This window comes from Gluconobacter morbifer G707 (genome assembly GCF_000234355.1).
GTDB lineage: Bacteria > Pseudomonadota > Alphaproteobacteria > Acetobacterales > Acetobacteraceae > Gluconobacter > Gluconobacter morbifer.
On record NZ_AGQV01000006.1, the window covers coordinates 56,908 to 112,753 of the forward strand.

Below are 55,846 nucleotides of genomic sequence, written 5' to 3' on the forward strand. Positions count from 1 at the left end.
TCTTCATGACGCCTGCACTACCCTCTCGGACGCGCTGCAAGGGCGCTGCCCTGTTCTCATGGTGTGGCCTAATCTGGAGCCTGAACCCGTATGAGGTACGACGCGGGCACGCTCTCACGGATGCTGGCAGAGCGCATTGGCGCTCTGGCGCGGGAGCTGCTGCCGAACGGTCGAAAGGACGGTGCCGAATGGCGGTGTGGCTCTCTGGCTGGCGAAAAGGGACAGAGCCTTGCCGTCCATCTGAATGGTTCCCGGGCAGGTGTCTGGGCTGACTTCAGTTCAGGCGAGCGCGGGGATGCGCTGGATCTGGTGGCGGCCGTCCTGTTCGCGGAAGATCGGCGGGAAGCGATGAAGTGGGCTGTCAGCTGGCTGGGGCTGGGTGACGGAGTTGCGCCGACCTTTCGGGCTCCTGAGCGCAGGCAAGTTGCGCTGGATCGCGGGCGTGAGGATCTGGATCAGGAAGCCCAGCGCAAGCGGGCATCCGCGCGGAAGCTCTGGCATGACACTCCGGCCGGTATCGCCGGAACACCGGTTGAGGCGTATCTCGCCGGGCGGGGCATTATTCTGCGTGAGCTGGGCCGTGCTCCTGGTGCGCTGCGGTTTAATCCGTCTGTCTGGTGTGCCGAGGTGCAGAGACCGCTTCCCGCCATGATCGCGGCCATCTGCGGACCATCCGGAAAGCTGGTGGCTGTGCATCGGACCTGGTTGGGTGAGACGCCCGGCGGCGGCTGGGTAAAGGCCGACCTTCAGAACGCCAAGAAGGTGCTCGGATCATTCGCGGGCGGATGCGTGCGCCTGTGGCGTGGGGCATCAGGCAAAGCTCTGGGCGTGGCTCAGGAAGGTGACGTGACGGTCATCGCGGAAGGTATCGAGACGGCGCTGTCCGTGGCTGTGGCCTGCCCCGAGTTCCGGGTGTTGTCGGCTGTGTCACTTAGCAATATGGCGGCCGTCGCTCTGCCGGACACTCTCAAAGACATCATCATCGCGGCTGACAATGACAGCGGGAATGAAAAAGCCCGTCGCGCTCTGGAAGCCGCTCTCAAGAAATTCGCATCGCAGAGCCGCACAGTTCGGCTCGCCATGCCTGAAATCGTACATGGAGACTGGAACGATGTCCTCCGGGGAAAAGACACAGACGGGAAGCCAGAGCGGCCGGTCTGATATTCGCAAGGGAATTGAGAACGCCAAGGTGGTCCAGTTTCCAGAAGCCAATCAGGGCAGCGCGAAGGCGCAGGAGGTCAGTGAAGACCGGCGGTTCATTTATCGAGATGATGGGATCTGGCGTCGGAATGGTGATGGCGCTCCCTTTTTCCTCTGCGGTCCCGTCCAGGTGTTGGGAGAATCACGTGATGAGGCTGGGCAGAACTGGGGGTTGCTTCTCGCCTGGCATGATCGTGACGGTCATCGGCATGAGGAAGCCTTTGCGCGTGCCCTGATCGCTGGTGATGGTAATGAGATCCGGGCGCGGTTGGCAGATGGCGGCCTGACGCTGGGCGCAGGCGCTAAAGCCAAGGCGGCTTTCCTGGAGTGGCTGGCGAGTTTGCGGAATTCTGAGCGGGCCAGAAGTGTCACGCGGATCGGCTGGCATCGGTTTGGTGGCGGGGATGTGTTTGTCCTGCCAGATGAAACGCTGGGAGAGACCTCTGAGCGTGTGGTGTTGCAGACGTTGGATCGTGAAGCATCGCTGTTCGGGGTGGCCGGCACGGTTGAGGACTGGAAGATCCAGATTGGTGCGCTGTGCATGAAAAACAGCCGGCTGGTCTTTGCCGCGTCCTGTGCGTTTGCCGCGCCGCTTCTGGGGCTGCTGGGTGAAGAAGGCGGCGGTATCTCGTTCAAGGGCTCCAGTCGGTTGGGCAAGAGCACGGCTTTAAGGGTGGCGGCGTCGGTCTGTGGTGGCACGTCTCAGAATGGGGCAGGAGGCTATATTCGCTCCTGGCGCTCTACTGGAAACGGGATCGAAAGCACGGCGCTGGCGAGCTGTGATGTGCTGCTGCCTTTGGATGAAATTGGACAGCTGGATCCGCGTGAAGCTGGTGAGGTCGCCTATCTGCTTTCGAACGGGCAGGGCAAGGCGCGTGCTTCTCGCACGGGTGGAGCGCGGACCGTGGCGCGGTTTCGCATTCTCTTTCTGTCTACCGGTGAGCTCGGGCTGGCCGATCTGAACCGGGAGGCCGGAAAGGCGACAAAGGCCGGGCAGGAAGTGCGGTTTGCGGATCTGCCTGCTGATGCCGGACATGGACAGGGACTGTTTGAGCATGTCCATGACCACGACACGCCGGACGCCTTTGCCCGTCATCTGCGGGTGGTCACGGGGCAATATTTTGGTGCGCCGCTGCGTGCCTTTCTCCATCAGCTCACACAGGAGCTGGCGCAGTCAGGGAATGAAGTTGTCCAGGATCGGCTCCGGGCCCGGATGGGTGATATCATGCGTGAATGGTTGCAGCCCTATCCTGAAGCTTCGGGACAGGTGCGGAGTGTTGCTGCCCGGTTTGCGATGGTGGCGGCGGCCGGTGAACTGGCGACGCAATATGGACTGACAGGCTGGGATCTGGACACGCCCGGCGTGATGGCTGGGATCTGCTTCGAGGCGTGGCTTGCAGAACGGGGCACGGTTGGACGGCGGGAGGATGAGCAAGCCGTGGCTCAGCTACGCGATTTCATTGCCAAGAATGGTGAGGCGCGGTTTGAGCGCTGGGTTGATCCTGTCCAGGCGGATGCCGCGCAATCAGAAGAGAGCCAGCCGCCGGGCGAACGGTTCCGGACTCAGAACCGGGCAGGCTGGAAGCGTTGGATGAAGGGAGACGGCGGACGGTATGAATGGCGCTACTTCCTGACCGCTGAAGGGATGTCCGAAGCTCTGGCGGGGCTGAACCGGCGCAATGCTGTGCAGACGCTGATTGAGACGGGATATCTGCTGCCGGGGAAGGCAAAGAACTCTGCAGTCATTTCTCCGCCTGGTCATCGCAACGTCAGGGCCTATGAGGTGAAGGCGTCTATCCTCGGAACGGAGGAGGGGGACCGCTGAGGCGGTCTCCTTTTGCTAGGGTCTGACAATTCAGGAGCAGACTCTTCAGGCAGCCGGGCGGCAAATCATTCGATCGGAAAAGAGGGTGGGGGCTTCCACCGCCGGGCGCAAAGCGCCTGGGCATTGGAGGGCCAGTGTCTACCGCATTCTGCCTGCTGGGTCCTGAGATCGGACTGGTCCGGCGCGGCCCGGATGTGTGGTCTGCGCGGTCAGCGCAGGAAGTTTCCTTCCCGCAATTTTCGTCTTGTTATGCGTTATGCGCATGGCTTGTCCATATGAGGCTGGCAGAGCGGAGTTGAACCCAGAAGCGACCGATAGAAGAAAACCGCAGTTTTCCGGGAAATTGTGCGAGCGATCAATAACACCTTTTAGAAGGTGTTACGGGGCAATCCCAAAAGGTGTTATTGAAAAGACCATATAAAACAATGGGTTGCGAGGCGAATAACACCTTAACACCTTTAACACCGTTTTTGATGCTAGGTAGAGAAAGGCAGAGCCAATACCCTCGGAAGTATGCAAAAAACGCATATCTCTCGAAGGAGGAAAGGGGTGGCGGGGGAGGGGGCCCGGAAAAACGTTTGGGTCCTTCCTGGAGGGGGTGCCATCCGGGGGTAGTTCGCACCCCGGTAAGAGGCACTTTCTGCATAAACCGAAAAATGGGTTTGTGTTGTTGTTGTTGCTGTTGAGAGCGTGACGTTCCGGGGTGGCCCATGCTGGCAGCAAAAAGGCCAATGTTTTTCAGATGAGTCCGGATTGAGTCCGGGAGATTCGCAGAGTCCGCAAAGCCACAATCCAGCAAGAGCCTTGTAGGCTGCTGGGACAGTCTAAAAATCGCAGATTTTCAAGGGAATAACCGGAGACGGGCATGGTGGGCACACAAGGGCTCGAACCTTGGACCCGCTGATTAAGAGTCAGCTGCTCTACCAACTGAGCTATGTGCCCATGGCCCGTCTACCGGTGGACCGCTTTATAACGGCAGGATGGGTTGTCCTGCAAGAGGGTTTTTCCATTTCAGGCTAAAAAATGGAAAAACTGTCTGGAGAGGGTCTTATTCTGGTTTCAGAAGCCGGAGGACGCCTTCGAACTGTTCCAGCGATTTGTAATCGATCTTCAGCGTGCCGCCTTTTTTTCCGTCATAGGAAATGTGGACCTTCAGGCCGAGACGAGCAGAGAGATCGCGTTCAAGCTGGACAATTTCGGTGTCACGGCGCGTCTTTTCTGGTTCCCGGGTCTCGCTTGTCCGACCAGCGACGAGGGCTTCGGTCTGGCGGACATTGAGGCCGCGCTCCAGAACGATTCTTGCGGCGGCGGTGGGATCCGGGTGGCCGAGAAGGGCACGCGCATGCCCGGCTGACAGTTCACCCCGACGGACATGGGCCCGCACGGCGTCGGGCAGGTTCAGAAGGCGCATCATGTTGGTGATGTGCGGCCGTGACTTGCCGACTGCGCCTGCCAGTTCTTCCTGTGTCAGGGTATAGTCCGTGATGAGGCGTTGCAGACCTTCTGCTTCCTCGATCGGGTTCAGATCGGCACGCTGTAGGTTCTCGACCAGCGCGGCCGCCATGGCGTCCGTATCGTCAAGCTGGCGGACATGAACGGGCACATTGTGCAGGCCTGCCAGTTGGGATGCGCGCCACCGGCGTTCGCCTGCGATGATCTGATAACGCTCTGGATTCTGGGGATCGGGACGGACAAGCAGTGGCTGAAGCACGCCTCGTGACCGGATGGAATCCGCGAGTTCTTCCAGTCGCTCGGGGTTCATGTCCAGGCGGGGCTGAAAGGGACTGGGCTCCAGTACATCGACGGGCAGGGAAGTATGCTGGGGAGTAGGCGCATTGGGCCGGGTAGCACGGGCCAGTTGCGGAGCCTGATCGCCCAGAAGAGCGGCAAGACCGCGACCAAGACGGGGAGAGCTGTCTTTTTTGGCCATCGCGCCTTACGCCTTCTTCCTGCTGTCAGTTCGTTTCATGAGTTCTTCCGCCAGCGCCAGATAAGCCGTTGCGCCTGTGGAGCGGGCTTCATAGTGCAGCACGGGACTGCCGTGGCTCTGTGCTTCGGAGATGCGGATATTACGGGGGATCAGGGTTTCGAAGACCTGCTCTCCGAAGAAGCCGCGGGCGTCCTGGGCCACCAGTTCGGAGAGATTGTTGCGGCGGTCGTACATGGTGAGCACGATGCCTTCGAGGTGGAGATCGGCATTGAAGGCACGACGGACGCGGTCAATCGTGCGGACGAGCTGGCTGATACCTTCCAGTGCAAAAAACTCACACTGTAGCGGAACAAGCACGGCATCGGCTGCGACCAGTGCGTTCAGGGTCAGCAGGCCGAGGCTGGGGGGACAATCGATCAGGATGGTATCGTACTGGCCTTCGAGGGCGCGCAGGGCATCCCTTAGACGGTATTCCCGCCGTCCATCGCCGATCATCTCGATTTCCGCACCTGCCAGTTCGTTATTGGCGGTGATGATCGAAAGATTGTCAAACTGGGTTGGTTGGGCCAGGGCGTCCGGTTCGGATTCCTGCATCAGGGCGGCATAAGTACCTGTGCTGCGCTGATCGTATTCGATGCCGAGACCGGTGGACGCGTTGCCCTGCGGGTCAAGGTCTACCAGCAGGACGCGCTGCCCTTTTGCCGCCAGGGAAGCGGCGAGATTGATGGTTGTCGTGGTCTTGCCGACGCCACCCTTCTGGTTGGTGACGGCAACGATCCGGGTAAGGGGGGATGCAGGATTAGACGACACGCTTGAAATCACTGACCTTGATGATGGCCCCGCCGCCATCGGTGCGGCTGGGCAGAATGGTGGAGGTCATGTGCCAGTCACGGCTTGCCTCGGTCAACTCTTCCGGGGCTTTCTGACCTTTGAGAAACAGGCAGACGCCATCCTCCCTGAGAAGGGGGCGCGCCCAGTTCAGAAGCTTGTTCAGGGGGGCAAGCGCACGGGCAGTGATGATGTCTGCCGGCGGTGGGAATGCGGCTTCGATCCGCTTTGGAATGACGGTGACCTTTGCGCCGCAGATACGGGCAGCTTCCCGCAGGAAGGCACATTTGCGCTGGTCGGATTCAATAAGGGTGACGGGATTATCCGTCGCGATGGCAAGGATCAGGCCGGGGAAGCCTCCGCCGGAGCCGAGATCCGTGATGGTTGCTCCCGCCGGAATCAGTTCCGCAAGCTGAAGGCTGTCTTCGATGTGGCGGGGCCAGAGAGATGCCACGTCACGCGGGCTGACCAGATTGATCTTCGTGTTCCATTGCGCGAGCAGGTCGGCGAAGCGTTCCAGTCTTGCGTGCGTTTCACGTGAAACGGTGGTCATGACAGCGTCCTTACATGCGCCAGCAGAGCCACGAGCGCGGCAGGTGTGACCCCTCGGACACGCTGCGCCGCTGCAAAACTGGTGGGACGGGCCTGCGCCAGACGCTCACGCATCTCGCTGCTCAGGCCGCCAATGGCAGTGTAATCCAGATTGGCAGGAAGCGCGATGGCGCTTTCAGAGGCAAGCTGTCTGATCTCGCGTTCCTGACGGTGAAGGTATCCACCGTATCGCGCTTCAGTTTCCACGTGACGTTTCACACGCAGCGGCAGCATGGTGAACCAGGGGGCAAGGCTTCCCAGCTTCGTGTAATCTCCATTGCTGGCGAGCACGTCCAGCAGGGTCCGCCGTCGACCATCCAGCGAGACTTCAAACCCGGCATCCCGCAGAACCTGTGGCAGAAAGGTCGTGTCAGCCGCTTTGCGCATGGCGGCATCAAGGGCGTTTTTCTCCGCAGTGAAGGCTGTCTGTCGCGCGGTAAGGACACATCCTGCCGCGATGCCTTTTGGTGTCAGACGCAGGTCCGCGTTATCCGCCCGCAGGGTCAGGCGGTATTCGGCGCGGGAGGTGAACATGCGATAGGGTTCGCTGATGCCATGCAGGGTCAGGTCATCGATCATGACACCCAGATAGGCCTCGCTCCGGTCAAGGATCAGGGGAGCGTTGCCTCCGGTGGCTCGTGCTGCGTTCAGACCCGCCAGCAGGCCCTGTGCGCCCGCTTCCTCATAGCCGGTTGTGCCGTTGATCTGTCCTGCCAGATAAAGGCCCGGCAGGTTGCGCAGTTCGAGGGACGGCATGAGTTCACGGGGGTCTACGTAGTCGTATTCCACGGCGTAACCCGGTGTCACGATCCGTGCTTTTTCCAGTCCGGGCATGGAGGCGACCATCAGGGCCTGCACGTCAGCCGGGAGGCTGGTGCTGATGCCATTCGGATAGATCAGATCGCCACCCGGGCTGTCGGGCAGGGCTTCGGGTTCCAGGAAAACCTGGTGGGATGCCCGCTCGGCGAAGCGGACGACCTTGTCTTCAATGGAAGGGCAGTAACGGGGTCCCCGGCCTGCAATGGCGCCTCCGTACATGGCGGAGCGTTGCAGGTTTTCCGTGATGATACGGTGCGTCTCGGGCGTGGTCTTGCTGATCCGGCATGAAATCTGCGGATTCGTGATATGGTTGGTCAGAGTGCTGAATGGTTCGGGCGTCTCGTCACCCTGGTCTTCGGGAAGGCTGTCCCAGTCGATGCTGTTCCGGGCCAGACGGGGTGGGGTCCCGGTCTTGAGACGTCCCATGCGCAGGTTGCGCTTTTCAAGTCGTTCGCCGAGCTTTGTGGCTGGTGGGTCGCCAATCCGGCCTGCGGGTTTCTGCTCATGGCCCACATGAATAACACCCCGGAGAAAGGTGCCAGTTGTCAGAACGACGGCGCCGCATCTGAAATTCCGGCCATCCTCGCAGATGACGCCGCAGATGCGTCCCTTTTCTTCGATCAGATCACCAGCCGCGCCAACCATGATGGTCAGGTTGGGTGTAGCGGCCAGAAGATCCTGAATGGCGGCACGGTAGAGCGAGCGATCGGCCTGTGCGCGAGGGCCGTGTACGGCTGGTCCTTTGGAGCGGTTCAGGAGTTTGAAGTGAATTCCGGCCCGGTCAGCCGCCCGCCCCATGAGGCCGTCGAGCGCGTCGATCTCCCGTACAAGATGGCCTTTGCCGATACCGCCGATCGCCGGATTGCAGGACATGGCGCCGACGGTTTCGAGTCTGTGGGTCAGGAGGAGCGTCCGGGCTCCGAAACGCGCAGCCGCAGCCGCGGCTTCACAGCCGGCATGTCCGCCGCCGATCACGATGACATCGAAATCGCTCAAAATCTACTTCCCGATACAGAACTGCCCGAAGATAGCGTCGAGCAGGGATTCAACATCAACACGGCCTGTCAGACGGCCAAGAGCCTGCATGGACAGGCGGAGTTCCTCTCCCCTGAGTTCCGGCCACAGTGTGGTCCGCGCCTGATCCAGGTGGGCTGCAGCATCCTGAATGCCAGCCCGATGACGGGCCCGGGTCAGCGGTGGTGCGGCAGAGCCTGCCGTCAGGATTTTGACCTGCTCCGCCAGAAGCTGGCGTAGTGCGACAATCCCTTCGCCTGTCCGGGTGCTGATGCCTAGCATGTTCGGGGGGGCGGGTGCGATGTCGATTTTTGTCCTTACGGGAATTTCTCCTTCCTGAAGAGTTTCCACGCTTTCTTCCGGGCCGATGAGGTGCAGGACAATGTCGCTCTGTTTCACGTGAAACAGGGCGCGCCGGATGCCTTCTGCCTCGATCTCGTCTTCCGTTTCGCGCAGTCCCGCCGTATCCACCAGTCGCAGGCGAACCCCTTCCAGAACCCAGTCCACGGCAATGGCATCGCGCGTCGTTCCGGCCCGGTGGGTGACAATGGCGGCATCCGTTCCGGACAATACATTGAGAAGACTGGATTTCCCGACATTGGGAGAGCCTGCGATAACAACGGTCAGCCCCTGACGCATGAGTTCGCCACGATTGTCGTGCAGATGGGCATCCATTTCGTTTCTTAGGGCCGTTAACTCCGTCATTAGACCGTCTTCCACTTCGGCAGGAAGATCTTCATCCGGAAAATCGATCAGCGCTTCCTGATGGGCCAGAACGAGGCGCAGACGTTGTGCCCAGGAGTCGTAGAGGCGGCTCAGTGCGCCGTCTGCCTGACGGAGGGCCTGTTTACGCTGGCTTTCGGTTTCCGCGTCCACCAGATCGGCGATGGCTTCGGCCTGCAGCAGGTCCAGCCGGCCTTTCTGGACCGCGCGACGGGTGAACTCACCAGGTTCAGCAGGGCGTGCTCCGAGGTCCGTCAGGGCGTCCGCAACACGTGCGATAACGGCTGGTCCGGCATGCAGATGCAGTTCGAACCCATCTTCACCCGTATAGGAATTGGGCCCTGGCAGCCAGAGCACCATGGCCTGATCCAGAATTTCGTCATCGTGACGAAGTGTGCGGAGGCTGGCACGTCGTGGGGCTGGAAGACTGCCACAGAGGGCACCTAGGATCAGGGCGCTGCCCGATCCGCTGGCGCGCATGATGGCGATGGCTGCACGGCCTGCGCCGGTGGCGAGCGCGAAAATGACCTGTGGGGCCAGGAAAGCAGAAGGAATCATGGCCTCTCATGATAGTGCAGGAAAGCGTGTCGTGAAATCACCGTCTGCACATAAAGAAACCGGGCAGACCGTTTCCGATCCGCCCGGTTGTTCAGGCCAGTTGTCTCAGGAGAGACTTACTGTGCGTCGTCCACGCCCGTATGGGTCTGCGGAGAGAAGGTCCAGCCTGCGCCGTAAGGCTGCGGGTGGTAGGCCATCCAGCCCTGGCTGCTGGTGTTCCAGCCGGAGGTGGAGACCGGATTTCCCGTCGTGCGCAGCTTCTGGATGTCGGAAGCCGTCACCTTGCCCGGTGCGTTGTTGTTCCAGGCCTTGCGCATGAAGTTCACGACGTCTGCCATCTGCTGGTCAGACAGGTGATCTTTGAAGCCCGGCATGGCAACAGCGGATGGCGCGGAGTTGGTCGGAGGCAGGACACCACCGAATGCCACGACGTTCACGAGCGAGGTTGCATTGTCGGTGATGACAACCGGGTTGCCAGCCAGTGGCGGGAACATCCGGTTGACACCTGTACCATCATTCATGTGGCAGATGGCGCAGTTGTCGAGATAGACCTTTGCTCCCGGATTGCCCGGAGCACCCTTGGCGAGCAGGGCCGCCGTATCACCATTGTCGCCCGGTGCCAGGTTGTGGCCTTCGGTCACGGCCGGCAGGGTTTTCAGGTAATGGGCGGTGGCGCGCAGGTCGTCATCCGTCCAGTGCTGGGTGCTGTAGGCTACCACATCGGCCATTCCACCGAAGACGGCGGAATGATCGATACGGCCGCTCTTCAGGAACTGGTAGATGTCTTCTTCAGACCAGCGTCCCAGGCCCGTGTCGCTGTTGCTGCGCAGGCTCGGAGCGATCCAGTTGTCGATCGGTGCACCACCGGACAGGTAGACTTCGCCACCCTTGGCCGTCAGGGCCTTTTCCTGCATGCCGAAGCCACGCGGAGTGTGACACTCGCCACAGTGGCCCGGACCATTCACGAGGTATTCACCACGCGAAGCCAGCGGATCGCTGATGCTGGTGTCAGCACCGGGCGTTACGTTCGGAACGAACATGGCGCGCCACATGGCCAGCGGCCAGCGCATGGACATCGGCCAGGAAATGTCCGGAGCCTTGTCCGGACGGGGAACCGGCTTCACGCCATGCATGAAGTAGGCATACATGGCCCGGATGTCGTCGTCGGAAAGACGGGCAAATTCAGGATAGGGCATGGCCGGATAGACCGTTGCACCATCCTTGCGGATACCCTTGCGCAGGGCGACCGTGAATTCCTGCAGTGTGTATTTACCGATACCGTATTTCGGGTCCGGCGTAATGTTGGTCGAATAGATCGTGCCAATCGGGCTCTTGATTTCAAGGCCGCCCGCATAGGGCTGACCATGAAGAGCCGTATGGCAGGCGATGCAGTCTGAAAGACGTGCAACGTACTCACCACGTTTGATCAGGGCGTCGTCACCGTCCTGGGCATGGGCAGCGCCGAAAGACACTGCCATGAGGCCGATAGCGGCCGCGTATTTCCATCCCTGTTTCATCTCAGATACCAGCCTGTCGCGAATTGATGCCTTAGGCATGTCACGTGCCTCCTTTTACCGTAACGGTTGCCCGTTACGGATGGTCCGCAGTTGCAGGCTCAACCGGACCCTGGGGAACGTTGAGGAACTGGTCGGTCGGAACGCCTTCCGGATTCTGACGCGCCTGGACTTCGCCCTCGTAGGACTCGTTGGCACGCTTGACGAGGAAGTTGCGGATATCCTCGATCTGGTCAGGCGTCATGGAGGTGTCGAAGTTGTCCATGCCGTAAGCGGTCAGAGCACCCTTGCCCACGAGTTTGTAGAACTTCTCGTGACCACGGATCGCACCGGACCACCGCAGATCCGGCAGAACGCCACCGGAGATACCGTTGTCGCCATGGCAGGCCGCGCAATAGGTCTGGAACTGGAAGTAACCATCCTGAACGCGGGCTTCATCCCACTTTGCCGGCGGCTTCACAGGGACAAAGCCCTTCTCGTTCTTCGGCGGCAGCTTGTCGTCACCGTCAAGAGCGAAGGCAATGACGCGGGAGTGGTTGACGGTCCAGCCGGATGTCCGGGCCACACCACCAAGGAAGAACGGATAGATGCCGCCCCAGCCCACTTCAACCGCGACATACTGCTTGCCGTTGGCCGTATAGGTCACCGGAGGCGCGATGATGGCGCTCTGGGCGGGGAAGCTGAACAGATCCTTGCCGTTCGTGGCGTCATAGGCATGGAAGTCACCGTTGGCGAGGCCCTGGAACAGCAGGTCACCGCCCGTTGCCAGAATACCACCGTTCCACGGACCTTTATGGTCAACCGTGAATGCTGCCTGCTGCTTCTGCGGATCCCATGCGACTATCCAGCCCTTCAGGTCGTGAATGAACTTTTCCTTGTCGGCCTTGTGCTGCGGATCATCATCATCCAGCAGACCGATCTTGTTCATGTCCAGACCAAGGTTCCAGCTGTCATGATGAGCCTTGAAGCCACCCTTCTGCGGGTCATACACGAAGGGAACCTGCTGGGCCGGGATATAGACCAGCTTCGTCTTCGGGCTGTAGGCCATGGCGGCGAAGTTATGGCCACCAAGGTCACCCGGGATGCCGTACCAGGGCTTGCCGGTCAGGGTCCAGAGAGCGTCGGGCACGTAGTTCGGACGGCCCGTCACAGGGTCCAGACCCGTTGCCCAGTTCTCGTAGGTGTAGGGCTTGCCGGAGATGAACTTACCGGTCTTGGCATCGAGGATGTAGAAGAAGCCGTTCTTCGGAGCATGAACAATGACGTGGCGCTTCTCGCCGTTGACCATCAGGTCAAGCGTCATGATCTGCTGGACGGAGGTGTAATCCCACTCGTCCATCGGCGTTTCCTGGAAATGCCAGACATATTCGCCTGTTTCCGGTTTCAGCGCCACGATGCTGCCCAGGAAGAGATCCTTGCCCTTGCCTTCGGAGCGGAACTTGTAGTTCCACGGCGAGCCGTTACCGACAGCCAGATAGACGAGGTCCGTCACGGGGTCATAGACGAGGGAGTCCCAGACGGTGCCGCCACCGCCCTGCTGCTTCCATGCACCGTTCTTGCCCCAGGTCGGGAAAGCCTTGGACATCAGGATCTTGTCGGAGGCTGCGCCGTCCGGCTTGTTGTCAGGGTTCGGGACCGTGAAGAAGCGCCAGTCGAGCTTGCCTGTCTCGGCGTCATAGGCCGTGACGAAACCGCGGGCACCGAATTCCGCACCACCGTTACCGATCAGGACGCGGCCCTTGGCGATGCGCGGTGCGCCATCAACCGTGTAAGAGCGCTGATGGCCCAGCTGGGCTTCCTTGGGGATGGTGTACACGCTCCAGACCAGCTTGCCGGTCTTGGCGTCCAGGGCGATCAGACGGCCGTCGAACGTGCCGAAATAGACCTTGCCGTTCCAGTAGGCAGCACCGCGGTTGACGGTATCGCAGCAACCACGGTCGGCAATGTTGCCCGGAACTTTCGGGTCATAGTCCCAGAGCAGTTTGCCGGTCGCTGCATCGAGCGCCTTCATTTTGCTCCAGTTGGTGGTGGCATACATGACGCCATCAACGATCAGGGGCGTACCTTCCTGGCCACGGTTCGTGTCCAGGTCGTAATGCCAAGCCAGTTTCAGGTGGCCGACATTGCTCCGGTTGATCTGGTTGAGCGGGCTGAACCGCTGTTCGGAATAGGACCGACCATAAGACATCCAGTCACCCGGATGTCCGCCATGGTCGGCGCTGATAATTGCTGAGCCAGTATCTTCATCCTGCGCCAAGGCAACAGGGGCAGCTGCCGAAATTGCCAGAGCGGCGGCGCAGCTGAGAAGGCGCTTTTTTGTAACCTTGATCGGCGTCAGTAGACCAGAAGCCATGATCCAACTGTCCTTTTTGTAAAAGACTGTTTTCTGCTGCGATAATCAAGACTGGTTAAGTGCGGAAAGGATCGTCTCTAATTGAGAGCCTTTCGCAAAAACTTAAGTCGTCTCGAACACCGACAACACGAGAACTTACTGTGCCTATTTTATTGCTTACGGAAAACCGGGCTTCTGACGTTTCCGTGAGGATTATGGAAACTATTGAAGCCAACGAATGAGAATGCTTCGATTTGAATAGTTGCGCAGGCGTTCCGGAAAATGAATGGGCGGAAATTTGCTACAGAAAATGGCAGTTTCCCAACACATTACAGAATATTTCCGCAAATCGTATAAAACTGGTTCCATATGTTTTTTCGGTATATCGCAATTCTATTATATGCACTGAATGCATAGCTCTGGCGGCGCCAATTCTCCCTGAAAAGCATGATTGACGCCATTTTGGGTGTCAGGCACCGTGACCGGCATGCCACAGATCTCATGTCACTCCCCTCTCGGCGCCCTTACCATCAGTGAGGAGGACGGCAGAATTGTCGCTCTCGACTGGGGATGGGGACGCGACCAAGTGGAGTCTCCCCTTCTCGTGAAGGCGAAAGACATTCTGGAACGCTATTTTGACGGGAAAGAAGTCGATTCCGCGGAGCTCTTCTATGCCCCGTTCGGGACTCCATACCAGCAGCGGGTCTGGCAGGAACTTCTGCGGATTCCCTACGGAGAGACCCGGACCTATGCCCAGATAGCGGCTCTTGCGGGCGGGTCCGCACGATCCGTGGGAGGTGCGGTTGGCGCCAACCCTGTGCCGATCCTGATTCCCTGTCACAGGGTAGTCGGATCGCATGGTCTGGGAGGGTATTCCGGGGTGGGGGGACTGGAGGACAAGCGGATGCTTCTCACCCTTGAACGGTGTGTGTGAAACGCGCGTCAGGCGCGGCATGAAAGACACAAAAAAGGGGAGCCAAAGCTCCCCTTTCCTGTCTGTGACGCACAGATTACGGATCAGTTATTCATGGCTTCGAAGAAGTCATGGTTGGACTTGCTGTACTTCAGCTTGTCCAGCAGGAAGTCCATGGCGTCCATCGTTCCCATCGGCGCCAGGATACGACGCAATACCCACATCTTGGACAGTTCGGCGCGATCCACGAGGAGTTCTTCCTTGCGGGTACCGGACTTGGTGATGTCGATGGCGGGGAAGGTCCGCTTGTCGGCCAGCTTGCGGTCGAGGATCAGCTCGGCGTTGCCTGTGCCCTTGAACTCTTCGAAGATGACTTCATCCATGCGCGAACCGGTGTCGATCAGGGCGGTGGCAATGATGGTCAGGGAGCCACCTTCCTCGATGTTACGGGCTGCACCGAAGAAGCGTTTTGGCCGCTGGAGTGCATTGGCATCCACACCACCCGTCAGCACCTTGCCCGAGGAGGGGACGACGGTGTTGTAGGCACGGGCGAGGCGAGTGATGGAATCCAGAAGGATAACCACGTCGCGCTTGTGTTCGACGAGACGCTTGGCTTTCTCCAGAACCATTTCCGTCACCTGGACGTGGCGGGTCGCGGGTTCATCGAAGGTAGAGGAAATGACCTCACCGCGAACGGAACGCGCCATGTCCGTTACTTCTTCCGGGCGTTCGTCGATCAGCAGGACGATCAGGAACACTTCCGGATGGTTGGCGGAGATGGAAGACGCAATGCTCTGGAGCATGACGGTCTTGCCGGTCCGGGGAGGGGCCACGATCAGGGCGCGCTGTCCCATGCCGATCGGGGTAACGAGATCGATCACGCGGGGTGTGTAGTCGCGCTGATCCTTCTTGCCCTTGCCGCGGCTCTCGACCGGTGCGGTCTCTGCCTGTTCGACTTCCATTTTCAGGCGGCGCTCGGGGTAGAGCGGCGTCAGGTTATCGAAGTTGATGCGGGTCCGGACGGTGTCCGGGCTCTCGAAGTTGATGGTGTCGACCTTCAGGAGCGAGAAGTAGCGCTCGCCGTCGCGCGGGGCGCGGATCTGGCCTTCCACCGTATCGCCGGGGCGCAGGCCAAAGCGGCGCACCTGGGTAGGGGAAATGTAGATGTCGTCCGGTCCGGGAAGGTAATTGGCTTCCGCGCTGCGGAGGAAGCCGAAGCCGTCGGGCAGGATTTCCAGCGTTCCGTCGCCGTAGATCGCCTGATCGCGCTCGGCAAGGGTCTTGAGGATGGCGAACATGATGTCCTGCTTGCGCATGGACGAAGCGTTTTCGATCTCCAGCTCTTCTGCATAAGCCAGCAGATCGGCGGGAGATTTCTTCTTCAGTTCGGCGAGATGCATGAAAGACGCGCCTTGATGTGCCTGATGGCAGACCTGATTGGGGAGGATGCGCCAGCCTGACGCTGGGACCGCGAAGCGGAAGCTCTGGATGTCCGGACCTGCCATGCGGCGAGGGGGCCGACACCTGAAGCGTGCGTCATCCGGTTGGAAAAGGAGACCGGGAGGCAGGAACGCCGCCGGTATGTCTCCGTCCGATTACCGGAGCGCGCGAGGCGGTGTCAAGAAGAGACCACCTCGCGTTGACACTTTGATTTATGTCAGTTTTTCAGCATGGCGTCTGCAGTTCGCAGGGACAGCGCCATGATGGCGAGTGCCGGGTTGGCAGCGGCGGCGCTCGGGAAGATGGAATGGTCGCAGATCCAGAGATTATCGATGTCGAAGCTGCGGCCGACGGAATTGACGACGGCGCTGTCGCCATCGGTTCCCATCCGGCAGGTGCCGATCATATGCGCAGCCCGGTCAATGACGCGGATATCCTGTGCGCCTACGGCATTCCAGAGACGGGCCAGAAGATTCGCGGCATGGGCGTGGATGGCGAGTTCGTTCGGTCCGTAGGAATGGGAAATCAGGGGTTTCGGGACGCCGAGGGCATCCGTTTCGTCTGACAGCGTGACGCGGTTTTCCGGCCGCGGCAGACATTCACCGTTGATCCCGATGCCCGCACTCCGGTTGTACATTGCAAGGGACTGCGTGAGATCGTGTCCACGTCTTGTTGTGCTGCGGGCCAGGTTTAAGGCCCAGGTCAGTGGCATCATGCCGAGGGACTGGATCAGGTATCCACCGACGAAGTCCGCGTCTTTAGGGCGGACCATGTCTTCCGTGATGGTGAGGGAGGGATAGCCCCGGTTCGGACGCATGTCCTCGTCGAAGACGCCCCAGACCTGTGTGGAGACATGGGTCATATAGTTTTCTCCCACCTGTCCGGAACTGTTGGCCAGGCCAGTGTGGAGCAGGAGGCGGGGAGTTTCTACTGCACCGGCTGCGAGAACAACGGTTTCGCATCGCTGCCGGTGATCCTGACCATCTCTGTGGTAAATGACGGCCGTGATGCGTCCGGTTCCATCCCGCTCAAGGCCATGCACGACACAGCCGGGACGGAGTTCGGCCCCATGGGCCACTGCCATGGGGAGCCAGGTGTTGTCCGCGCCGGATTTGGCGCCGTTACGGCAGCCCTGATGGCAGGCTCCGCAGTTCACGCAGCCAGCGCGCTCGCCGAACCAGGGTTGTTCCGTGTTCCGTGTGATGAGAGCGGCGGGACCGTCAGCGTGCTTCAGGCTGAGTGCGTCGCAGCCTTCGCGCATCTTCAGGGCAGCTGAATTGGCTGGCGGAGGCGGGTAGGCGTAGCGACGGTTGGCATCCCATGGATAGGAGGCGGGACCGGAGACGCCGATGAAGGATTCCACGCGTTCGATATAGGGCAGCAGTTCGTCCAGACCGAAGGGCCAGTCCACGCCCTTGCCGGTCTCAGTGTGCAGGTGGAAGTCCCGTGCATCCATGCGAGGCATGAAGGCGCCATAGTGGAGCAGGGAACCGCCCAGTCCGGTGCCGCTGTTATTGCCGCCGAAAGCCTGCGGGTGCGTACCAGTGGAAAGCCGTTCGTTCAGCCAGTACAGTTCGCGCGCCGTGATTTCGTCCGGTGTATGGTTTCTGGCGGAGAAGGCCGGGCCGGCTTCGAGGACGACCACGCTCTTGCCGTGCCGTGCCAGTTCGGCGGCAAGGGGGGCGCCACCCGCGCCACTGCCGACCACGACGACATCGACGGTTTCCGTGTCAGAATAGGTTTTCATTGTGGTGTCCGGTTCAGTCCTGAAAAACGGGCGCGGTAGGGGAGGGTTCGAAATCCTCCCGGCTGTCCGGACTGACCGAATGGAAGCCCTGGATGATGTCGTCTCCACCCGTCAGATTTGCGGAAATGCCCAGGGCGGCCTGTACGGTGGGATCGGAGAGAAAACATTCGACCACATCAGCGCGGAGGTCACCGCTCCAGCGTTGCATCTGCGCCGGGGTCAGCCGTCCTTTCGCTTGCAGGCCAATGGTCCCGGCCAGTAGGTCATCGAGCAACTCTCCCCGCAGGTCTGCGGCCAGATGGAGTACCCGCATGCCATGGCGCCTGACACTGACATCATCCAGTGTCAGGAGAGCCGCTTCCCAGGCCTGTGCGTCGGGCGGAAGCTCGGCGAAGCGCCAGCCGTCACGCGGACCGGCCAGGGCGCGGTCAATCCGGACCGCGAGGTTGAGCGGATGACCGGGCAGGACGCTGTCCTGTGGCAGGAGAACGGGGATCAGGGCGTCCAGAACGGCGAAAGCTGACAGGGAAAGAACTTCCGGTCTGGACAGGGTTTCCTGTTCCATCCGGCTCAGGAGAATATTACGGGTGCGGTGGGAAATGTGGTCTGACGTCAGAAAGGCGGGGGATTCTGGAGGCGTGGTCATGGACGGTTCCTGTCTCTATAGAATTCTAAAGTCCTGATCAGGAGAAGGTTCCCGCCTCCCGCTGGCGGGAAGGATGCATTATCATGGTCTGGATGAACCCGTGCCGGCCCACCGGCCCAGAAGACGAAGAGACTTCCCCGGACAGGGGCGGATTGCAAGTGAGGTAGAACGATGGCTGTCGAGATTCGGGTCCCTGCACTGGGCGAAAGCCTGACGACTGCAACTGTCGCGCGGTGGGTGAAGCACGAGGGCGATTACGTCCGGCATGATGACGTGATTGTGGAGCTTGAGACGGACAAGGTCAGCGTCGAGGTGACGGCACCGTCTTCTGGGCGGCTGGAGCACTGTCTCCCTGTTGGAACAGAAGTGGAGATCGGTGGCCTTCTGGGAGACGTGGACGAGACGGCTGAAGCGCCCCCGAGCCCGGAACCGGCGGCTCCCGAACCTCAATCGGATGGTTCGTCCGCATCCGAGGCTGCGCCCGAACCGGCGCGCGAAGCTCCGAAAGCGGCTCCTGCTCCGAGTCAGGCTCCGATCCCGCCCTCTGCTGCGCCGGTGTCCAGGCCTGTTCCGCCCCGTTCTCCGGCTTCGCCACCTACGGGCACGGACCAGCGCGAGCGGCGTGTTCCCATGTCACGGTTGCGGCAGACCATTGCGCGGAATCTCAAGTCCGCGCAGAACACGGCCGCCATCCTGACGACGTTCAACGAAATCGACATGTCCGCTGCACGAGCGCTGCGCGCGCAGTACCGGGATGAGTTCGAAAAGAAGCATGATGGCGTCCGTCTGGGGTTCATGTCCTTTTTTGCCCGTGCCGTGGTAGGGGCGCTGAAGGATTATCCAGCCATCAATGCCCAGATCGAGGGCGATGAAGTCGTCTATCGTGATTTCGTCAATCTGGGCATTGCCGTCGGGACGGAACGCGGTCTGGTTGTGCCGGTCATTCATGACGCGGACCAGATGAGCTTTGCCGAACTGGAACGCCGGATCGCCGATTATGGCAAGCGCGCGCGGGCCGGTGCGCTCAAGCTGGAGGAACTGTCACACGGGACGTTCTCCATCACCAATGGCGGGATTTTCGGTTCGCTGCTGTCCACGCCGATCCTGAACACGCCGCAGTCGGGTATTCTGGGAATGCATGCCATTCAGGACCGTCCGGTTGCGCGGGACGGGCAGGTGGTTATCCGGCCCATGATGTATGTGGCGCTGTCTTATGATCACCGGATCGTGGACGGGCGGGAAGCCGTGAGTTTCCTGGTGCGTGTCAAACAGCTTGTCGAAGATCCGCGGCGGCTGCTGCTGGATCTGTGACACCTTTCATGTGGAGGCGGGATGTTATCGGGCATCCAGCCTTCATCGAACGCCGGACAGATCTGCTGTGCCCTCGCGTTCTTTCAACAAACTGAACCCGAGGGTGGTGTCCTGATGCTGAATTCTGTTTCCCGGGTGGTTCGCGCAACGGCTCTTCTGTGTGTTTCGACAGTTCTGTCAGGCGGATTCCTGTCGCTTTCCGCCTGTGCCCGCTCTACCAGCATCACGCCTACCGCGCCGTCACAGGCCATAATGCCGGCGGCGCCTGAGGGAACTGTCCCGCCGCCCGCCAGCAATCCGCCGACAGACACGACGACGGCCCCACCGCCGGTCGATATTCCGCCGCTTCCTGTCGTCAGCGACCAGCAGGCGCGGGAGGAGGCTTCACGACTGGCGCTGGCCATGAAGAAGAGCGTCAAGCGGTTTTCCACCTATACACCGGAGCGTCGGGCTGCATTTCTAACCATGGCGCAGGCTGCCGTCCAACAGTCCGGCCTGCCCGTAACCCGGCCGCAGCTTGTCATGGTGGTGGATCGCAACGAGCGGGTTCAGCGGCTTGATTTCGTGCTGGCGCTGCCGGATGCGCATTGGGAATCCCTTGGTGGAACACCGGTCTCCACCGGGACGACGGGGCGCAAATATTATTACATCACACCTACAGGCGTTTTTCAGAACACGACGGACCGCCTTGGCTATCGCGCCGAAGGGACGAAAAACAAATACGGTATCCGCGGGATCGGTGCGAAGGGTTCGCGCGTGTGGGATATGGGATGGCAGACAGCGACCAAAGGCTGGCTTCCCCGGCAGGAGACCGGACAGATCCGTCTGGAGATCCACGCGACCGATCCGCAGTTCTTGGAATGGCGGCTGGGGCACCCCGCTTCGGAAGGATGCATCCGTATTCCCGCGACCATGAACAGGTTCATGGATCATTACGGGCTGATTGATGTGCAGTATGAACAGGCGGCAAGTTATGATCCACGCTTTCAGGCACTGCTTCCCAAGGATCGTCAGCCGACACCGATCGCCGGGGACATGGTGATCGTTATTGATTCCGGCCCGCTGACGCAGCCGAAGATCGATCCGCTGGCGGACAAGCGTCCTTTGCCCTGGTAAAAAAAGCCCGGCTGTTTCCAGCCGGGCTTTTTTTACGGGTCGAGACAGACCTGAGCGCGCGTTCAGTGCGTCCAGTCAGCCGGGACCTTGCCACCATTCTTGGCCAACTCGGCATAGACCTGCTTGATGAGCCAGACGTTCATCGTGGCGGTATCATCCGTGCTGCCCGTGTAGTGCAGTTCGCCAGCCAGTTCCTTGCGGGCCTGGAGAGAACTATCGAGACCGAGCAGCTTGAGGAGATCCACGATGGAGGTCTTGTAGTTCAGCGGCTGCCCGGCTTTGGACGCTAGGTCCGACAGGACGGCATCCACATCCACGGGCGCGGACGGCGTCGCGGGAGCGGCGGCTCCCGGCGCTCCGGCTGCGGCCTGTGCGTTGGCTGTAGCGGCCGTTGCGCCCGAAGCCGGTGTAGCAGCTTCGGCATGTCCGAAAATCTTGGACATGATGCTGGTGAAAAGACCCATGGGGAAACTCCTGTCAGTCAGTGATGTGGAGGCAGAACGTCCGTCCTGCCTGTCCTGTTCCGATCAGTAGCGATATTCTTCGTGCTTGAAGGGACCATGGACCGGCACGCCGATATAGTCCGCCTGCTTCTTGCTCATCTCGGAAAGCGCTGCGCCAACCTTGGCGAGATGCAGGGCGGCGACCTTTTCGTCCAGCTTCTTCGGAAGGGTGTAAACCTTGACTTCATACTGGCCCGGCTTAGCCGTCCACAATTCGATCTGGGCCAGCGTCTGGTTCGTGAAGGAGGCGGACATCACGAAGGACGGATGGCCCGTGGCGTTACCGAGGTTCACCAGACGGCCTTCGGAAAGGAGAATGATGCGGTGGTTCGGCGCCAGTTCGATCTCGTCAACCTGCGGCTTGATGTTGTTCCAGCGATAGTTGCGCAGGGCTTCGACTTGGATTTCGCTGTCGAAGTGGCCGATGTTGCAGACGATCGCACGGTCCTTCATTTCGCGCATGTGATCGATCGTGATGATGTCCACGTTGCCCGTGCAGGTGACGAAAATATCGCCACGCGGGGCTGCGTTTTCCATCGTCACGACTTCATAGCCTTCCATGGCGGCCTGAAGCGCGCAGATCGGATCGACTTCGGTCACGAGGACACGGCAGCCCGCATTGCGCAGAGACGCGGCGGACCCCTTGCCTACGTCACCGTAACCGGCGACGACGGCCACCTTGCCGGCCATCATGACGTCTGTACCACGGCGGATGGCGTCCACTAGGCTTTCACGGCAGCCATAAAGATTGTCGAACTTGGATTTCGTGACGCTGTCGTTCACGTTGATGGCGGGAACCTTCAGCGTGCCTGCTTTCTGCATCTGCCACAGACGGTGAACACCGGTCGTTGTTTCCTCGGACAGGCCGCGGACTTCATTCAGGAGTTCCGGGAACTTGTCGTGCATCATGACGGTCAGGTCACCACCGTCATCGAGGATCATGTTCGGTGTCCAGCCGTCCGGTCCCTTGATCGTCTGCTCGATGCACCAGTTGAACTCGTCTTCCGTCAGGCCCTTCCAGGCGAAGACGGGAATACCGGCTGCAGCGATGGCGGCAGCGGCGTGATCCTGCGTGGAGAAGATATTGCAGGACGACCAGCGGACAGTCGCGCCAAGGGCGATCAGTGTCTCGATCAGAACGGCGGTCTGGATGGTCATGTGCAGGCAGCCGGCAATGCGGGCACCCTTGAGCGGCTGTGCGTCCCTGTACTCTTCGCGGAGAGCCATCAGGCCTGGCATTTCACCTTCCGCGATGGAGATTTCCTTGCGGCCCCAGTCCGCCAGGGAGATGTCGCGTACCTTGTAATCCTGCGTCGTCATAATAAGGCCCTTACTGCCCGTCTTGGATGGCAGCAGGTATAGAGCCTTGCCGGAGCTGCGGAAAGTGCGGCTCCGGTGCAGGGCGGGGTTTTATTGTGGCGAGCCGTCCGAAGACGTGCTGTCCGGGCTTGTATGCTTCATGCCGCGATGCTTGTGACCGCTTCGGTGATGGCTCGTCCCGACGTTTTTGACGTTGGACTGGTCGGATGGCACGCTGCCTGTCTGGGATGTAGACTGCATGTGACCGGGCGAGGTCGGCGGTGGCTGATCAGGCTGTTCGGCGACCGTATGCGGGTTCGTGGGCAGACGGTTGTTGGGCTGATCGATGTCCGAATGGGCTGCCTTACTGGCGGCGGAAGCAGCGGACTGCGGCTGATCGTTGCTGGGGACGCTGACGGCCTGCGCCCGGGCCTGAGGTGCGAGGGCCGGAGCGACCATCAGCAGGCTGGCGGCAAGCAGGGATGTTTTGAAATGGATGGACATGACTGTTCCTTCCTTATTGTGGAAGAACTGGTTCTCCCAGTGGGACTCTGTTAACACCTGAAATGCGGAACAGTTGCTCCGGCCCGACATATTGCGTCCGTTGCCGGACCGTGTCAGACAACGGCAATCCAGCCTACAGGCCGCTTTTCGCCAGTCGTTCCGGCCCCGAAGACCCCCTGAAGAACAGGAGGATGCCGTGTCAGACAGTACCGCCTACAACTTTCCTTTCACGGTCCTCGATCCTGCCCATCAGGAAACGGGAACGCCCGCTTTCGCCAACGGGCTTGTCTGGGCTGTTCATGCAGTGCCGGGTCAGGAACTGCGGGCCCTGAATTCGGCCGAGGTAGAGGCGCTGCTGGCACCCGAGCGTTCTCCGCAGGGGGAAGGGTGGTACTGGCTGCATTTCGACACGGTTCACAGTTCGGCCCGGGCACATGTGGCGACATTGCCTGATCTGCCTGAAGACGTTTGCGCGATGCTGGCGGAAACGGAATACGGAATTGCGCTTGAGGCGTTTGGTGATCTCATCTGGGGCGCGCTTCCGGCTTTTGATGATGCCCTGTCAGAAGAAGACCGTGAGATCTGTGCCTGGCGTTTTGCCATGCGGCCCGATCTGCTGATTACGACGCGGCGCAATCCCATTCCCGTGCTGGGTGCGGCGTACCGCTCTCTCAAGCCGGATCATATTCCCCGTACACCGGCGGGGATCATTGACCGGGCATTGCGGGAGTTCACGGGGACTGTCCGCCGGCAGCTCGGGCAGCTGGATGATGATCTGGACCGGGCGGAGGATGTTCTGCTTCTGATCGAGCATCGCTCCGATCTGGGTCATCTGGGTAGTATCGTGGGTAAGGTGCGCCGTCGTGCGACGGAACTGCGCCGCGTGGTGACACCGATTGACCGCGTTCTGAAGGACGAGGATCTGGACCTGCCTGAGTGGGCGGAGGACGAACTGCGGGACCGGGCGGAGCGGCAGGTTCATGCGGCGCTGGATGACCTGATTGCCCTGCAGGACCGGGCGCGCTCCCTGCAGGATGAGCTGGCTTCCAACCAGGCGGAAGAAACCAACAGACGGCTTTACATCGTGTCGGTGGGAACCACGTTAATGCTGCCCGCCACGTTTGTGACAGGGTTTTTTGGCATGAATACGGGGGGCATGTTCCTGGCGGGCGGAGCCTGGGGAACGGTTGAAGCCGGGGTTGTCTGTTTCGTGTTCATGGGCGTGACCTTCCTGTTCATGAAAATTGCCCGGCTGCTCTGACGTCCATCTCGGGCCAAGATGCATGAACGGGAATGGTCTTTCAGGAGAAGCGGTTACCAACCCATGCCCGGACCGTAGCCTGAATTGAAGCCGGGACCAGCGGGACCCCAGTCCCATCCGACATGTGAAGTGTCGATGATCTCGCCATCTTCCTCTTCGGTCGTCAGATTGCGCTTTTTCTGATCCGCCAGATATTTCCCATAGGCTTTCGCGTCTCCGACATAGAGGCAGCCGCAGATGGACGGATCAGCATACAGATAGGCCGGTTCGTGACTGGTGGCGTTGACCTGGCGGATGAAGCGGTGGGGCGGCATTTTCCTGAACTTGGCGATACGGTTCGGCGTATTGGCGGGTTGCTGATGGAAGCCAGCCGCCAGGAGGTAATCCTCTTTCTGGGTGATGATCTGGCGCTGTGATTCACAGCCCGCCAGCACGAACAGGGCTGCCATCAGGACAAAGGCGGGACGCATCATGAAAACCTCGGGGAAATGGAATGTGGCAGACATTGTTTGACATGATGTTTGTAAGCCAGATTACACCTGGTGACGGGATAATATTTTTAGTCTGCTGAAACGGCACAATAAAAAACCCCCGCACCGGAGTGCGGGGGGTTGTCTGATCAGATAGGCGGACTGAAGAAACGCTCAGTCCACTTTCGGCTTGCGTGAGTTGGCGGCAGCAACGCGCTTGCCCCATTCCACCAGCATCTTCGTGCAGTCTTCCCGGTCGAGCTTGCATTCGATCAGGGTCGGGCCGCGGGTGTTCTTTTTGGCCTTCTGGATGGCTTCGGCCAGTTCTTCGCCCGTGGTAGCGTGGAGGCCGAGGCCATGACCGCCGCCTTCACCGCCGACGCCGCCGTTAAAGCACTTCACCAGAGCGGCGTAATCCCAGTTCTGGATGTAGTTGTACGGGCCGTCATGGATCTTGATTTCAATGACGTAGCCGTAATTGTTCACCAGGAAGATGATGACTGGCAGTTCGTAGCGCACCATCTGCGCCACTTCCTGCGCGGTAAGCTGGAAAGACCCGTCACCGACCATCAGGACATGCTTGCGCTCCGGTGCGGCGGTGGCGTTACCGACGATGGACGGCACGGACCAGCCGATATGGCCCCACTGCATTTCGGACTCGACCTTGGCACCTTCGGGCAGGTTCATGCGGACAGCGTTGAACCAGGAGTCACCTGTCTCGGCGAAGAGCGTTGTATTGCCGTCGACAAGTTCATTGATCTGACGGGTCATTTCGTCGTTCGTCAGCGGCTTCTTCGGGTCGGCCTTGGGCAGCGTGACCGGTTTGTATTCGCCCGTCAGGGATGCAGGCTTGGCCGAGGTCCGCTCGGTCAGGGCCTTCAGGAATTCCTTGAGGCGGAAGCCTTCAAATGTCTTGCCGTTGACGGTGACGCGATGCGGTTCGACCTCAAGCACGCGTTCACCGCGGACCCAGTCGCGCCAGCCGACGGTGGAGTAATCGTTCCAGACAGGGGCAAGCGTGATGACGCCATCCGCCTTCTGGACAAGTTCTTCGGCGCCCGGGCTGCTGACTTCACCCCAGTAAACGCCACGGAAGCCGGGATGCGTTTCAGGGAACAGGCTCTTGGCCGCCCCCATGACCGTAACGGCGCAGCCCAGTTTGTCCGCCAGGGCAACGGTTTCCTCAAGGGCTTCCGCTGCACGCAGCTTGCTGCCGACAAGAATGACGACATTCTTGCGCTTCTCGAGGAAGTTCAGGCTCTCGTTCAGGGCGGCCTTCAGGCTTTCCTCATCTGGAACGGGATGGGAAAGCAGAGACGATACCGGACCCGGACGAACACAGGGCTGGGATGCGATGTTGCAGGCAATTTCCAGATAAGCCGGCTTCTTTTCGCGTAGCGCCGTGCGGATCACGTGGTCGATTTTGGCCGGGGCGCTGTCAGCGGAGATGACGCTTTCTGCCGCACAGGTGACGTGACGGACCATTTCCAGCTGGTAATTGTAGTCCGTGGTGCCGATCGTGTGGTGCAGGATGTGGCCCGTGCCATAATCATTGGTATTCGGCGAGCCGGAGATCAGGATGACCGGCAGATTTTCGGCATAGGAGCCACCGATGCCGTTCATGGCTGAAATGGCACCGACGCTGAAGGTGATGACAGCGGCTGCTGCACCGTTTGCACGGGCATATCCCTCTGCCGAGAAGCTGCAGTTCAGCTCGTTGCAACTGTAGATCTGCTTCATGCCGCCATGTTCGAGAAGCTGGTCCAGCAGCACGAGGTTGTAGTCACCCGCCACGGCAAAATGATGCTTGAGGCCGATCTGGGCGAGACGTTCGGCAAGATAGTGTCCGACAGTAAAGGTCATGGTTTCATTACCTCAGGAGCCGTGTGGTCGGTCGGATTTCTGAAGAAAAACGGAAAAACGGGTTGATACTGCAGAAATCTGGCCGGAGACGGGGCCGTTGAATGGGAAAGATGATCGTTCGCCGAAAAGCCGGACAGGTGGAACGGACCTGACGGACTGCGAAACGCGCGGAGCCTCCATGGGGCGCCGGTGGTGTGGTTTCCCCGGGGGGAGCAGGAACCAGTGGCTGGCATGGATATGTATTTCCTGGACCGGACCTGTCTGCGAGACGGACGGTCGGGTGTCTGGAGCAGAGGTGTGGGAAGCGCTTCGGTGAAGATCGGTCTGCTGGACCTGGCCGGAGCCAGGGGGGTGTTCCTGTGGAAGAAAATTTTCCACACCGCGGATGGACAGACGGACCATTTCTGAAAAGGTTTTGGTGCAAACGGCAGAGAAAGTGATTGCCCTGAACATAGCTTCCCATAACAGCCAAGGAGACATCCCGGCCATTTTCAATGTCACCGATCTGCTCCAGACGGGTGAAGGTTTAAGGCAAAAATGGGTGCTGTGAAGTAGGGAAGCAGAATATTACAAGAATTTGAAAAAACCCTTTTCGAAAAAGGGGATAAAAATCAGGAAAATAAAAATAATTCTACTGTCATTTTTCGGGAATACAGGGAGTTTGTAAGTAAGTAGGGTGATGGTCATTTTGGGTGGAAAAGCCTGATTTTCTGCACATGACGGCTTCCTTCTCTTCAAAGGAGACAAAATTACTACTTTTTCCTTTCAAATAACGAAGGGACAAAGGAGTTTGATATGTGGATATTTCCAAAATACCTGCATGGTTTTCACGTTTATCCAGAAGCGGAGGCCGGACTCCGGAGCTGCCATTCCGTTGTTCATGGAAGATCAATCCTACGGCAGCGGGAGAGGGCCGGCTCTTCGGTCAGGAGCCATCCAGCGTGATCATCTGTCCCGTCCGGGCGGAACGATAAAGGGCTTCCATTAGTTTTTGGTCCTTCACGCCATCTTCGCCGGGAGTACGGGGTATCACGTCGCGTCGGATGCAGTCTGCGAAATGGTCCAGTTCCAGGGTAAACTGGTTGCTGGGCGGCAGACGCCACTCGCTGATGCTTTCATGATTTCCTTCCCGCCGGGCCACGCGCAGGCGTTGTCCGCCATAGGCAAAGGCGTTTTCCAGTTCAATCCAGCCTTTCTGAAGCCTGATGCGGAGGTCCTTGCATTCATAGGCGCCATAACTGGTCGTGCAGTTTGCAATGACGCCGGAGGGAAAGCGCATCATGAAAGAAAACGTCTCGTCCAGATCAGTGAACCGTGGATCGTCTGGTGGACTGACCATCTGGGCAAAGACCATGCCTGGTTCTTCCAGAAGGACCGCACGGGCCCCGTTAAGGCAGTACAGGCCGATATCCGGCAGTGCGCCTCCGCCTGACAGTCCAGGGTTGAGACGCCACTGGTCCGCACCCTGCTGAAACTGTGTGTTGACGGCTTCTATCAGTCTGGGTTGGCCCAGTTCACCACTCTGAACAAGATGGACGACGGCCCGGTTCAGGGGTTCGTAATGACAGCGATAGGCGATCATGAGTTTGACGCCGGCTTTCTGGCAGGCGGCGACCATGCGTTCCGCCTCTTCGGAGGTGTTGGCCATGGGTTTTTCGCACAGGACGTGCTTTCCGGCGGCGGCGAGGGCTTCGACCTGTTCAGCATGAAAGGCGTTGGGCGTGACAACATAGACGGCCTGAATGTCCGGACGTTCGCTCAACAGGTGGATTTCGTCATAACCAAAGATGTCCGAAGCGGTGAGACCATGGCTTCGCGCGACAGTTTCGGCCTTTTCCCTGCGGCCCGAAATGAGAGCCACGACGCGTGCAAGCCCGCTTTCGGCGAAAGCGGGCAGGATCTGCTCTAGGGTCAGCCTCCCCAGCCCCATGATGGCGAATCCTACCCGCTCGGCAGGAGGAAGGATCTGGGGGATCTGCTTTTCCGGAGTGCCTGTTGCGGGAGTTTCTGTGTCGAAAATGATCCTTCCGTCTTTCAGGCGGCCTGTATCGAACAGGGAAGGGTCATTTGGATGATTATGGTCTGGCAGGCTGGATGACATGGCGCGCTCCTGGCTGAAATGCCTCTGCGTCGCCAACGTCTGGCTGTTTCGGGAAGGTGCAGGAAGGCCTGTCTTTCACGGAAGATGTGAAGTTACTGTCCTATTGTGTCAGGCCGTGCCCTGATGACGAGGGTCAGGCTTTCCTCATTGTCCAGTCGCAGTGTGAAGGGCTGTGGCGTGGAAAGAGATGCCCGACCTATCTGTACGAAAGTCTCCAGATTCCGGTTCAGTGGGAGAGTGTGGGGTCCCAGATGCCCCATGAATCCTTCGGTGATGGTCAGGGCGGGAAGGGGTATATCATCCTGTTCCGTCTGTAGCTGGAGCTTGTCCGATTCCAGACGGAACAGGCCGCGGAGCATGAATTCCGTCAGAGGCAGGAAGGTTTCCCACTCCAGTCGGTTATGGGAATGCAGGCCGATAAAACCGTTGGGAGGGCGAAATGCGTCGGGGGCGCTGATCATCTGGTAGGGCGTGCCCGGAAGCAGTATGAAAACGAGATTATTCTCTTTTTCCAGTATCTCCATGTCCGGGAAGGGGCGTGGCATGGAAAGACGCTTTTCCCAGCGGATTTTTGCCGGGAGGGTGAACGGCAGGGGGGTCAGGGCGGAGATGTCGGGCAGCAGGTCCGGCTGGAACGGGCTCCTGACAAAAAAATCCCGCACGGGATCATGATCAAGCATCGTTCCATGCCAGTCCATGAACCACAGGCGAAGTTCCGGTGATGAGTTGGTCATGTCGTCTCCACATCTTGGTCGGCCCGAAGCAGGCATTTTTTCATGACGCCGGACAGGGCGGCGCGTTCTGCGGGACGGAACGTGCCAAAGCTCTGATTGATCCCTGCATTATGACCTGCGGGCAGGGTGGCTTCATAGACTGTCAGATGAAGTGTGAAATGCGTGAAGACATGCGTGACGGTTCCACGGTCCTGCCATTGCGTTAGGAAAGGTGCGTGAGACAGGGCGTCTTCTTCGGCCCAGCGAGTGCTGCGCCATTCCGTTCCGGGACATTCATCCATGCCGCCGAGAAGACCTTTTGGGGGCCGCTGGCGCAGAAGGACATTTCCCTTTCCATCCCGGAGGACGAAATGCGCGCCGTAACGAACGGGCCGTGCCTGTTTTGGTGCCTTGACAGGAAGGCTTGCGGCAATGCCGCGGGACTGTCCGATGCAGGATGTGCGCCAGGGACAGGTCAGACAGGATGGTGCACGCGGAGTGCAGATCGTGGCGCCTAAATCGAATAGTGCCTGTGCGAAATCGGAAGGGCGTGCCTGCGCCTCAGCATCGGCGTTGAGGTGGGCAGCCTGTTGGGCGATCCGGGAGCGGCTGGCGGGCAGGGGGTCTTCCATGGCGTAAAGGCGCGCGGTGACCCGTTCCACGTTTCCGTCCACCGGGACGACGGGCTGACCGAAGGCGATCGCCGCGATGGCCCGGGCGGTATAGGCGCCGATCCCCGGGAGGGTAAGGAGGGCGTCAACCGTTTCGGGGAAGCCGCCCAGTTCACTGGCGCGCCGTGCGCAGGCATGGAGATTCCGTGCACGGGCGTAGTAACCCAGTCCGGCCCAAAGGTGCAGGACGTCTTCCAAGGGTGCGTTCGCGAGACCCTGCACGGTGGGGTAATGCGTGAGGAAACGGTTGTAATAGTCTATGACGGCCTTGACCGTTGTCTGCTGGAGCATGATCTCGCTAAGCCAGACGGCATAGGGATCGGGGCGCTGCCCGGGGAGGCTGCGCCAGGGAAGGATGCGCCGGTGCGTGTCGTACCAGCGGAGCAGGGCTGATGCATCAGGAGTCACGGATACGGATATGAAGAAGGATCAGTCTCCGGACAAGCGCTCCCGGCCACAGGGGACGGATACGCAGACGACATGGCAGCCGCGCCGGAACTGGGGCGCGCGCCAGATCGGGACTTTCGTGCCCACCTTGACGAAAACGGCTTTTCGCAAAAAGTCGCCTCTTCTGGTTCGTCTGATGATGGACTGGGAGAATTTTGTCGGGCTTCGTCTGGCACGTCAGACAGAGCCGCGACGGTTGAGCGCGGGTACCCTGACCATCGCCTGTTCCGGGCCTATTGCCATGGAGCTCCAGCATCTTACGCCCCAGCTGTTGGAACGGATCAATACGGCCTGTGGTTTGCGGGGAGAGAGCAGTATCCAGCGTCTGAGGATCGTGCAGGACATGACGGCTTTCGAGCGCCCTGCACGGCCGCGTCCCAAGCCGTGTCCCGTCGAGGTGCCGGAGGTAGAGGATGAGGAACTTCGCGCTGCGCTGGAGCGTCTGGGAGGGCATATCGGCGCGCGTCGCCGGCGATGACAGGGTGAAGTGACTGCTTTGTTTCACGTGAAACGACTTGTTTCGCCTTGAGGTAACCATCTTTGCGGTGTCACACTCTGATCCGATATAAGAAACTGATACGGTTTTTTCCCAGGAGAGGGGCCATGAACCCTATGTCAAAAATGTCTCCCGCGTTTCTGCTTGCTCTGGCTGTCGGTCTTTCTCCGGTAACGGCGCTGGCGCAGCATGGCGGTCCGGGGGGAGGCTTCCATGGAGGCGGGGGCTTCCATGGGGGAGGACCAGGTGGTGGCGGTTTTCGTGGTGGCGGATTTGGCGGAGGGCCAGGTGGTTTCCGCGGGGGCGGTCCGGGCGGTTTCCGTGGAGGACCAGAAGGTTTTCGTGGCGGCGGTGGCTGGGGTTTTCGTCCCGGTTTTGGCGGTGGCTGGCGAGGCGGATGGGGTGGTCCCCGCTTTGGCGGCTGGGGGTACCCGGGCTGGGGTGGCTGGAACGGCTGGGGTGGTCCTGGCTGGTTCGGTTATGGCTGGGGAATGCCGGGCTGGGGCGGCGGCTGGGGCTGGGGTGGCTGGGGCTGGGGACTTGGCGTCGGTCTTGGTCTGGCTACTGGCATGGCTGTCGAGGAATCCCAGGCGGTGTGTCCTCCCGGATATTACGGGAATTCCTACCAGGGCTGTGTTCCTGCCGGAGCGTATGGTGGGTATGCCCCGACGCCTTATCCTTATGCGGTTCCGTCCTATGGCGGAGTTCCCTCCTATACTGGGGGATACTAAGACAGGAGGCCCTGTTTTCCGGATGTCCGGAAACAGGGCCGGCCCCGGGAAAGTGTCAGTCCGTGGCGAAGTCGCGGGCGTAATAGCCCTGCGCGAACAGATGGGCGCGCAGGCTGGAATAATTGATCTGGTGCGGGATGATGCGTCGGACATTGGGTTTGGCGTGAAAGGCCAGACCCAGCCCGGCTGTTGCCATCATGGGAATGTCGTTTGAGCCATCTCCGGTTGTCAGGGCGGCGCGAAGCTGCACGCCCCGTTCCGCTACCAGGCGATCCAGATGAACGCGCTTGGTGTCCGGACCGAGGATGGGGCCTTCCAGCCTGCCGGTCAGTTTGCCGTCCACGATTTCCAGAACGTTGCCGTAATTTTCGTCAAAGCCGCAGAGACTGGCGACACGCTGCGTGAACCATGTGAATCCTCCCGAGACGAGGGCTGTGCGGGCATTGTGTCTGCGCATGGTCTGGACCAGTTCGCATGCGCCTTCTGTCAGGCGGATCCGTTTCCAGACGTCCTCGAGTGTTGAAGCCGGTTTTCCGGCCAAGAGCGCGACGCGCTGTTCGAGGGCGGAGTCGAAATCCAGTTCCCCGTTCATCGATGCGCGGGTGATGGCCGCGACTTCTTCCCCGCAGCCGAGGAGGTCGGCCAGTTCGTCCAGCGTTTCACCCGTGATGGTCGTGCTGTCCATGTCCGCGACCAGCACGGCCTTGCGACGGCCGCGCGTTTTCAGCAGGAGCGCATCGGTCTGGTAGGGGGCGAGCGTCGCGCGGATGGTGGCGGCACTGGGCGCGCCGGGACCGGGTGTTCCGCAGGGGATGTCCACGGCTTCACCTTCCGACAGGACGATCGGGGCCTTGCCCTTGACGAGCGTGCGGGCCACGTCGATGGCCTCCGGCTTGAGGGAACCCGATCGGCGATCGGCGATGAGGGTAAGAACGGCTGGAAGGGACATGAGCTCTCGTAACGGTCCGGCACGTGTGGCAGGAACGGGGAATGGACGCCCCGAAGACTGCGATCATTGTGGCTGGCCCGACGTGCTCCGGCAAGTCGGCTCTGGCTCTTCGTCTTGCCCTCCGTTTCGGAGGGACCATTATCAATGCGGATTCCATGCAGGTTTACCGTGATCTGCGGATCCTGACCGCGCGGCCGGATGCAGCTGACGAAGCCGCTGTGCCCCATCGGCTGTACGGGGTGCTGGATGCGGCCATAGCAGGCAGTGTGGCCTGGTGGCGGACGGAGGCGCTTGCGGAAATGGACAGAGCCTGGGAAGCGGGACGGCTGCCCGTCCTTTGTGGCGGTACGGGCATGTACATGCGGGCGCTGACGGACGGTCTGGTGGAAGTGCCGGACCCGGGAGAGGACGTACGGACGGAGGCGCGTCGTCTGGTGGGGGAGATCGGTCCGGCGGCCCTGCATGAGCGGCTGATGGCGCAGGATCCAGAGACGGCTGGTGGTTTACGGCCCAATGACAGCCAGCGGATTTCCCGGGCATGGGAGGTTCTGCGCGGAACGGGGCACGGGTTGGCCTGGTGGCGCCGGCGTCCCGGTCTTCCCCCTGCGGCCTGCCGGTTCATTTCTGTGCAGCTTGATCCGCCGCGGGACAGGTTGCGGACGGCGATCGGAGACAGGTTTTCCGTCATGCTGGAAGAGGGCGCGCAACGTGAAGTGAAGGATCTGCTGGGGCGGGGGCTCGATCCGGCGCTTCCGGCCATGCGGGCGCATGGCGTTCCGGAACTTGCGGCTGTTCTGCAGGGGGACATCAGTCTAGAGGAGGCACGGGATTCTGCGGTTCTTGCCACGGGGCGGTATACCCGGCGGCAGGCGACTTGGTTCCGGCATCATGCACTGGGCAAAAAGGAAGACTCAATAATTTCATTGCTCAGATATGATGCTTATACGCAAGAATCGAAAAGTGAATACGAAAAGATAGAAAATTTTATATCGGATCGAGTTGACGTCGCTGCCGGTCCGTTCTAAACCGCCCGCCTCATACTTTGGGAGGACAGAGTGACTGCTGCTGCTGAAAGAGACGCGAAGACGGGCAACGAAGCGCTGAACGGCGCGGAGGTGCTTCTGCGCGTTCTCGATGAACAGGGCGTAGAGGTCGTTTTTGGCTATCCGGGAGGGGCTGTCCTTCCCATCTATGATGCACTTTTCAGGCAGAATCGCATTCGTCACGTTCTGGTGCGTCATGAGCAGGCTGCGGTTCATGCGGCCGAAGCTTATGCCCGGTCCACGGGCAAGGTGGGTGTCGTGCTCGTGACGTCGGGTCCAGGGGCGACCAATGCCGTGACAGGGCTTGTAGATGCCCTGATGGATTCGATACCGCTTGTCTGCCTGTCGGGGCAGGTGCCGACGAAGCTGATTGGTAACGACGCTTTTCAGGAAGCCGATACGACGGGCATTACCCGTCCTGCGACCAAACACAACTATCTGGTGCGGGAACCGGGAGAACTGGCCCAGACAATCCGGGAAGCGTTCGAGGTCGCGCGGTCCGGTCGTCCGGGGCCGGTTCTGGTGGATCTTCCGAAGGACATCACGGTCGGCAGGGCGCCGCTGACGAAACCGGCGCTGTCGCGGCTGCAGCGCTTTCGCCATCAGGGCGGGCCGGACCGGGAGGCCATCGCGCGAACCGTTGCGGCTATGAAAACGGCAAAGCGCCCACTGTTCTATACTGGCGGCGGCATCATCAATTCCGGACCGGAAGCCTCAGAGCTGCTGCGTGTCCTTGCGCGCAGGACGGGTTTTCCCGTGACGTCCACGCTAATGGGACTGGGGGCATTTCCGTCTCCGGATCCACAGTTCCTGGGAATGCTGGGGATGCATGGTTCGGTCGAAGCCAACATGGCGACGCATGGCTGTGATCTGTTGATTGCGCTGGGCTCGCGTTTCGATGACCGTGTAACCGGTCGGGTTGATGCTTTCTCGCCCAATTCCTTCAAGGTTCATGCCGATATCGATCCGAGCCAGATCGACAAGATCATCCCGGTCGATGTCCGGCTGGAAGGGGATGTCCGTGATACACTGGAAGCCCTGATTGAAGCCTGGGGGGATACGCCGGCGCCGGATCTGGAGACATGGTGGAACCAGATCAACTCCTGGCGCAGTGTGGATGGGTTCGGCTTCACGCAGGACATGGCTTCGGACGCCATCATCCGGCCGCAGCATGCCATCCGCCGTCTGTACGAACTCGTACAGGAGACAGGGCGTGACACGTTCGTCTCCACGGAAGTAGGGCAGCACCAGATGTGGGCCGCGCAGCACTTCCAGTTCGACAAGCCGAACCGCTGGCTGACGTCTGGCGGGCTGGGAACCATGGGATACGGTCTGCCGGCTGCGGTCGGTGCGCAGATCGCTCACCCGGATGCGCTGGTGATTGATATTGCAGGCGAGGCGTCCACCCTGATGAACATCCAGGAACTAGGGACGATCGCGCAGTATCGTCTGCCGGTAAAAATCTTCATCCTGAACAATCACTACATGGGCATGGTGCGCCAGTGGCAGGAACTGCTGCATGGCTCGCGTTATTCCCAGTCCTACAGTGAAGCGCTGCCGGATTTCGTGAAGCTGGCGGAGTCCTTTCATGCGACGGGAATGCGCGCCACGACGGTCGGGGAACTGGATGATGTGATCCGCCGGATGCTGGCGCATGACGGGCCGGTTATTGCGGATATCTGTGTCGCTGAAAATGAGAACTGCTATCCGATGATCCCCTCGGGTGCGGCGCATAACCAGATGCTGCTCGGTCCCGATCAGGATTCCGAAGCGGCGGGACTGACCGAAGAAGGGAAGATGCTGGTCTGATGTCAGAAACGATCCAACATTCGGTCATTTCCGTTCTGATCGAGGATGAAAGTGGCGCCCTGGCGCGGGTTGTAGGGCTGTTTTCCGGTCGTGGCTACAATATCGAGAGCCTGACCGTGGCTGTTGTGGATGCAGAGCAGCGTCTGTCACGGATTACGGTCCTGACGTCGGGAACACCCATGGTGATCCAGCAGATCAAGGCGCAGCTCAAACGTCTGATCCCGGTTCATGATGTGTGTGACCTGACGGAAGAAGGGGCGTATGTCGGGCGGGAGCTGGCGCTGGTGAAGGTTGTGTCCCGCGGGGAAGCACGGACCGAAGGGCTTCGGATTGCTGATTCCTTCCGCGCCAGGCCTGTGGATACGACGGCAGGAAGTTTTGTGTTCGAACTGACGGGCGCTTCCCACAAGATCGACGCATTCATCGAGTTGATGCGCCCCCTCGGGCTGGCCGAGGTTTCGCGCACCGGGATCGCCGCCATCGGGCGTGGTCCGGAAATATTTCATCTTAAGAAGGAGCCTGTCTGATGCGGGTGTATTACGATCGTGACGCCGATCTGAATCTGATCAAGAGCAAGAAAGTCGCGATCATCGGCTATGGTAGCCAAGGTCATGCGCATGCCAACAATCTGCGCGACAGTGGTGTGTCCGACATTGTCATCGGTCTGCGTCCGACGTCCTCTGCCGTCAAGAAGGCGCAGGATGCGCGCTTCAAGGTTCTGGAGCCGGGCGAGGCTGCTGCCTGGGCCGATGTGGTCATGGTGCTGACGCCGGATGAAGGCCAGGGTGCGCTTTACAAGGAGTCCCTTGAAAAGAACCTGAAGCAGGGAGCCGCACTCGCTTTCGCTCATGGTCTGTCCGTGCATTTCCGCATCATTGAGCCGCGTCCGGATCTGGATGTGTTCCTGATCGCACCGAAAGGTCCGGGTCATACGGTCCGTTCCGAATACCAGCGTGGCGGCGGTGTGCCGACACTCGTGGCGATCGCGCAGAACGCTTCGGGGCATGCTCTGGATATTGCGCTGTCTTATGCCGCAGCCAATGGCGGTGGCCGTGCGGGCATCATCGAAACATCCTTCAAGGAAGAGGTCGAGACGGATCTGTTCGGTGAGCAGGCTGTTCTGTGCGGCGGCCTTGTCGATCTGATCCGTGCTGGTTTCGAGACGCTGACCGAAGCCGGGTATGCGCCGGAAATGGCTTATTTCGAGTGTCTGCACGAAATGAAGCTGATCGTGGACCTGATCTACGAAGGGGGCATCGCGAACATGAACTACTCCATCTCCAATACGGCGGAGTATGGTGAGTATGTGACCGGTCCGCGCATCATTACGCCGGAAACGAAGGCTGAGATGAAGCGCGTTCTGACGGACATTCAGGATGGCACGTTCGTGCGGAACTTCATTCTGGAGAATCAGTCCGGTGGTGTGGGCTTCAAGGCCATCCGTGCCCGGAACGATGCACATCCGATCGAGAAGACCGGTGAGAAGCTGCGTGAGATGATGCCCTGGATTGCGAAGGGCAAGCTTGTCGACAAGGACAAGAACTGATCACGGATGACTGTCAGGGGAAACGGTGTTTTCCCTGGCGGGTCCTGACGCTGGGCATCATGGCTCCCTAGCGGGCTGTGACGCCCAGTGTGTATGGGGCGGGCTGCTGGCTGGTGGCGTGGTAGAGAAAGACTTCCAGGGAATAGAGCCCGTCCATCGGAGCGAGGGACACAGCCAGATTGTTGGGCATGTGATTCTGTGATGAATCTGACAGGACGTCACCATTCGGATCCCGCAGCAGGACAAAAACCCGCGTGTTACTGGAATGGATGTGGGCGATGATGCGCTGGCCTGTTTTCAGAGACAGAAAATACCGGTTCATTTCTGTGCCCTGAACCGTGCCGGAGACGGTCGTACCGTTGGTGTAGGGCGGGAAATGAAGGGTAAGGGGCGACGCCCGGACCGGAATGGATGTCAGGAGAGAGGTCGCAAGAACGGTAGCTGAAATCAGTAATCGCATTGTTTTCGAATATGTCTGTTTGCAAGGTTTGTAATAATGACAGATAGGCCTCCCGGCGGGAGAGCGTAAGGCCCCTGCTCCCAGAAACAGGTTTCTCCGCGATTATGTGATGGAAAATCCTTTTGCCATGCAGTGAAAACATGGGTCGAGAGGGTTGTGTGACATATTGGAGAATCGACCCAGAAAGTTCTTGCGTCGCATGGGAAGGGGGTCTAACTACCGCGCTTCCTGGCCCAAGGGGGCGGTTTCGCCCAACAGGCTGTCTACTGGTTTGGGGGTACGTGATGAACGCACTTGCTCAACTGGGGATGGTATCGGGACTCCCGAGAGATATCCAGAATAGCGACGCTCACTCTTTTGAAGACGAGCGCAAGGATTATTTTATCGAGCGTGACGGCGAGCGTTTTGCTGGCAATCATCTGCTCATTGATTTCTGGGATGCCCGGAATCTGGATGATCCGGCACGGATCGATGAGACGCTGCGCGAAGGCGCGCTGGCGGCCGGAGCTACGATCCTGCACAGCCATTTCCATCATTTCACGCCCAATGGTGGCGTGTCGGGCGTGCTGGTACTGGCGGAAAGCCATATCTCGATCCACACATGGCCCGAGCGGAATTTTGCCGCCGTTGACGTATTCATGTGTGGTGCCTGTGATCCGAATCTGTCGATTCCGGTCATGCAGCGCCTCTTCCAGGCTGGTCGCATTGAAGTGGATGCGGTTCGTCGCGGGCGCGTGCAGGATCAGGCGCGCGACGCGGCCTGATTTCTCAAAGGGGCCGTATCGAAAACGGCCCCTTTCCGATATAATCCGATAAGGAAACGATGATCCATGGCTGAAACATGGCTCAACGAGACCCTGTACCCGGACTGGGGACAGCGTTTTCTCGTGACGCGGGAGCTTGCGCGCGTAAAATCCGATTTTCAGGACGTGGTGGTTTTTGAAAGCTCCAGTCATGGTCGGGTCCTGGTGCTGGATGGTGTCATCCAGATCACCGAGCGTGATGAGTTTGTCTATCAGGAAATGTTGACCCATGTGCCGCTTCTGGCGCATCCCTGCGCGAAGCGGGTGCTGATTATCGGCGCGGGCGACGGTGGTGTTCTGCGGCGTGTGCTTCAGCATGACACGGTGGAAAAAGCCGTCATGGTAGAAATCGACGGTGCTGTCATCGAGTTGTCCAAGCAGTATCTCCCCGATATTGCCGGCGATGCGTGGAATGATCCCCGGGCGGACGTGATCGTGGGCGATGGCATTGATTATGTGGCCAAGGCTGAAGATGGGTCTTTCGATGTCATTATCGTGGACAGCACGGACCCGATCGGCGTGGGTGAAGTCCTTTTCACGGATGAATTCTACAGCAACTGCGCACGGATCCTGTCCGATGAAGGGCTGATCGTGAATCAGTGTGGCGTACCGTTCATGCAGGCGGATGAACTGCATGAGACCAGTCTGCGTCGTGCGAAGTTCTTTCCGCATGTGACGGCATATGTTGCGGCGGTACCGACCTATGTGGGTGGTTTCATGACGCTGGGCATGGCGTCCAAGGGGCAGTCTCCGAACACCCAGACGCTGGAGCAGATCCGCGCCCGGGGCGAGGCAGCCGGCATCATCGGTACGACCCGCTACTGGACGCCGGAAATACATGTTGGTGCCTTCAATCTGCCGCCCTATATCGCAGAGCATCTGCCGCGCACGTAAGGAATGCGGCGTATTTCTGCGGAATTTACGGATCGTGCGGGAAGTATCCTGCATGGTCCGTGTTTTATGGCGTGCTGCGTGAGGTGGGGTTGCTCCGGAAAAGAGGGTCTGTCTAAGGAGAGGCATCATTTGTCAGGAGTTCCCGAATGAGCCGGCGCAGGACCATACTCGACATCCGGAAGATGAAGGCTGCGGGCGAGAAAATCGCCATGCTGACCGCCTATGATTTTGCTTCGGCCCTGATTGCCGAGCGAGCTGGTGTGCCGATGCTGCTGGTCGGGGATTCGCTTGGCATGGTTATGCATGGTCATGACACGACGCTGCCTGTGACGGTGGAAGACATGATCCTTCATGCCCGTATGGTCATGCGGGGCAGCCGCGAAGCACTGGTCGTCGTGGATCTTCCCTTTCTTAGCTATGCCACGAAGCAGGACGCCGTGACGGCGGCGCGGCGCGTGATGCAGGAAGGAGGTGGTCAGGCGCTCAAGCTGGAAGGTGGCATTGAAATCGTTCCTGTCGTCCGGCATCTGACGGAACGGGGCGTGCCTGTCATGGGGCATCTTGGCCTGACGCCACAGTCCCAGCATCAGATCGGGCTACGGGTGCAGGCCAGGGAAGCTGCGGCCGCGCGCAGGCTGATGGATGATGCTCTGGCGCTGGAAGCAGCCGGGGCGTTCGCGCTTGTTCTGGAAGTCGTACCTGCACCTCTGGCGGAAGCTGTTTCCCGGCGGTTAACGATTCCGGTAATCGGGATTGGCGCCGGGGCCGGTTGTGATGGCCAGGTTCAAGTCTGGCATGATGTGCTGGGGCTGTTCGACGAGAAGTCGCCCCGACATGCCAGACGGTTCGCGGAGATCGGCGCGGAGATGACACAGGCTGTTGGCCAGTATGTTGCTGAGGTTCGGGACGGAATGTTCCCGACGCAGGCCCAGAGTGCCTCCATGCCATCCGAAGTGCTGGAAGATGCCCTGCGGGATCTGCCGGAGCTTTCCTGACCGACTGATCCCAGGGGGCGGGGCTGTCAGCTCGGAAGCGTGGTGCCCATGGCTGGGTCCGTGATGCCAGGTCTGCCGGTTTCCACGTGACCGGCAAGACGCAGGATGCTGCCATCGGTTTGGTCTGTGGAAATGGTCAGGTCATACCAGCAATGGCTTGCGGCAAGAGACAGGGTCAGTTGCTGTGTCTGTCCGGCAGGCAGGGAAATGGTCTGGTCTTCTGCGCCGTAGGCGTTGTCACGCAGAGTGAGCAGGCGATCATGGGTGCTGCTGTTGCGGAATGTCAGCTGCAGGGCGGATGACGTCCCGTCATGTTGTGCCGTGGTCTGGATTTCAGGGTGGGGCGTGAACCGGGCATAGCGTGCAAAACCGTTGGGGCCCGTGACCGTGAAGCAGTGTGTTCTGTTGCGGTCCGTATCCCAGTTGTCCTGAAGGGACTGACCGGCACCGACCGTATAGCGGCGCGGGGTCTCCTGCGTTTCGTCATGATAGACATAGAAACACGCTGCCTGTGTCCCGTCATTCCGAAAGGAGAACGTGACGGTTCCGGACTCGGAGCGCGTTACATCCGCCGCGAGGATATAGGGCAATGGACGGGCGGGGCGGCTGCCCCGTTCGACCGGGCCGATATCCGCGAGCGTGCTTTCATGGGGAATGACGGGACTGGGCAGTTTGCAGGACGCATCGGCGATTGCGCGATAGGCCCGTGTGTCGGGCAGCGGCACCGTGGCGTGGCGTTTGCGGGAAAAGTCGAAGGCGCCTGTCAGGTCGCCGCAGACCGCTCGGCGCCAGGGCGTAATGTTGGTTTCCGCCACGCCGAAACGGGCTTCCATGAAGCGCAGGACGGAGGTGTGATCGAAGACTTCCGAACAGACAAATCCGCCCGTACTCCATGGTGAGATGGCGAAAGCCGGGACACGTGGTCCAAGGCCGTAGGGGAGCATGTCAGCGGTATAACGCCCGGGTTCGAACGGTGTCGGGCGGTCATGGATTTCACCCGTGACAGGGACAGTGCTTTTGCCCGGCAGGACGGGGGTGGGAGGCTGTGGGGGGACCATGTGATCGAAATAACCGTCGTTCTCGTCATACATGACGAGGAAGACAGTCCGCGCCCACACATCCGGATTGGCTGTCAGGGCGTCCAGTGTCCGGGCAATGAAGGTTGCACCGTAGCCGGGTGTCCAGCGCGGATGTTCCGAGTAGGCGGCCGGAGGCAGGACCCATGAGATCTGGGGCAGACGGTCTGCCAGAACGTCCTGCCGCAGGAGGTCCAGCGTGCGGGCAGTCATGGCGCGTTCGTGGAGCGGGGAGCCGGGCGGCGCGTCTACGAAATTGCGGAAACACATCAGGATATTGGTGCCGAAATTTCCGTTCTCAACATCTGAGCCGGATAGACCCTGCTGATAGACCTGCCAGGAGACTCCGGCCTTCTGGAGGCGTTCGGGATAGGTGGTCCACGTAAAGGGGTTGGGAACGTGCGGGTAGAATTCCCTGTCCACCCAGTCCACGTTGTCGAGGATCGGACCGCCGCCCGAACCGGTGGGATCCACCATGCCAGTCATGAGATAATAGCGGTTGGGATGGGTCTGCGTCGGGGTCGAGCAGAAGAAATGGTCGCAGGTGGTGAAGGCATCCGCCAGTGCATGGTGGAAGGGGATGTCCTCACGTGTGTAGTAGCCCATCGTCATGTCTTTCTTATGACGGGGCCACTGGTTGTTCCAGCCCTTGTTGATCGCGCCGTGGGTGGGGCGCCAGCTGTGATCGAGGTCCATGACGCATTCGGCGCTGCTGGTCTGGGTCGGGAGATGAAAGGGCGTGATCCAGCCGTTTTCCGCGTTCTGGCGTTTCTGCCACCAGATGGGCCGCCCTTCCGGGCCGCGGATGACGTGTCTGTCTCCATAGCCGCGGACGCCTGAGAGGTGACCCAGATAATGATCGAAGGACCGGTTTTCCTGCATCAGCACGACGATGTGCTGGACGTCCTCGATCGTTCCGCTGTCCCGCCGGGCGGGAATGGCACGGGCGCGCTGGATGGAAGGGAGAAGGGCGCTCATCGAAAGACCGGCACCCATGCCCAGAAGGGCACGTCGGTTAATCTGTGGTGACACGAAAGCAGGCCTGCGGATGTTGGAGAATATTATGATCCGGCAACTATAGGCGTTCTACTTTTCTTCTTCGAGGTCTTATTCCCGGAAAGATTTGTGACATTCCGTTCCGTTTTCGCGGTCTTTGCCGGGAATAGCGGTGGAACGGAATGTCGTGTCGTATCAGCGTTTTGGCAGGGCGCAGCGATGATCGCGGTAAAGCGTCCATTCCTCGCAGAGCTGGCCTTCGGGCAGATGGCAGATGCCGTACTGCCCGTGAGAGGTGTTGACGATTTCGTCCGTGCCCCCCTGCTGCCTGCAGAAGACACTTGCGGGATTGGGCATCCCGATCATGTGGGGCTGATGGTTCCGGGGCGTTGTCCGGGCGCAGCCAGACAGAAGAAGGGCTGCGGCGGCTGTCAGGAAAACGGCTCTCATGAGGAGCGGCGGCTCAGGAAGCGGACGGAGCGTTCCCGGATTCCCAGTTCCTTGACGGTACGGGCGAACTTTTCAAAATGAGGCGTCTTGAGATGGACCTCGAACGCCGGACGGTCATCATAGACTTCGTAAAGAATGACGGTATCGGCCTGGTCCTGCGGGGTCAGGACGGTGAAACCCTGACAGCCGGGTTCATCGGCGACGGAGCGTTCACTGTCTTCCTGGCAGGCTTGCAGAAAGCTGTCATGGGTCTGGGGTGTTGTTTCAAATTCGGCGAGGACGGTCAGAATTCCGCTCATAAATGTCTCCTCTGGATGGGGATGGAAAATCATAACGCGCGACTGATCGTAATGATTGCGGACAAATTCGAAAACTGGCAGGATCAACTTCGTTCGACACGGGAGAGACTGGCGTACAGCCAGCGCCGAAGGAGCAACCGCCCCGGAAACTCTCAGGCCAAAGGACCGAGTCGGACTGGATATTCTGGAGAGTGGTGCATTCGGCACCCGCCGACGGGATAGCGATCTCAGGCGAAAGGACAGAAGGGGCGGCGCTTTCCGGCAAAGGGTTCGGAGACGTCTGCCATTTCATGTCTTTTACGGGCTGGGATCTGCCGCATGACCGATGCTCTTCAGCGCACGCCTCTTTACGATCTTCATCTCAAGCTTGGTGCGAAAATGGTGCCGTTCGCCGGGTATGAGATGCCGTTGCAGTACCCGGCCGGGCTGATGGCCGAGCATCTGCATACGCGCGCGAAGACCGGTCTGTTCGATGTCTCCCATATGGGGCAGATCCGCATTGCGGCGAAAAGTGGCGACGTGAGAGATGCAGCACTGGCCCTGGAAACACTGGTTCCGGTTGATATCGTCGGGCTGAAAGCCGGGCGGCAGCGCTATGGTATGCTGACCAACGACCAGGGCGGCATTCTGGACGATCTGATGATCGCGAATATGGGCAGGGATCTTCTGGTGATCGTCAATGCGGCCTGTAAGGAGCAGGACGCGGACCGGATCGAGGCAGCCCTTCAGGGCAGCTGTATCGTGACGCGCCAGTTTGACCGGGGGTTGCTGGCTCTTCAGGGGCCTGGCGCCCAGGCGGCTCTGGCGCCGCTGTGCCCTGCCGCTGCGGAGATGCGGTTCATGGACATGATCGAGACCGATATTGCCGGTGTGCCGGTCACGCTGTCGCGGTCGGGATATACAGGCGAGGACGGTTACGAGATCGGCCTGCCGGCGTCAGGAACGGAAAAGGTCGCCCGTGCGATTCTGGCGCAGTCTGATGTTCTGCCGATCGGTCTTGGCGCACGGGATTCGCTGCGTCTTGAAGGGGGCCTGTGCCTTTACGGGAATGACATCGACACGACGACGACCCCGATCGAGGCTTCGCTGGGGTGGGCCATCCAGAAAGTGCGCCGCGAAGGCGGTACGCGGGAAGGAGGATACCCCGGAGCAGATGTTGTCTTGCGTCAGGCGCGCGAGGGCGTAGGCCGCAAGCGTGTCGGTCTGATGGCTGAAGGCCGCGCTCCGGTGCGGGCCGGAGCGAAGCTGTATGCCGATGCTGACGGGAAGACGGAAGTCGGTGTCGTGACGTCAGGGGCTTTCGGCCCGAGTGTGAAGGCTCCGGTGGCCATGGGGTATGTCGCGGCGGATCATGCCGCGACTGGTACCCCGCTCTTTGCGGAACTGCGTGGAAAGTTCGTGCCGGTTCACATCCGGGCGATGCCTTTCGTGGCCCCCGGTTTCAAGCGGTAAACTGTCCGTTCCAGAAGATCATCCAAGGAAAAACCTAGTCATGACGACTTATTATACCAAATCCCACGAATGGATCCGCCTCGATGGTGGTGACGAGGCTACTGTCGGCATTACAGCCCATGCTTCCGAGGAACTGGGTGAACTGGTCTTTGTTGAAGCCAAGGACGAGGGCACCGAAGTTGCTGCCGGTGATGCCGCTGCTGTTGTGGAATCCGTGAAGGCAGCATCCGACATCTATGCGCCGGTGGCCGGAACGATTGCCGGTTTCAATACGGCGTTGTCCGATGATCCGACGCTGGTGGGCAAGGATCCGGAAGGGAAGGGATGGATTTTCAAGCTGAAGATTTCCAGCCCGGATGACCTGAAGAGCCTGCTGACGGCCGAGCAGTACAAGAGCCTCTGAGGCTCGGACGGGCTTTCCAGCAGGGAAGCCCGTTTTTTCTTTTCGTGCCCTGATTCCCGTCCTGACAAACCTGCCAGAGAAATGACCGCCGTGACCATCCTGTGGCCTGAACAGACCGAAGCTTTCAGCTCCCGCCATATTGGCCCCCGCCCTGCGGATATTCATGAGATGCTCCGTACTGTTAGAGCCTCCAGTCTGGAGGATCTGATCGACCGGACCATTCCTGACGCCATTCTTGACCGTGGCGATCACGGGATCGGTCCGGCGCTGACGGAGCAGGAGGCGTTGACCCGGCTGCGCGGGATCGCATCGCGCAACAGGGTTCTGACCTCGATGATCGGGCAGGGATATTACGATACGATCCTGCCGCCGGTCATTCAGCGCAATATCCTAGAAAATCCGGCCTGGTACACGGCCTATACGCCGTATCAGCCGGAAATCAGTCAGGGCCGACTGGAGGCGCTGCTGAATTTCCAGACGCTGGTGGCGGATCTAACCGGGCTCGACATTGCCAACGCGTCCCTTCTGGATGAAGGCACGGCCTGCGCAGAAGCCATGGCGCTGGCAAAACGGGTGGGCAAGGCGAAGTCCAACCGGTTTTTCGTGGATGCTGATACACATCCGCAGACCATCGACGTGGTGCGGACCCGGGCCGAGCCGCTGGGCTGGGAGATCGTTGTCGGCGACCCGGAGACGGATCTGGATGCGTCTTCCGTTTTCGGGGCGCTGCTGTCCTATCCGGGGTCTTCGGGTGCGGTTCGTGATCCACGCCGGATCATCACGGCGCTGCATGATCATGGGGCGATTGCGGCCGTGACGTGCGATCCCCTTGCAATGGTGCTTCTGGAAAGTCCGGGGGCGCTGGGAGCGGACATTGCCATTGGCTCGATGCAGCGGTTCGGGGTGCCGATGGGCGGTGGTGGCCCGCATGCCGGGTTCATGGCGACGCGTGATGCCTACAAGCGCAACATGCCGGGTCGTCTGGTCGGTGTATCGCGCGACAGTGCGGGCCATCCGGCCTATCGTCTGGCGCTCCAGACCCGTGAGCAGCATATCCGCCGCGAAAAGGCGACGTCCAACATCTGTACGGCTCAGGTGCTGCTGGCTGTCATCGCGTCCATGTATGCGGTTTATCATGGACCGGAGGGGCTCAGGGCCATTGCGGAGCGGGTCCATGGGATGGCGAGCATTCTGGCTGAAGGGCTGAAGGCTCTTGGGCTGTCCGTGGAGACGGATGCGTTCTTCGACACGATCACGGTCAATGCCGGCGTGGATGCTGCGTCCGTCATGGAGCGGGCGCTGGCGGCAGGCATTAACCTGCGGGATGCCGGGCAGGGGCGGATCGGCATTTCCTGCGACGAGACGACGGCGCCGGATACGATCATTGCAGTCTGGAAGGCGTTCTGCCCGGAGGATGGGCGTGTGAGTGTCCTGGAGCGGGACCTCGCTGTTACGGAGCGGTTGCCTGCCGGGCTGCGGCGCTCTGCTGATCTGCTGACCCATCCGGTGTTTCATGCCCATCGGTCCGAGACGGATCTGCTGCGGTACATGCGGGCCCTGTCCGACAAGGATCTGGCGCTGGATCGCACGATGATTCCCCTGGGGTCATGCACGATGAAGCTGAACGCCACGGCGGAGATGATTCCGATCACCTGGCCGGAATTTGCGCGGATGCATCCTTTTGCACCGGCAGACCAGCAGCAGGGCTATGCCGAACTGTTCGCCTATCTGGAGCGTACGCTCTGTGCCATTTCGGGCTATGATGCGGTTTCGCTTCAGCCGAATTCCGGTGCGCAGGGTGAATATGCCGGTCTTCTGGCTATCCGGGGCTATCATCGTGCGCGGGGAGACGGGGAGCGGGATGTCTGTCTGATTCCGGCATCCGCGCATGGGACGAACCCGGCTTCCGCCCAGATGGCGGGGATGCGGGTTGCTGTCGTGGCCTGCGATGAGAACGGGAATGTCGATGTCGAGGATCTGAAGACGAAGATTGCGCGGCATGATGGGCAGATCGCTGCCATCATGATCACCTATCCGTCCACGCATGGCGTGTTCGAGGAGCGGATCGTGGAGATCTGTGATCTTGTGCATGCGGCCGGAGGGCAGGTCTATCTGGATGGGGCCAACCTGAATGCGCAGGTCGGGCTGGCGCGGCCCGGGCTTTATGGGGCGGATGTCTCGCATTTCAATCTGCACAAGACGTTCTGCATTCCGCATGGCGGTGGTGGTCCGGGCATGGGGCCGATCGGGGTGCGCGAGCATCTCCGTCCCTATCTGCCAGGCAGGAATGGTGTGGCGGTTTCCGCCGCGCCTTATGGGTCCGCGTCCATTCTTCCCATTTCCGCGGCCTATATCATGATGATGGGCGATGCAGGTCTGCGTCGTGCGACGGAACTGGCCATCCTGAACGCCAATTACATTGCGGCGCGTCTGGAGGGGCATTACCCGGTTCTCTACCGGGGGGCGAACGGGTTTACGGCGCATGAATGCATCGTGGATCTCAGGCCGCTGAAGGATGCCGTTGGCGTAACGGTGGATGATATTGCCAAGCGGCTGATCGATCATGGTTTCCATGCGCCGACCGTCAGCTTTCCCGTTGCCGGGACGTTCATGATCGAGCCGACGGAATCCGAAGGGAAGGGCGAGCTGGACCGCTTCTGCGAGGCGATGATCGCGATCCGCCAGGAAATCGCGGCGGTCGAGGGTGGGGACATTGGCATGGAAGACAGCCCCCTGCGTTTCGCGCCGCATACGACCGCCGATCTGGTGGGGGATTGGGAGCGGCGTTACAGCCGTGAAGCCGGATGTTTCCCGGGGGGTGTGAACACATCCAAATACTGGTCGCCGGTTGGACGGTTGGACAATGCCTGGGGGGATCGGAATCTGATCTGCTCCTGTCCGGACATGTCATCTTACGCGGAAGACTGATCTGGCGGATCCGGCGGAGGAGGCAGTGTTCCTGTAGGGGGCACTGCCTTTTTTTGAGGATCAGGACGGGACTGTGACGTTAACCCACTGGTTTCCGGTCAGGTCCGCCAGTCGCTCTGGGGAGAGGCGGACGGAGGCGTTGATGGCGCCTGCGGCGGGATAGACTTCACGGAACGCCCTGAGGGATTCGTCGCAGTAAACCGGCAGGGGGGTGGCCAGTCCGAAAGGACAGACGCCGCCCGGCGGGTGGCTTGTGAGGGCCAGGACGTCTTCTCCGCTCAGAAATCGCGGGCGACCGCCGAAAGTATCTTTTGTCAGGCGGTTATCCAGACGGCGCGTGCCGGCGACCACGATCAGGACCGTGCGGGCATTTGAACCTGAGCCAATTTTCACGCCCAGTGTCTTTGCAATCTGGTCCGGTTCCACACCCAGCACGGCGGCCGCGGATTCGACGGTGGATGTCGGGGAATCCGTGATGATGGGGGGAAGATCGGGCGCCCGGGCGGCGAGGTCAGCGGTAACGGAAGCCAGACTCATGAGGGAAATACCTTTCGGAACCGTTTCACGTGAAACACAAGGCTGTCATGATGGGCAGGAAAAAGCCATATGAGGCTGAAAAGCAGACTGTTTCATCGTGAAAGCGATGGATCTTGCCAGGAAAGAAAATCTTTTGAGTCATCTGACATCCATCGTTGCCGTTGTGAGTGTTTCCGCTGAACATGCTGCGACCGTTGAGCAGGAATTTGTGCGCTGCACGGTTGCTTCGCGGCAGGAAGAAGCGTGCAAGCGGTATGTGGTCAGCCGGGATCTGGAAAAAGAGGGCCGGTTTACCGCGCAGGAGGAATGGGCCTCCCGCGAAGGGTTTGAGGAACATCTCCAGACGCCGCATTTCAGGGCGCTGGCGCGTCTTCTTGAAAAGCTGGGTGCGAAGGTCGATGTACTTCGGGTGCGCCCGCTGGATGATATTACGGACGCAGTCTGAAGGACTGCGGGGTGCGAGGTTCCGGTGTTTTCCGCTGGTGCATGAATGCGGGGAAAACGTAATCTGGTCTGACGGTATGGGCTGTCTGGCCAAGGGGAGGACAAACTGATGGCATCCACGACATTCAGGATACAGGGCATGTCCTGTACAGGCTGTTCCAGCAGGCTTCAGAAAGCCCTTGAAGGCGTAGAGGGTGTTGAGGATGCGGAGGTAACGCTGGAACCGCCGCAGGCCGTCATCCAGTACGATGACATGCGAGTTTCGCCGACGCAGCTTCAGGAGACGGTTGAGGAGGTCGGGTTTGACGTGGTCTGACCTGGTCTGAGCGAGACTGTTTTTGAAAAAAGCCCGCGTTCTGCGGGCTTTTTTTATGGGGAGGGGACGTGGAAGGGGGAATGTCGTAAAGTGGATGTCACATAAATGTGAGGTGCCTGTGAGCGATGAACTGAAATGTCCGGTCTGTGCGTCGGAGCATGTCTATCCTGATGGCAGTCTGTGGGTATGTCCGGATTGTGGACATGAATGGAATCCGGAAGCGGCTGCGGCTGATGATCCGGCGGCGGAGGGTGCGGTCATCCGTGATGCCAACGGAACCGTGCTGGCCGATGGGGACAGTGTGACGGTCATCAAGGATCTGAAGGTCAAGGGATCGTCCCTGGTTGTAAAAGGTGGGACGAAGGTCAAGGGTATCCGGCTGGTGGATGGTGGCGATGGCCATGATATTGCCTGCAAGATCGCCGGGATCGGGGCGATGAACCTGAAATCGCAATTCGTGAAGAAGGCCTGAAGTAGGGGTTACTTGCGATAGGTGGGGAGGCCCCAGCCTTTGCGGATGGCGCCGGCGCGGACGAGAAAGCCTGCTACGAACGCGAAGGCTGCGGCTGGAAAGAGGGGGCAGCCTAGGGCGGTCAGGGTGACATACAGGCTTGAGGACAGCGCTACGGCCGTGACGTAGAGTTCCGGCCGGATGATGATGGAGGGGGCGCGGGCCAGCATGTCGCGGAAGATGCCGCCCATGCAGGCGCTGACGATGCCCATGATGGCAGCCGGCAGGATCGGGATGCCGTAGGCGAGGGCCTTGGCGGATCCGAAGACACCGTAGGCGGCGATGCCGATGCCGTCGAACCAGTCCACGGCGCGCTCTGACCAGAGGCGGCCAGGTGTAAACCACACGACGAGCGCTGACAGCAGGCAGGCCGCGATCGGGGCGGAGACGTGCATCCAGAAAACCGGCGCACCGATCAGGAGATCCCGGACGGTCCCGCCACCTACGCCCGTAATGGCGGCGAAAAACAGGAATGTCAGGATGGTCTGGCGTCTTCTGGCGGCCTCGAGGGCGCCGGACACGGCGAAGACGACCGTTCCCGCAATGTCCAGCAGGGGGAGCAGGGAATGGGAAAAGGTTTGCAGAATGGGCGGGTGCATGGGGGCGGATCTGGTCGGAGGGCGGAAACAGAAAAGCCCGGCGCGATGGCCGGGCTTTTCCGCTCGAACTGACTGACCGTCCGGATCAGACGGAGTAGTACATTTCGAACTCTGCCGGGTGGGGCGTGTGTTCGAATTTGTAGACTTCCGGCCACTTGATGTCGATGTAGCTTTCGATCTGGTCCTTGGTGAAGACGCCGCCTTCGAGCAGGAAGGCGTGATCTTCCTTGAGGGCTTCGAGGGCTTCACGGAGCGAGCCGCAGACCGTCGGGATCTGGGCCAGCTCTTCCTTCGGCAGCTCGTACAGATCCTTGTCCATGGCGTCGCCCGGGTGGATCTTGTTGCGGATGCCGTCCAGACCGGCCATCAGCATGGCGGCGAAGGCGAGGTAGGGGTTTGCCGTCGGGTCCGGGAAGCGGACTTCGACGCGCTTGGCCTTCGGGCTGGTCGCATACGGGATACGGCAGGATGCCGAACGGTTCGCTGCGGAGTATGCCAGAAGCACCGGAGCTTCAAAGCCCGGGATCAGGCGCTTGTAGGAGTTGGTGGACGGGTTCGTGAAGGCGTTCAGGGCCTTCGCGTGCTTGATGATGCCGCCGATGTAGTACAGGGCTTCATCGGACAGGTCAGCATACTTGTCACCTGCGAAATTCGGCTTGCCGTCTTTCCAGATGGACTGGTGGACGTGCATGCCCGAGCCGTTGTCGCCCGAGATCGGCTTCGGCATGAATGTTGCCGTCTTGCCGTAGGAATGGGCGACGTTGTGCACGCAGTACTTGTAGATCTGCATGAAGTCGGCGGATTTCACCAGCGTTGCGAACTTCGTGCCGAGTTCGTGCTGGGACTGGGCGACTTCGTGATGGTGCTTCTCGATCGGCAGGCCCATTTCGCCCATCGTGGAGAGCATTTCGGCGCGCAGGTCGTTCTCGCTGTCCACGGGTGGGACGGGGAAGTATCCACCCTTGACGACGGGGCGGTGGCCCATGTTGCCTTCCGGGTAGGCTTTCAGGGAAGCGCCGGGGCCTTCGATACTGTCGAGCTGGTACATGCCGAAGTTCGGGCCTGTACCGAACTGCACGTTGTCGAAGATGAAGAACTCGGCTTCCGGACCGAAGAATGCCGTGTCACCGAAGCCGGCTTCCTTCAGGTAGGCTTCTGCCAGCTTCGCGGTGGAGCGGGGGTCGCGGTTGTAGAAGCCGCCCGTCTTCGGGTCCACGATGTCGCAGAACAGGATCAGCTGCGGCTTGGCGGAGAACGGGTCCATGACGGCCGTTTCCGGGTCCGGCAGCAGGATCATGTCGGATTCGTTGATGGCTTTCCAGCCCTGGATGGAGGAGCCATCGAACATGAAGCCTTCGGTGAAGGTGTCATCCTCGATCGTGGAGACGGTCTGGGTCGTGTGGTGCCACTTGCCCTTCGGATCGGTGAAGCGCAGATCGACGAATTCTGCCGCGTGCTCCTGGATCATCTCGAAAACGCGGGCCACGGCCGCGGGGTTTGGTGCCGGTGGTTTGCCGGTGGCGGCTACGGGCTTTGCAGCGGAGCTGCGCGCCGAAGCGGCCTTCGGTTTCGCAGAAGTGGAGGTAGGGGCTTTCTTTGCCATCAGTCTGTCGCCTTGCATCGTGTGAACGGCCGCAAAACGATTAGGCGACAATTTGCCATCTGTCGAGTATTGCGACGGAGATCATTTTCTTTCCGGAAAGAGGGTAAACGGCAGCCGAAAATGTCTTTTCTGTCGTGAAATATCGCGGGTTCATTGCTCATTCCCGAAAGCAGGGTCTGCGGGTGGGGCGGGAAACCGGTATCGGGGGCGGGAAAAGGCCTGTGGCGCGTGTCTGGTGCCGGGGGATGAAGCCCGGGCTGTCATCGTGGAACATGGGGCGGGGCGTGCTCTTTTTCTTTTCAGAAGGCATATTGGCTGCAATGGTAATTTTCCTGTTTCCGGAAAAACAAAGCCCGACATCATGAAAACGCCAAACAGTTACCTCTCCAGTCTTCCAACGACGATTTTCACGATCATGTCCCAGTTGGCGGCCAGACATGACGCCATCAATCTGGGGCAGGGATTTCCCGATACGGAAGGGCCTGCGGATATTATCGAGGTCGCGGCCGCGGCGCTGAAGGATCATCGCAACCAGTATGCGCCCCTGACCGGCTTGCCGGAGTTGCGGGAGGCCGTGGCGGCATCGAACAGACGGTTTTATGGCCTGGAGATTGATCCGGGGACGGAAGTGGTGGTGACGTCCGGTGCGACGGAAGCGCTGGCGGCGTGTCTTATGGCGGTGGTGGAGCCGGGGGATGAGGTGGTTCTGATCGAGCCGCTTTATGACACCTATCTGCCGGCCCTGAAGCTGCTCGGGGCGACTGCGCGCTGCGTGCGCCTTCAGCCGCCGCACTGGTCATTGCCGGAAGAGGAACTGCGGGCGGCGTTTGGTCCGAAGACCAAGGCGCTTCTTCTCAATTCGCCTATGAACCCGGCGGGCAAGGTCTTCAGTCGTGCGGAACTGGAGCTGATTGCCGGGCTTCTGCGTGAGCATGATGTCTATGCGGTCTGTGACGAGGTTTATGAGCATCTGACGTTCCACGTGAAACATATTCCCCTGATGACGCTGCCCGGCATGCGGGAGCGGTGCATGAGGATCGGGAGTGCGGGCAAGAGCTTCTCCCTGACGGGGTGGAAAGTTGGATATGTCACGGCGCCTGCGCCGCTGGCGTCTCTGGTGGCGAAAGCGCATCAGATCCTGGTGTTTGCCACGGCGCCCAATCTTCAGCGGGCCGTGGCGTACGGGCTGAACAAGGATGATGCCTATTATGTCGCTCTCTCCGGGGCGATGGAACGGCAGCGGGATCTTCTGAGGGACGGGCTTCATCGGCTGGGTTTTGCGACATTGCCTGCGGATGGCAGTTATTTCGTGGTTGCTGATATTTCACGGCATGCGCAGGGGCGGACGGATGTGGAATTTGCGCGCTGGCTGGTGGAGCATGCCGGTGTTGCGACTATTCCTGTCTCGGCTTTTTATGACCCGGAGGGGCCGGAGCCGCCGCGGAGTCTGATCCGGTTTGCGTTCTGCAAGCAGCCGGCTCTGTTGCAGGAAGCCCTGAACCGGCTGGAAAAGGCGTTGTCGAAGGAGAGCGCCCCCTCGTAATGGCGGGGAAATGCGTTACCTACAGGGAACTGATTTCAATGCCCTTCCGTCTGGAGAGACCATCCATGTCTGTTGCTGAAAATGCGTTGGGGGCTCTGGCTACAACCGATGCCCTGTTCTTTGAACGTCCTGAAACGTGGCTGACCCGGGATGATGCCGAAGCGCTGGTGGCGCGGGGGCTGGAAGGTGTCGATGACGGGGAGCTTTTTCTCGAATACCGTGAGAATGAGGGCATAGCGCTTGATGACGGGACGATCCGTTCTGCCAGTTTCAGCACCTCGTCCGGGTTCGGGTTGCGGGCTGTTCTGGGAACGGAAACCGCTTTCGCCCATGCCGATGAGATCAGCCAGGATGCGCTGGCCCGTGCCGTCACCACGGTCGGGGCGGTTCGTCAGGGGCGGAGCGCTACGATGGCGCCGGGCCCGCGCCCGACGAACCAGCGTCTCTATGGGGATTCCCGCCCTCTGGAAAAGACGGATTTTGCGGCCCGTGCGGCTGTTCTGACGGAAATCGACACCTATGCCCGGGGCCTCGATACGCGTGTGGTGCAGGTCAGTGCCAGTGTAAGTTCGGAATGGCAGGCGGTTCAGATCATGCGTCGGGCGGATGCCGGAGGACGGATGGCGGATCTTCGCCCGCTTGTGCGGCTGAACGTGTCGGTGATTGTTGAAAAGGATGGCCGGCGGGAGAGCGGAAGCTGCGGACAGGGCGGGCGGTTTGCGCTTGACCGGCTTCTGACGCCCGAGACCTGGCGTGGGGCTGTGGATGAGGCCCTGCGTCAGGCGCTCGTCAATCTGGAGGCGGGGCCTGCGCCGGCTGGTGAAATGGATGTGGTTCTGGGACCGGGGTGGCCTGGCATTCTGCTGCATGAAGCCGTGGGGCATGGGCTGGAAGGGGACTTCAACCGGAAGGGGACATCCTCCTTCAGTGGAATGGTGGGCAAGCGCGTTGCCGCGCCGGGTGTGACGGTTATTGATGACGGGACGCTTCCCGAGCGGCGGGGTTCGCTGAGTATTGATGATGAAGGGACGCCGACCGGACGGACCGTTCTGATCGAAGACGGTATTCTGACCGGCTATCTGCAGGACCGGCTCAATGCCCGGCTGATGGGGGTTGCGCCGACGGGGAATGGTCGTCGGGAGTCGTATGCCCATGCGCCCATGCCGCGTATGACCAATACCGTGATGCTGGAAGGCGATGCCACGACGGAAGAGATGATCCGCTCCACGAAGCGGGGGCTTTATGCGGTCAATTTCGGTGGCGGGCAGGTTGATATCACGTCCGGCAAGTTCGTTTTTTCCGCATCGGAGGCTTATCTGATCGAAGACGGGAAAGTCACGCGTCCGGTAAAGGGGGCCACGCTGATTGGGAACGGGGCCGATGCCATGAACCAGATTTCCATGATCGGGTCTGATGTTGCTCTTGATCCAGGCATCGGGACCTGTGGAAAGGCCGGGCAGGGTGTTCCCGTCGGTGTTGGTCAGCCCACGCTGAAGCTGGCGGGTCTGACGGTAGGCGGGACGGGCTGAAGTCTGTTGTCCGGCCCTGTCAGAGGAAACACCTGTCTTACTGGAGGAGCGCGACATGGGGCATAATTATGCCAGACCCTTGACCCCTGAGGTTCGGTTTGAACGGCTCATGGGGCGTTTGCCCGCTGACTGGGCTATCCGCATCGAGCGTGAAGCCGGACAGAACTGGCGCGTCTGGATGCAGCCGCCGGGGCGGGAAGGGCAATGGAGCGCCGGGCATGATGTTCTGATCGACGCGATGGAAGACGTCTGGCGGGCGGTTCGTTAGCGCCGGGGCGTCAGAAATTGCCGCCGTTGTGAACGATCAGTGTGATGAAGATCCGGTTGACGACCGGATAGACCACGAACTGGATCAGCAGCAGCAGGATCATGGGGGAGAAGTCCACGCCGCCTGTATTGGGCAGGATGTTGCGGATCGGGCTCATGACCGGTTCGACAATGCGGGCCAGTGTGTTGAAAATGGAATAGAAAAACCGGTTCCGGATGTCGATGACGCCGAAGCCGAGGAGCATGGACAGGATACAGTAGGCCAGAAGCGCCCAGACAAAGGCCTGGATCAACATAAGGATGATGGAGTGCAGGGCGACCATTCTCGAAACCTCGCTGGATGTCACGAACGACCCATCTCTGCCGGGCCTACATGCTTGTATCCTGCCTGCATTGTGAAGGACAACTCCTGCGGCGAGATGCCTTGACAGGGCAGGCAAAAGGGTTGAACTATCAGGCTCACTATGGGGCTGTAGCTCAGATGGGAGAGCGCCTCGTTCGCAATGAGGAGGTCAGGGGTTCGATTCCCCTCAGCTCCACCATGGTGTCTGTTTTTTCTTGAAATTGCTGATTCGTGATCCGGGTTGAAAACTGTATTTCATGCTGAAATCCGGAGCGGAGTGCTCTGACTGTTTCGGTTGGTTTTCCGTCGTATTGTCTTGAGAATTGCCGAGTGGCGCAGGTTTTAAAGTAGATCCCTCTGGCGGTTATCTGTGCTGTGCAGAGCTGGAAAGGGTGTTTTTCCCCGGGGTCAGGCTGGAATCCAATGCGAGGCGAGGCACGCGAGTGGTTTGTGTTCTGAAAAAATGATTGATGTGCGGGTAGTTG

General features: G+C 60.1%; 53 protein-coding genes, 2 tRNA genes and 2 riboswitches (1 of these 57 cut by a window edge). Of the genes, 27 read left to right on the forward strand and 28 right to left on the reverse strand.

Going from position 1 to position 55,846, the window contains the following annotated elements; genetic code table 11:
- The 3 genes in view from GMO_RS09125 to GMO_RS09135 are tightly spaced (each overlapping or abutting the next) and all read left to right on the forward strand, a layout consistent with a single transcriptional unit that may run on beyond the window.
- A protein-coding gene (locus GMO_RS09125; RefSeq protein ID WP_008852091.1) for a hypothetical protein crosses the window boundary here: on the forward strand, positions 1-94 show its 3' end. It extends 470 nt beyond the left edge of the window; only the last 94 of its 564 coding nucleotides appear in the window; its start codon lies beyond the left edge, outside the window; the stop codon is at positions 92-94.
- Complete coding sequence (locus GMO_RS09130; RefSeq protein ID WP_408734799.1) at positions 91-1,161, forward strand: DUF7146 domain-containing protein; 1,071 nt, start codon at positions 91-93, stop codon at positions 1,159-1,161. Before GMO_RS09125 ends, GMO_RS09130 begins: the two co-directional genes overlap by 4 nt.
- On the forward strand, positions 1,112-3,025 hold the full coding sequence (locus GMO_RS09135) for a DUF927 domain-containing protein (protein ID WP_008852093.1): 1,914 nt from the start codon (positions 1,112-1,114) through the stop codon (positions 3,023-3,025). The genes GMO_RS09130 and GMO_RS09135 overlap by 50 nt, the downstream gene beginning before the upstream one ends.
- Positions 3,026-3,891: 866 nt before the next feature.
- On the opposite strand, the gene GMO_RS09140 is transcribed toward GMO_RS09135, so the two are convergent.
- From GMO_RS09140 to GMO_RS09175, 8 genes are all read right to left on the reverse strand, one after another.
- Positions 3,892-3,967, reverse strand: a tRNA-Lys gene (locus GMO_RS09140).
- Positions 3,968-4,073: 106 nt separating this feature from the next.
- On the reverse strand, positions 4,074-4,955 hold the full coding sequence (locus GMO_RS09145) for a ParB/RepB/Spo0J family partition protein (RefSeq protein WP_008852094.1): 882 nt from the start codon (positions 4,953-4,955) through the stop codon (positions 4,074-4,076).
- A 6-nt stretch (positions 4,956-4,961) separates the two neighbouring features.
- Positions 4,962-5,765 (reverse strand): ParA family protein, encoded by an 804-nt coding sequence (locus GMO_RS09150; protein ID WP_008852095.1) that lies wholly within the window; start codon positions 5,763-5,765, stop codon positions 4,962-4,964.
- Entirely contained in the window at positions 5,755-6,336 is a 582-nt protein-coding gene (rsmG, locus tag GMO_RS09155; RefSeq protein WP_008852096.1) for a 16S rRNA (guanine(527)-N(7))-methyltransferase RsmG, read from the reverse strand. Before rsmG ends, GMO_RS09150 begins: the two co-directional genes overlap by 11 nt.
- Positions 6,333-8,189 (reverse strand): tRNA uridine-5-carboxymethylaminomethyl(34) synthesis enzyme MnmG, encoded by a 1,857-nt coding sequence (mnmG, locus tag GMO_RS09160; protein WP_008852097.1) that lies wholly within the window; start codon positions 8,187-8,189, stop codon positions 6,333-6,335. The genes rsmG and mnmG overlap by 4 nt, the downstream gene beginning before the upstream one ends.
- 3 nt (positions 8,190-8,192) lie before the next feature.
- Positions 8,193-9,488 carry a tRNA uridine-5-carboxymethylaminomethyl(34) synthesis GTPase MnmE gene (gene mnmE, locus GMO_RS09165; protein ID WP_008852098.1) on the reverse strand — a complete coding sequence of 432 codons (1,296 nt, stop codon included), beginning with the start codon at positions 9,486-9,488 and terminating at the stop codon, positions 8,193-8,195.
- Positions 9,489-9,604: 116 nt separating this feature from the next.
- A complete protein-coding gene (locus GMO_RS09170) occupies positions 9,605-11,044 on the reverse strand; it encodes a cytochrome c (protein WP_040508910.1) in 1,440 nt (479 codons plus the stop codon).
- A gap of 34 nt (positions 11,045-11,078) precedes the next feature.
- Positions 11,079-13,355, reverse strand: coding sequence for a PQQ-dependent dehydrogenase, methanol/ethanol family (locus GMO_RS09175; RefSeq protein ID WP_008852100.1), 2,277 nt, complete (start codon positions 13,353-13,355; stop codon positions 11,079-11,081).
- Between the two features lie 466 nt (positions 13,356-13,821).
- Between GMO_RS09175 and GMO_RS09180 the strand changes: the two genes are divergently transcribed.
- Entirely contained in the window at positions 13,822-14,268 is a 447-nt protein-coding gene (locus GMO_RS09180) for a methylated-DNA--[protein]-cysteine S-methyltransferase (protein ID WP_040508914.1), read from the forward strand.
- A gap of 83 nt (positions 14,269-14,351) precedes the next feature.
- Here GMO_RS09180 and rho read toward each other — a convergent pair whose 3' ends face one another.
- The 3 genes from rho to GMO_RS09195 all read right to left on the reverse strand — a co-directional run bounded on the left by rho (position 14,352) and on the right by GMO_RS09195 (position 18,080).
- Positions 14,352-15,647: a transcription termination factor Rho gene (gene rho, locus GMO_RS09185; protein WP_040509009.1), complete on the reverse strand. Its 1,296-nt coding sequence runs from the start codon at positions 15,645-15,647 to the stop codon at positions 14,352-14,354.
- 257 nt (positions 15,648-15,904) lie between these two features.
- Complete coding sequence (locus tag GMO_RS09190) at positions 15,905-17,434, reverse strand: GMC family oxidoreductase (protein ID WP_008852103.1); 1,530 nt, start codon at positions 17,432-17,434, stop codon at positions 15,905-15,907.
- A 13-nt stretch (positions 17,435-17,447) separates the two neighbouring features.
- Positions 17,448-18,080, reverse strand: a complete 633-nt coding sequence (locus tag GMO_RS09195) for a gluconate 2-dehydrogenase subunit 3 family protein (RefSeq protein ID WP_008852104.1) — start codon at positions 18,078-18,080, stop codon at positions 17,448-17,450.
- A gap of 171 nt (positions 18,081-18,251) precedes the next feature.
- Between GMO_RS09195 and sucB the strand changes: the two genes are divergently transcribed.
- Positions 18,252-19,391, forward strand: a complete 1,140-nt coding sequence (gene sucB, locus GMO_RS09200; RefSeq protein WP_008852105.1) for a dihydrolipoyllysine-residue succinyltransferase — start codon at positions 18,252-18,254, stop codon at positions 19,389-19,391.
- A 114-nt stretch (positions 19,392-19,505) separates the two neighbouring features.
- Positions 19,506-20,507, forward strand: a complete 1,002-nt coding sequence (locus GMO_RS09205) for a L,D-transpeptidase (RefSeq protein ID WP_008852106.1) — start codon at positions 19,506-19,508, stop codon at positions 20,505-20,507.
- Between the two features lie 62 nt (positions 20,508-20,569).
- Here the strand turns inward: GMO_RS09205 and GMO_RS09210 are convergent, their stop codons facing one another.
- The 3 genes from GMO_RS09210 to GMO_RS09220 form a co-directional block, all read right to left on the reverse strand.
- Positions 20,570-20,971, reverse strand: a complete 402-nt coding sequence (locus GMO_RS09210; RefSeq protein WP_008852107.1) for a DUF3597 domain-containing protein — start codon at positions 20,969-20,971, stop codon at positions 20,570-20,572.
- A 63-nt stretch (positions 20,972-21,034) separates the two neighbouring features.
- Positions 21,035-22,330: an adenosylhomocysteinase gene (gene ahcY, locus GMO_RS09215; RefSeq protein WP_008852108.1), complete on the reverse strand. Its 1,296-nt coding sequence runs from the start codon at positions 22,328-22,330 to the stop codon at positions 21,035-21,037.
- A 90-nt stretch (positions 22,331-22,420) separates the two neighbouring features.
- A complete protein-coding gene (locus GMO_RS09220; protein WP_050801453.1) occupies positions 22,421-22,813 on the reverse strand; it encodes a hypothetical protein in 393 nt (130 codons plus the stop codon).
- Positions 22,814-23,009: 196 nt separating this feature from the next.
- Here GMO_RS09220 and GMO_RS09225 point away from each other — a divergent pair, with 196 nt between their 5' ends.
- Complete coding sequence (locus tag GMO_RS09225; RefSeq protein WP_008852110.1) at positions 23,010-24,074, forward strand: transporter; 1,065 nt, start codon at positions 23,010-23,012, stop codon at positions 24,072-24,074.
- Positions 24,075-24,127: 53 nt separating this feature from the next.
- On the opposite strand, the gene GMO_RS09230 is transcribed toward GMO_RS09225, so the two are convergent.
- Together GMO_RS09230 and GMO_RS09235 are read right to left on the reverse strand one after the other, a co-directional pair.
- Positions 24,128-24,580, reverse strand: coding sequence for a hypothetical protein (locus GMO_RS09230; RefSeq protein WP_008852111.1), 453 nt, complete (start codon positions 24,578-24,580; stop codon positions 24,128-24,130).
- Positions 24,581-24,718: 138 nt separating this feature from the next.
- Positions 24,719-26,407, reverse strand: coding sequence for an alpha-keto acid decarboxylase family protein (locus GMO_RS09235; RefSeq protein ID WP_008852112.1), 1,689 nt, complete (start codon positions 26,405-26,407; stop codon positions 24,719-24,721).
- Positions 26,408-26,638: 231 nt separating this feature from the next.
- On the opposite strand from GMO_RS09235, the gene GMO_RS14425 reads away from it, so the two are divergent.
- Positions 26,639-26,815, forward strand: a complete 177-nt coding sequence (locus tag GMO_RS14425; RefSeq protein ID WP_175282607.1) for a hypothetical protein — start codon at positions 26,639-26,641, stop codon at positions 26,813-26,815.
- Between the two features lie 517 nt (positions 26,816-27,332).
- Here GMO_RS14425 and GMO_RS09240 read toward each other — a convergent pair.
- The 3 genes from GMO_RS09240 to mutY form a co-directional block, all read right to left on the reverse strand.
- Positions 27,333-28,508, reverse strand: coding sequence for a Gfo/Idh/MocA family protein (locus GMO_RS09240; protein WP_040508919.1), 1,176 nt, complete (start codon positions 28,506-28,508; stop codon positions 27,333-27,335).
- A gap of 92 nt (positions 28,509-28,600) precedes the next feature.
- Entirely contained in the window at positions 28,601-29,242 is a 642-nt protein-coding gene (locus tag GMO_RS13580) for a hypothetical protein (protein ID WP_008852117.1), read from the reverse strand.
- Positions 29,239-30,300 (reverse strand): A/G-specific adenine glycosylase, encoded by a 1,062-nt coding sequence (gene mutY / locus GMO_RS09250; protein ID WP_008852118.1) that lies wholly within the window; start codon positions 30,298-30,300, stop codon positions 29,239-29,241. Before mutY ends, GMO_RS13580 begins: the two co-directional genes overlap by 4 nt.
- A 10-nt stretch (positions 30,301-30,310) precedes the next feature.
- Between mutY and GMO_RS09255 the strand changes: the two genes are divergently transcribed.
- The gene (locus GMO_RS09255; protein WP_008852119.1) at positions 30,311-30,817 is read left to right on the forward strand and encodes a DUF721 domain-containing protein; all 507 of its coding nucleotides are present in this window, start codon (positions 30,311-30,313) and stop codon (positions 30,815-30,817) included.
- A gap of 125 nt (positions 30,818-30,942) precedes the next feature.
- Positions 30,943-31,566, forward strand: a complete 624-nt coding sequence (locus tag GMO_RS09260; RefSeq protein ID WP_040508924.1) for a hypothetical protein — start codon at positions 30,943-30,945, stop codon at positions 31,564-31,566.
- A 55-nt stretch (positions 31,567-31,621) separates the two neighbouring features.
- Here GMO_RS09260 and serB read toward each other — a convergent pair whose 3' ends face one another.
- Positions 31,622-32,515 (reverse strand): phosphoserine phosphatase SerB, encoded by an 894-nt coding sequence (gene serB, locus GMO_RS09265; protein ID WP_008852121.1) that lies wholly within the window; start codon positions 32,513-32,515, stop codon positions 31,622-31,624.
- Positions 32,516-32,556: 41 nt separating this feature from the next.
- Here serB and miaA point away from each other — a divergent pair, with 41 nt between their 5' ends.
- Genes miaA through ilvC form a run of 4 tightly spaced genes read left to right on the forward strand, consistent with a single transcriptional unit; the run spans position 32,557 to position 36,913 of the window.
- Entirely contained in the window at positions 32,557-33,540 is a 984-nt protein-coding gene (gene miaA, locus GMO_RS09270) for a tRNA (adenosine(37)-N6)-dimethylallyltransferase MiaA (RefSeq protein WP_040508927.1), read from the forward strand.
- A 30-nt stretch (positions 33,541-33,570) separates the two neighbouring features.
- Complete coding sequence (ilvB, locus tag GMO_RS09275; RefSeq protein WP_008852123.1) at positions 33,571-35,367, forward strand: biosynthetic-type acetolactate synthase large subunit; 1,797 nt, start codon at positions 33,571-33,573, stop codon at positions 35,365-35,367.
- Positions 35,367-35,894, forward strand: coding sequence for an acetolactate synthase small subunit (gene ilvN, locus GMO_RS09280; protein WP_008852124.1), 528 nt, complete (start codon positions 35,367-35,369; stop codon positions 35,892-35,894). The genes ilvB and ilvN overlap by 1 nt, the downstream gene beginning before the upstream one ends.
- Positions 35,894-36,913, forward strand: a complete 1,020-nt coding sequence (gene ilvC / locus GMO_RS09285; protein WP_040508931.1) for a ketol-acid reductoisomerase — start codon at positions 35,894-35,896, stop codon at positions 36,911-36,913. The genes ilvN and ilvC overlap by 1 nt, the downstream gene beginning before the upstream one ends.
- A gap of 67 nt (positions 36,914-36,980) precedes the next feature.
- On the opposite strand, the gene GMO_RS09290 is transcribed toward ilvC, so the two are convergent.
- Positions 36,981-37,373, reverse strand: a complete 393-nt coding sequence (locus GMO_RS09290; RefSeq protein WP_008852126.1) for a hypothetical protein — start codon at positions 37,371-37,373, stop codon at positions 36,981-36,983.
- A 284-nt stretch (positions 37,374-37,657) separates the two neighbouring features.
- Here GMO_RS09290 and speD point away from each other — a divergent pair, with 284 nt between their 5' ends.
- The 3 genes from speD (at position 37,658) to panB (ending at position 40,065) form a co-directional block, all read left to right on the forward strand.
- Positions 37,658-38,137 (forward strand): adenosylmethionine decarboxylase, encoded by a 480-nt coding sequence (gene speD, locus GMO_RS09295; RefSeq protein ID WP_040508935.1) that lies wholly within the window; start codon positions 37,658-37,660, stop codon positions 38,135-38,137.
- Between the two features lie 66 nt (positions 38,138-38,203).
- Positions 38,204-39,070 (forward strand): polyamine aminopropyltransferase, encoded by an 867-nt coding sequence (gene speE, locus GMO_RS09300; RefSeq protein ID WP_008852128.1) that lies wholly within the window; start codon positions 38,204-38,206, stop codon positions 39,068-39,070.
- Positions 39,071-39,216: 146 nt separating this feature from the next.
- Positions 39,217-40,065: a 3-methyl-2-oxobutanoate hydroxymethyltransferase gene (gene panB, locus GMO_RS09305; RefSeq protein WP_040508939.1), complete on the forward strand. Its 849-nt coding sequence runs from the start codon at positions 39,217-39,219 to the stop codon at positions 40,063-40,065.
- Positions 40,066-40,091: 26 nt separating this feature from the next.
- Here panB and GMO_RS09310 read toward each other — a convergent pair whose 3' ends face one another.
- From GMO_RS09310 to GMO_RS09320, 3 genes are all read right to left on the reverse strand, one after another.
- On the reverse strand, positions 40,092-42,173 hold the full coding sequence (locus tag GMO_RS09310) for a phosphocholine-specific phospholipase C (RefSeq protein WP_040508943.1): 2,082 nt from the start codon (positions 42,171-42,173) through the stop codon (positions 40,092-40,094).
- Positions 42,174-42,332: 159 nt separating this feature from the next.
- Positions 42,333-42,587, reverse strand: coding sequence for a putative hemolysin (locus GMO_RS09315; protein ID WP_008852131.1), 255 nt, complete (start codon positions 42,585-42,587; stop codon positions 42,333-42,335).
- Positions 42,584-42,886 (reverse strand): putative quinol monooxygenase, encoded by a 303-nt coding sequence (locus GMO_RS09320; RefSeq protein WP_040509024.1) that lies wholly within the window; start codon positions 42,884-42,886, stop codon positions 42,584-42,586. The genes GMO_RS09315 and GMO_RS09320 overlap by 4 nt, the downstream gene beginning before the upstream one ends.
- An 89-nt stretch (positions 42,887-42,975) precedes the next feature.
- A riboswitch (glycine riboswitch) is annotated at positions 42,976-43,064 on the forward strand.
- A gap of 4 nt (positions 43,065-43,068) precedes the next feature.
- A riboswitch (glycine riboswitch) is annotated at positions 43,069-43,131 on the forward strand.
- Between the two features lie 73 nt (positions 43,132-43,204).
- Between GMO_RS09320 and gcvT the strand changes: the two genes are divergently transcribed.
- The 3 genes from gcvT to gcvP all read left to right on the forward strand — a co-directional run bounded on the left by gcvT (position 43,205) and on the right by gcvP (position 47,669).
- Positions 43,205-44,338: a glycine cleavage system aminomethyltransferase GcvT gene (gene gcvT, locus GMO_RS09325; RefSeq protein WP_008852133.1), complete on the forward strand. Its 1,134-nt coding sequence runs from the start codon at positions 43,205-43,207 to the stop codon at positions 44,336-44,338.
- 40 nt (positions 44,339-44,378) lie between these two features.
- Complete coding sequence (gene gcvH, locus GMO_RS09330; protein ID WP_008852134.1) at positions 44,379-44,741, forward strand: glycine cleavage system protein GcvH; 363 nt, start codon at positions 44,379-44,381, stop codon at positions 44,739-44,741.
- A gap of 81 nt (positions 44,742-44,822) precedes the next feature.
- Positions 44,823-47,669, forward strand: coding sequence for an aminomethyl-transferring glycine dehydrogenase (gene gcvP / locus GMO_RS09335; RefSeq protein ID WP_008852135.1), 2,847 nt, complete (start codon positions 44,823-44,825; stop codon positions 47,667-47,669).
- A gap of 60 nt (positions 47,670-47,729) precedes the next feature.
- Here gcvP and GMO_RS09340 read toward each other — a convergent pair whose 3' ends face one another.
- Positions 47,730-48,206 (reverse strand): YbaK/EbsC family protein, encoded by a 477-nt coding sequence (locus GMO_RS09340; RefSeq protein ID WP_008852136.1) that lies wholly within the window; start codon positions 48,204-48,206, stop codon positions 47,730-47,732.
- Between the two features lie 133 nt (positions 48,207-48,339).
- On the opposite strand from GMO_RS09340, the gene GMO_RS09345 reads away from it, so the two are divergent.
- The 3 genes from GMO_RS09345 (at position 48,340) to GMO_RS09355 (ending at position 49,438) form a co-directional block, all read left to right on the forward strand.
- Positions 48,340-48,651 carry a putative quinol monooxygenase gene (locus tag GMO_RS09345; RefSeq protein WP_245528470.1) on the forward strand — a complete coding sequence of 104 codons (312 nt, stop codon included), beginning with the start codon at positions 48,340-48,342 and terminating at the stop codon, positions 48,649-48,651.
- Between the two features lie 108 nt (positions 48,652-48,759).
- Positions 48,760-48,966, forward strand: coding sequence for a heavy-metal-associated domain-containing protein (locus tag GMO_RS09350; RefSeq protein WP_008852139.1), 207 nt, complete (start codon positions 48,760-48,762; stop codon positions 48,964-48,966).
- A gap of 118 nt (positions 48,967-49,084) precedes the next feature.
- Positions 49,085-49,438 (forward strand): zinc ribbon domain-containing protein YjdM, encoded by a 354-nt coding sequence (locus tag GMO_RS09355; protein WP_008852140.1) that lies wholly within the window; start codon positions 49,085-49,087, stop codon positions 49,436-49,438.
- A gap of 8 nt (positions 49,439-49,446) precedes the next feature.
- Here GMO_RS09355 and GMO_RS09360 read toward each other — a convergent pair whose 3' ends face one another.
- Positions 49,447-50,076, reverse strand: a complete 630-nt coding sequence (locus tag GMO_RS09360; RefSeq protein WP_008852141.1) for a trimeric intracellular cation channel family protein — start codon at positions 50,074-50,076, stop codon at positions 49,447-49,449.
- 85 nt (positions 50,077-50,161) lie between these two features.
- Positions 50,162-51,544, reverse strand: coding sequence for a type I glutamate--ammonia ligase (glnA, locus tag GMO_RS09365; RefSeq protein WP_008852143.1), 1,383 nt, complete (start codon positions 51,542-51,544; stop codon positions 50,162-50,164).
- A 496-nt stretch (positions 51,545-52,040) separates the two neighbouring features.
- Between glnA and GMO_RS09370 the strand changes: the two genes are divergently transcribed.
- From GMO_RS09370 to GMO_RS09380, 3 genes are all read left to right on the forward strand, one after another.
- Positions 52,041-53,222, forward strand: coding sequence for an aminotransferase (locus GMO_RS09370; protein ID WP_040509027.1), 1,182 nt, complete (start codon positions 52,041-52,043; stop codon positions 53,220-53,222).
- Between the two features lie 65 nt (positions 53,223-53,287).
- Positions 53,288-54,751 (forward strand): metalloprotease TldD, encoded by a 1,464-nt coding sequence (tldD, locus tag GMO_RS09375; protein ID WP_040509031.1) that lies wholly within the window; start codon positions 53,288-53,290, stop codon positions 54,749-54,751.
- A 55-nt stretch (positions 54,752-54,806) separates the two neighbouring features.
- On the forward strand, positions 54,807-55,019 hold the full coding sequence (locus GMO_RS09380) for a hypothetical protein (protein WP_040508947.1): 213 nt from the start codon (positions 54,807-54,809) through the stop codon (positions 55,017-55,019).
- Positions 55,020-55,029: 10 nt separating this feature from the next.
- On the opposite strand, the gene GMO_RS09385 is transcribed toward GMO_RS09380, so the two are convergent.
- Complete coding sequence (locus tag GMO_RS09385; RefSeq protein ID WP_245528471.1) at positions 55,030-55,365, reverse strand: YggT family protein; 336 nt, start codon at positions 55,363-55,365, stop codon at positions 55,030-55,032.
- Between the two features lie 119 nt (positions 55,366-55,484).
- On the opposite strand from GMO_RS09385, the gene GMO_RS09390 reads away from it, so the two are divergent.
- Positions 55,485-55,560: transfer RNA gene (locus tag GMO_RS09390), tRNA-Ala, on the forward strand.
- The last annotated feature ends 286 nt before the right edge of the window (positions 55,561-55,846 follow it).

What these genes read in the sequence shown, in the direction of transcription:
- GMO_RS09130 (WP_408734799.1), top strand. Translation starts at nt 91, where the DNA reads ATGAGGTACGACGCGGGCACGCTCTCACGGATGCTGGCAGAGCGCATT.
- GMO_RS09135 (WP_008852093.1), top strand. Translation starts at nt 1,112, where the DNA reads ATGTCCTCCGGGGAAAAGACACAGACGGGAAGCCAGAGCGGCCGGTCT.
- GMO_RS09145 (WP_008852094.1), bottom strand. Translation starts at nt 4,955, where the DNA reads ATGGCCAAAAAAGACAGCTCTCCCCGTCTTGGTCGCGGTCTTGCCGCT.
- rsmG (WP_008852096.1), bottom strand. Translation starts at nt 6,336, where the DNA reads ATGACCACCGTTTCACGTGAAACGCACGCAAGACTGGAACGCTTCGCC.
- mnmE (WP_008852098.1), bottom strand. Translation starts at nt 9,488, where the DNA reads ATGATTCCTTCTGCTTTCCTGGCCCCACAGGTCATTTTCGCGCTCGCC.
- GMO_RS09170 (WP_040508910.1), bottom strand. Translation starts at nt 11,044, where the DNA reads ATGCCTAAGGCATCAATTCGCGACAGGCTGGTATCTGAGATGAAACAG.
- GMO_RS09175 (WP_008852100.1), bottom strand. Translation starts at nt 13,355, where the DNA reads ATGGCTTCTGGTCTACTGACGCCGATCAAGGTTACAAAAAAGCGCCTT.
- GMO_RS09180 (WP_040508914.1), top strand. Translation starts at nt 13,822, where the DNA reads ATGCCACAGATCTCATGTCACTCCCCTCTCGGCGCCCTTACCATCAGT.
- rho (WP_040509009.1), bottom strand. Translation starts at nt 15,647, where the DNA reads ATGCATCTCGCCGAACTGAAGAAGAAATCTCCCGCCGATCTGCTGGCT.
- GMO_RS09190 (WP_008852103.1), bottom strand. Translation starts at nt 17,434, where the DNA reads ATGAAAACCTATTCTGACACGGAAACCGTCGATGTCGTCGTGGTCGGC.
- GMO_RS09195 (WP_008852104.1), bottom strand. Translation starts at nt 18,080, where the DNA reads ATGACCACGCCTCCAGAATCCCCCGCCTTTCTGACGTCAGACCACATT.
- sucB (WP_008852105.1), top strand. Translation starts at nt 18,252, where the DNA reads ATGGCTGTCGAGATTCGGGTCCCTGCACTGGGCGAAAGCCTGACGACT.
- GMO_RS09205 (WP_008852106.1), top strand. Translation starts at nt 19,506, where the DNA reads ATGCTGAATTCTGTTTCCCGGGTGGTTCGCGCAACGGCTCTTCTGTGT.
- GMO_RS09210 (WP_008852107.1), bottom strand. Translation starts at nt 20,971, where the DNA reads ATGGGTCTTTTCACCAGCATCATGTCCAAGATTTTCGGACATGCCGAA.
- ahcY (WP_008852108.1), bottom strand. Translation starts at nt 22,330, where the DNA reads ATGACGACGCAGGATTACAAGGTACGCGACATCTCCCTGGCGGACTGG.
- GMO_RS09220 (WP_050801453.1), bottom strand. Translation starts at nt 22,813, where the DNA reads ATGTCCATCCATTTCAAAACATCCCTGCTTGCCGCCAGCCTGCTGATG.
- GMO_RS09230 (WP_008852111.1), bottom strand. Translation starts at nt 24,580, where the DNA reads ATGTCTGCCACATTCCATTTCCCCGAGGTTTTCATGATGCGTCCCGCC.
- GMO_RS09235 (WP_008852112.1), bottom strand. Translation starts at nt 26,407, where the DNA reads ATGACCTTTACTGTCGGACACTATCTTGCCGAACGTCTCGCCCAGATC.
- GMO_RS14425 (WP_175282607.1), top strand. Translation starts at nt 26,639, where the DNA reads ATGGATATGTATTTCCTGGACCGGACCTGTCTGCGAGACGGACGGTCG.
- GMO_RS09240 (WP_040508919.1), bottom strand. Translation starts at nt 28,508, where the DNA reads ATGTCATCCAGCCTGCCAGACCATAATCATCCAAATGACCCTTCCCTG.
- GMO_RS13580 (WP_008852117.1), bottom strand. Translation starts at nt 29,242, where the DNA reads ATGACCAACTCATCACCGGAACTTCGCCTGTGGTTCATGGACTGGCAT.
- GMO_RS09255 (WP_008852119.1), top strand. Translation starts at nt 30,311, where the DNA reads ATGAAGAAGGATCAGTCTCCGGACAAGCGCTCCCGGCCACAGGGGACG.
- GMO_RS09260 (WP_040508924.1), top strand. Translation starts at nt 30,943, where the DNA reads ATGAACCCTATGTCAAAAATGTCTCCCGCGTTTCTGCTTGCTCTGGCT.
- serB (WP_008852121.1), bottom strand. Translation starts at nt 32,515, where the DNA reads ATGTCCCTTCCAGCCGTTCTTACCCTCATCGCCGATCGCCGATCGGGT.
- miaA (WP_040508927.1), top strand. Translation starts at nt 32,557, where the DNA reads ATGGACGCCCCGAAGACTGCGATCATTGTGGCTGGCCCGACGTGCTCC.
- ilvN (WP_008852124.1), top strand. Translation starts at nt 35,367, where the DNA reads ATGTCAGAAACGATCCAACATTCGGTCATTTCCGTTCTGATCGAGGAT.
- ilvC (WP_040508931.1), top strand. Translation starts at nt 35,894, where the DNA reads ATGCGGGTGTATTACGATCGTGACGCCGATCTGAATCTGATCAAGAGC.
- GMO_RS09290 (WP_008852126.1), bottom strand. Translation starts at nt 37,373, where the DNA reads ATGCGATTACTGATTTCAGCTACCGTTCTTGCGACCTCTCTCCTGACA.
- speD (WP_040508935.1), top strand. Translation starts at nt 37,658, where the DNA reads ATGAACGCACTTGCTCAACTGGGGATGGTATCGGGACTCCCGAGAGAT.
- speE (WP_008852128.1), top strand. Translation starts at nt 38,204, where the DNA reads ATGGCTGAAACATGGCTCAACGAGACCCTGTACCCGGACTGGGGACAG.
- panB (WP_040508939.1), top strand. Translation starts at nt 39,217, where the DNA reads ATGAGCCGGCGCAGGACCATACTCGACATCCGGAAGATGAAGGCTGCG.
- GMO_RS09315 (WP_008852131.1), bottom strand. Translation starts at nt 42,587, where the DNA reads ATGAGAGCCGTTTTCCTGACAGCCGCCGCAGCCCTTCTTCTGTCTGGC.
- GMO_RS09320 (WP_040509024.1), bottom strand. Translation starts at nt 42,886, where the DNA reads ATGAGCGGAATTCTGACCGTCCTCGCCGAATTTGAAACAACACCCCAG.
- gcvT (WP_008852133.1), top strand. Translation starts at nt 43,205, where the DNA reads ATGACCGATGCTCTTCAGCGCACGCCTCTTTACGATCTTCATCTCAAG.
- gcvH (WP_008852134.1), top strand. Translation starts at nt 44,379, where the DNA reads ATGACGACTTATTATACCAAATCCCACGAATGGATCCGCCTCGATGGT.
- gcvP (WP_008852135.1), top strand. Translation starts at nt 44,823, where the DNA reads ATGACCGCCGTGACCATCCTGTGGCCTGAACAGACCGAAGCTTTCAGC.
- GMO_RS09340 (WP_008852136.1), bottom strand. Translation starts at nt 48,206, where the DNA reads ATGAGTCTGGCTTCCGTTACCGCTGACCTCGCCGCCCGGGCGCCCGAT.
- GMO_RS09350 (WP_008852139.1), top strand. Translation starts at nt 48,760, where the DNA reads ATGGCATCCACGACATTCAGGATACAGGGCATGTCCTGTACAGGCTGT.
- GMO_RS09360 (WP_008852141.1), bottom strand. Translation starts at nt 50,076, where the DNA reads ATGCACCCGCCCATTCTGCAAACCTTTTCCCATTCCCTGCTCCCCCTG.
- glnA (WP_008852143.1), bottom strand. Translation starts at nt 51,544, where the DNA reads ATGATCCAGGAGCACGCGGCAGAATTCGTCGATCTGCGCTTCACCGAT.
- GMO_RS09370 (WP_040509027.1), top strand. Translation starts at nt 52,041, where the DNA reads ATGAAAACGCCAAACAGTTACCTCTCCAGTCTTCCAACGACGATTTTC.
- tldD (WP_040509031.1), top strand. Translation starts at nt 53,288, where the DNA reads ATGTCTGTTGCTGAAAATGCGTTGGGGGCTCTGGCTACAACCGATGCC.
- GMO_RS09380 (WP_040508947.1), top strand. Translation starts at nt 54,807, where the DNA reads ATGGGGCATAATTATGCCAGACCCTTGACCCCTGAGGTTCGGTTTGAA.